Below are 55,779 nucleotides of genomic sequence, written 5' to 3'. Positions count from 1 at the left end.
TCATCCGCTCGCAATTGCTGGATACGATGGCGGAGGCCTTCGGCGCCGGCGGCGCAGCCACCAACCTGTTGATGGCGCCGGCTTTCGTTTCATTGATGCAGGAGGCACATCCGTCGCTTCGCCGTGTCGTGGCAAGGGCGGCCGAAGCCGGCTCGCCGGTGCCGGCCCTGTCATCCGCACTTGCCTATTTCGACAGTTACCGGCAGGGCCGCGGCACTTCGAACCTGATCCAGGCGCAACGCGATTTCTTCGGCGCGCACGGCTTCGAGCGCATCGATGGGCAGGGCGCGTTTCATGGGCCTTGGGGGAGTGGCGCGGCGGGTTAGCGCCTGAACTTGGACGTAGAGTCCAATTTTGCGGTTGCCAGAAAGCAGATATCTCCAGCGACCAACTGGGTGTCGGGTCGCGCCAGGAACCTGCTATGCCGGAAGAGACGATTGACGGTCTCATCGGTATCGGCGGAGCCGCGAATCTGTGGTAAGCCGCCGCTCAACCAACCAAAGGACGACACCTGTGAGCGAACCGACCGTGGCCCAGGCAACCGAAAATATCTATGCCTCGCTGCGGGCGGACAATGCCGACATCGACGCACATATCGCGACGCTCAAAGCGGCGCTGATACGAGAAGGGATAAAACAGGCGGTGTTCGATCCGACCAAGTTGGCGCAGAACAACCGCTCGGGGCGCAAGTTGATGCAGGCCTATTTTCGGCAGCGCGGCGTGAGCGTGAGGTTTTCGGACTAGTAGAGCCGCGCGCGGGTGATCTCCAGCGCGCCGTTGGGATTTCTCGGCCGATCCAGCGGTTCGCAAGTTGGACGTCGGGACTGCGCCTAATCGCGGTCATAGAGATCAGCTTTGCCAATTCCTGGAAGCAGTCATCGTCAGCGACCCCGCTGGAGGCAGCAGTTGCGCCAGAAGGCGATATTGCGCTCCGCGGTCAGCGGCATCCGCTGGCCCTACGTTGCGGTCACTCGACGCTAGGGATCTCAATAGGAATTTGGGGAACGATCTCGGTCATAATTGGGGTATAGAGATCGACCTCCACTTCCGGCGACGCAAGCGTTACCACCAGCGCATAGCGAGCAAGCTGCTCGCAAACTTCCGCTTTGTTTCGCTCCTTCCACCAGCCGGAGACAGGCTTGACGCAGATCAGGTCTCGCGATGCCAATCTCGCGCCGCTGCCTGTCCATTGGTCACAATGGATCGACCCGGCAGATATGCTGCTCGGACCAAACTCCCACCCGGAATCGTTCGGACGTCCTGCCGCAGCCAACCCGGGCGGCTGGACCTCTTCAGCGTTGATGCCGGTCCGAAACTGAATCTCCGTTTCCTGCGATCGCTTGAGGTCAAATCGCAGACCGAAAGACTGATACTTTTGAGGGTCTATGGCTGCCGCACGGCCCGGATTAGGTTCAGTGAAATACGAGAGCGTCACCTTCACGATGAAGTCATTGTCGGCGTATTGTTCCAGAAGCGCCTTTGGCCACGGCAGTGGGTAGTAGTGGCATTCGTTGAAGCCGACACTGTATTGCTTCTTGCCATCCTTGATCGTCACCTTCTTCTTGTAGGGCTGGATGGTCTGTTGCACGACAAGCGCCAGATGCTCTTTGGCCGACGCCGTTGCGCGCTGGTAGGACGGCACGCCATAGCCAAAGCAACGCGCGAGGCGCTGCTTCTCGCGGAGGCTTCCGGTCGCTTGAAGTCGCTGCCACATCGGCTCCGTCCATTCGGCGCTATGCACCATCAACGCGCGGATGGTTTCCGGCCAGTGGTCGGGATGATCGGCTTTCAGTCGGGCGGCAAGACGAGATGCAAGCGCCGTAGCCGCGCTGGTGGCGGCGAAATTCACGATCGGCAGGCGATCCGCTTCACTGCCCGTCGTCAGAAGTTCCAGAGAGGGGCAGGATACAAGGCTCTGGCCATTTGCTGATCGGGCACGGTTGCCCGCTTCCATGACGATTTCGGGCTTGACCGGCGTCTTGCCCTGCATCCAGATAAGCGAGTTGCGAGAATAGGGACTTAGATCGCCCATCGGGGCCATCGGCTGGTAGCCGTCCAGCCCGTCGTCATCAATGATCTGCTTTTCCGTGTATCCGCCGACTGTCAGCGCATTCCAGGCCTGTGCCGGGTCTTCGATAGGATAGTTGTGGAGCGGCTGGAGATCGGCGAAATTCATCACGGCAGGCACATTTCCGGCGGAGATGAAGAACAGGCGGCGCGGGGCGTTCGCGTCATCACCTTCCATTTTGCCGATTGCGGCGCGATCGACGGATGCGCTCCAACTCGTGCCGCGTTCGCCAGATACATCTTCGTTAGTGATGGCCATGCAGAACACGCGATCGGAACCCGGGTTCTCGATTTCGGCAAGGGCCACGGCAGTGGACGTGATCGTGCCCAATCTCGCCGGCTCATTCGGCGAGAAACCATCGGCGGGCATGATGCGCACCGATTCCAATCGATGGCGGAGCGGCCTTTCGCCCTGATCCTGGAGGGCCACGAACAGGTCGCCGTGCAACGCAAGCCCAGCCATTTCGGTGCCGTGGCTGACTGCCTGATTGTCGGTTGGCACCCAATCGGGATTGGCGGTGAGCAAATCACCCTCGGCCAAAGCTGGTTCGATCAGGACGTGCGCGCGATTGACGCCGGTATCCAGCAGGCAGACGCGAGGAGCGTCAGCGCCGGGCCATACAATCCGCTCCGCCAGATCACCTGCCCAATCATGCTGGTTCTCGCGCTCGCCCTCCATGAAGAAGGAGGGCGTGTCGGAACCGCGTCGAAGCTCGGTAATGCCTTTGCAGGCAAACAACACTACTTCAATATCCGCACGGCGGGCGAAGATCGGCACGACAACAGTCTCGGGGAAGGTGAGGTGATAGTGTTCATCTGCGATCTGGCATTCGAGCTGCTGCAACACCTGAAGCACCTCGCCTTCAAATCCCCGCATACACCAGACTTCCCACCAGATCTGCGCCTGCGGATCGTCGGGGAGCGCAGCGGGCTTGTCGGTCCAGAAAGAGAACAGGCGTGCACGCCGGATCGCTTCGATCGGTTCGACATAGGATTTATGTTGCGGCTTTTCCTTCGCGGTCAGCGGTCCCGCACGATAGTCCTCCAGTATCGTTTCCAGAACTGGCAAGGATTCGTCCGGCACGAACAGGATGGCGGTCATCACTTCCGTCCCGGCGTCCCGCTTCGCCGCACCGGACAGGATACCGGATCGGCTCTTGTCGAGGTCCTCGGGGTCGGAGCCTTTCCGCAACTCCACTTCGTAGTATGCGCCCTCGGATCGTTCAAAACGCTCGTCGGGCGGCGGCGCTTCAACAACTTCCTGAAAGGCGGCGCGCAATTGCCCAAGCAGCATTGCGCCATGCTGTTCGCGGATGCGCGGTGCGCTTCCGCCGCCCATATTGCGCGGGGGTGCCTTGTAGAGGCTCGGCTGACGGCGATCGGAAATATCGAGATGGGGCAGGACGAAATCAGGCATATCGGATTAGCCGGGTTTCGGGTTGGAGAAAGCCTCCTGCATGGCGCGCCGTTCGGTCAGCCGCCGGACGAGTTGATCCGAGGTGACGGTATCGGATTCACGGAGGATCGCCGATTTCACGGCATCCTCTGTCGCACGGGTAATCTCGGCCTGGCTCAATCCTTCTGCGGCGTTGAACAGGGTTTTCCATGCGAGACGGGGTGCCTTGAATGGGCGCAGGGCGGCGAGAACAATTTGCTTGACCTGAGCTTGCGAGGGCATCTCGAAGGCCAGCACAAGATCGAAACGCCGCAATAGCGCATTGTCGAGCAAATTGGGATGGTTCGTCGCACCGATAACAAGGCTGTCGGTGGAGTTCTCTTCCTCCATGTATTGGAGGAAGGAATTCAGGACACGGCGCATTTCCGCCACGTCATTGGTGGCATTGCGCCTTCCACCTACCGCATCGAATTCATCGAAAAGATAGACGCCCCTCCGCTTTGCGGTTTCGTCAAAGACAAGCCGTAGCTTCGCGGCGGTCTCACCCATGAACCGCGTTATTAGGCCTTCCAGCCGGATGACGAAAAGCGGAAGGAGAAGTTTGCCTGCCAGCGCCTCGGCGGTCATAGTCTTGCCAGAGCCGGGCGGGCCGACGAACAGGGCACGACGGTTCGGTGTCTTGCCATGTTCGCGAAGCCAGCTTCGCTTCTGCTGCTCGCGCACCAATTCATCAAGACGTGCGCGAAACGTCTCGTCCAGCACCACATCGTTGAGGGTGTAGCGGGGTTCTCGATGCTCGATCAGCCCGTCCAATTCGCCGCGCGGCTTGGCGAACTGAATGGCGACGGGCGATTCCCTGCGCGATTTCCGTGCGGTTTCGACGGCGGCGCGAAGCGCCTCCGCGCTTGAGCGGTGACCCTGCCGTGCCTCAGAGGCTGCCACCTGCAACGCGATCGAATAGAACTGCTCGTCGTCGCCCTCGGCGCGGCTTCGTAGCATAGCTAGTATTTGCTTGGCGTTGGACAACGCTTTGAGCTTTCAAGGTTCGTTGCAGTCACTGGCTGAGCAATCCCCAGCTTCATGCAATCCTATATCGGAATAGCTGAAACAAAAGGTCAACTGTGGCAGCGAACCGATCGCCCACAGCAATTTAATCGATACCACGCATATTCTACGCGGAGAATGCACCGGGACCGGCCCGTCATTCGTCCGCTTTTGAATGTCCGGAGCCAGAAAGCGGCCAATCCGCTACCGGCCCCAAGGTTGCCAGTCAGTAGCGCGCATTTTGCGCCAAGTGGAATCACTTGGCGTCGCAGAAATGCGGCTAAGACAAACAGATGGAGCCCAGTTCAATCTGAACGTATCCCGCTCTGGTCGGGGCGGCGATAGGCCTGGACTTCGCCCGGTTCGCTCAGGCTTTGCAGGGTGCCGGGTGCGGCGCCGCCGATCCAGCCCAGCACCGAGCGGGCGAGTTCGGCGCCGGCCAGCCGGAAGTTCTCGTTGACGACCAGCAATTCGCTGCGAAACAGGTGCAGAAGCTCCGACGATTGTTTGGATACCACATCGACATCGCGGCCGAGCTTGAGGCCGGCGTCCTCGATGCCGGCGACGATGGCGAGCGTCGCGGCGGCGGCGCTGCTGATGAAACCGTCCGGGCGGTTTTCGCGGCGCATCAGCTGCGCCGTCCGCATTCTGATCTGCTCGATCGAATGATCGATCGAAACGGTGTTGAACGGGATCTCGCTGGCGCCGACCTCGCTCAGCGCATCGGCAAAGCCGGCGAGCGTATGGCCGTGATAGGTCAGCTCGACCGGCGGCGCCAGCAGCGCCAGCCGGCGGCGGCCGAGGCCGGCCAGATGGCGCACTGCCTCGGCCGCGAAAGCGTAATTGTCGAAATCGTGATAGGGATGGATCAGCCCCATATCGGTGCGGCCATGCGTGGCAAAGGGGATGCCGCGCTCCAGCATATAGCGGGCCCTCGGATCGTTCGGCTGCGTGCGCGAAATGATGACGCCGTCGGCTGACCCGGTTTCCACGAGGTAGCGGATCGGGTCGAGCGGATCCTGCGAGCGCGAGTAGGGCGTCACGATCAAATGATAGGGCGTGTCGGCAATGACTTCGGAAACGCCGTAGATGATATCCGAGACAAAGCTCATGATCTCGTGCTCGGTGTTGAGCACCAGGCTGATGACATTGGTCTTGCCGGTGCGCAGGCGTACGCCGGCACGGTTGGGCCGATAACCGATCTGCTTGGCGACAAGCTGGACACGCCGCCTGGTCTCGGCGCCGATCTCGGGCGCGTCCTTCAGCGCACGCGACACGGTGGTGACGCCCAGCCCGGTCATGAAGGCGAGCGTCTTCAGTGTCGGCCGGCCCTGGCCCGACGCTTCGTCGGCCTTCTCTTTTTGATGCCTGTTCATTCATCCCGCCCCGTCAGGCGCATACCAGTTGCCGGACAGGCCGGCAATCGGCCGGCCGCGGGTTCGCCGCGGGCCTTCACCGAATGAGACCGCTATATACTGAAACGTTACAGATTGTCACGACCATCGCCATATCACTGGTGACAGGCGCAAAACGAGTGGTGCTGCAATAGGCGCAAAACCGTGATTGGAACGGGCTTTTCCGATTTTTTGGCGTCGCAGCATTCCATTTTGCAGTGCAACCCCTGTTGTTGCGATGCGGTAGGCCGGCGAGCCGAGCGATTTTATTCGTGCTTCGAAAAAACTTGATGCCACCTTCGCCTGAGGGGTTGCGCGCCTCAAGCAATTGCCGTATCGAAAATCTGTAACGTTTCAGATTCTGGGAGGAACGAAATGCGATACCAACTCATGACTGCTGCGCTGGCTGCGACGGTCGCGCTGCAATTTGCCGGCCCGGCGGCCGCGACGGATCTGGAAGTCACCCATTGGTGGACCTCCGGCGGCGAGGCGGCAGCGGTCGCCGAACTCGCCAAGGCTTTCGACGCAACCGGCAATCATTGGGTTGACGGCGCTATCGCCGGCTCTGGCGGCACGGCGCGGCCGATCATGATCAGCCGCATCACCGGCGGCGACCCGATGGGCGCGACCCAGTTCAATCACGGCCGGCAGGCGGAAGAATTGGTGCAGGCCGGGCTGATGCGCGACCTCACCGATCTCGCCACCAAGGAAAAGTGGACGGAAATCGTGCACCCGAAGAGCCTGCTCGACGGCTGTACCCTCGATGGCAAAATCTATTGCGTGCCGGTCAATATCCACTCCTGGCAGTGGCTGTGGCTGTCGAACGCCGCCTTCGAAAAGGCCGGCGTGCCGGTGCCGAAGAACTGGAATGAATATGTCGCTGCGGCGCCCGCGCTTGAAAAAGCAGGCATCCAGCCGCTCGCGGTCGGCGGCCAGCCCTGGCAAGCCTCCGGCGCGTTCGACGTGCTGCTCGCGGCGGTCGGCGGCACCGACGCCTTCCTCAAGGTCTACAAGGACAAGGACGCGGAATTCGCCGCCGGGCCCGAAGTCGCCAAGGTCTTCAAGGCCGCGGACGACGCCCGCAAGATGGCCAAGAACACCAATGTGCAGGACTGGAACCAGGCCACCAATCTGGTCATCACCGGCAAGGCCGGCGGCCAGATCATGGGTGACTGGGCGCAGGGCGAGTTCCAGGTTGCCGGTCAGGTCGCCGGCAAGGACTATACTTGCCTTCCGGGCCTCGGTCTCAACGAGATGATCGCCACCGGCGGCGACGCTTTCTACTTCCCGCTGCTGAAAGATCCTGAAAAATCGAAGGCGCAAGAAGTGCTGGCCCACACGCTGCTTGATCCCAAGACGCAGGTCGCCTTCAATCTCAAGAAGGGTTCGCTGCCGGTGCGCGGCGACGTTGACCTCAAGGCGGCGAACGACTGCATGAAGAAGGGTCTCGAAATTCTCGCCAAGGGCAATGTCATGCCCTGGACCGACCAGCTGCTTTCGCAGGATACGCAGAAGCAGAAGGAGGATCTGTTCTCCGAGTTCTTCGCCAAGCAGGACATGACCGTGGAAGATGCGCAGAAGCGCTTCGCCGCCATCGTCGGTTCGGCCGATTGAGCGATCGACCAACCGCCTCACTCCCGCCCCTGCGAGCGCAGGGTCGGGAGCTCGGGTCAAGACCTCTTGACCCTCCGGCCCTTACCCGATCCAGCGCGGCTGTGCAGATGAGCAAGAGCGAACGCCCTAGCCAACTCTTTCGCAACCTCAATGCGAAAATCGCCTCGATCCCAATGATCTTCACCGCGCTGGTGATTTTTGTCGGCGGCACCGTCTGGACGGTGCTGTATTCCTTCACAAATTCCAAGCTGCTGCCGCGGCTGCACTTCGTCGGGCTCGACCAGTACTACCGGCTGTGGGCAACCCCGCGCTGGCTGATCTCGATCGAGAACCTGCTGATCTACGGCGTGCTGTCGCTGGTGTTCTCGCTGGTCATCGGCTTCCTGCTTGCTGCCCTGCTCGACCAGAAGATCCGGTTCGAGGACACGTTCCGGACCATTTTCCTCTATCCCTTCGCCCTGTCCTTCATCGTCACCGGTCTCGTCTGGCAGTGGCTGCTCAACCCGGAATTCGGTGTCCAGGGCGTGGTGCGCAGCCTCGGCTGGACGAGTTTCAGCTTCAATCCGCTCTATGATTCCAGCATCGTCATCTACGGCATATTGATCGCCGCTCTCTGGCAAGGCACCGGGCTCATCATGTGCCTGATGCTGGCCGGCCTGCGCGGCATCGACGAGGATATCTGGAAAGCCGCGCGGGTCGACGGGATACCGACCTGGAAGACCTATCTGTTCATCATCATACCGATGATGCGACCGGTCTTCATCACCACGCTCGTCATCGTCGCCTCCAACATCGTTCGCGTCTACGACCTTGTCGTCGCCCAGACCAGCGGCGGGCCCGGCATCGCCTCCGAAGTCCCGGCCAAATATGTCTATGATTATATGTTCTTCGCCCAGAACCTCGGGCAGGGGTTCGCCGCCTCGACGATGATGCTGCTGTCGGTGATCATCGTCATCGTGCCGTGGGCCTATCTCGAGTTCGGAGGCAAGAAGCGTGTCTGACCAAGCCGTTTCATTGCCTGCCATTGCCGGCACCGGCGGGCTCGAAGCCTACGGGCCGAGCGGACCGAAGCCGCGCCACACGTTCTCGCGCCGCAACATCTTCCTCTACGGCACGCTGATCGTGGTCGCGCTCTACTATCTTTTGCCGCTCTACGTGATGGTGGTGACATCGCTCAAAGGCATGCCCGAGATACGCCTCGGCAACATCTTCTCGCCGCCGATGGAGATCACCTTCGAGCCCTGGGTCAAGGCCTGGTCGAGCGCCTGCACCGGGCTCAACTGCGACGGGCTGTCGCGTGGCTTCTGGAATTCGGTGCGCATCACCATCCCGTCGGTGATCCTGTCGATCGCGCTCGCCTCGGTGAACGGTTATGCGCTTGCCAACTGGCGCTTCAAAGGCGCCGACACCTTCTTCATCATCCTGATCGTCGGCGCCTTCATCCCCTATCAGGTGATGATCTATCCGATCGTCATCATCCTGCGCGAGGTCGGTCTCTACGGCAGCCTCAGCGGCCTGGTGATCGTCCATTCCATCTTCGGCATGCCGATCCTCACACTGTTGTTCCGCAACTACTTTACCTCCATGCCGGAGGAGCTGTTCCGGGCAGCGCGTGTCGACGGCGCCGGTTTCTGGGGCATTTACTTCCGCATCATGCTGCCGATGTCGCTGCCGATCTTCGTCGTCGCCATCATCCTGCAGGTGACCGGCATCTGGAACGACTTCCTGTTCGGCGTCGTCTACACCCGCCCCGACACCTATCCGATGACGGTGCAGCTCAACAACATCGTCAACTCGGTGCAAGGCGTGAAGGAATACAACGTCAACATGGCAGCCACCATCCTGACCGGCCTTGTGCCGCTGATCGTCTATTTCCTGTCCGGAAAATTGTTTGTGCGCGGCATCGCCGCCGGCGCGGTGAAAGGATGATGGCGATGAACGCAAACGGCAGCATTGCGGTAAACGGCAGCAAGGGGGCAAACGGCACCAGCGTCTCGATCCAGAACCTGTCGCTGAATTTCGGCGCGATATCGGTGCTGCAGACGCTCAACCTCGATGTCGCGGAAGGCGAGTTCATCGTGCTGCTCGGCCCGTCCGGCTGCGGCAAGTCGACCCTGCTCAACTGCATTGCCGGGCTGCTCGACGTTTCCGAAGGCCGCATCTTCATCAAGGGCAAGAACGTCACCTGGGAAGAGCCCAAGGATCGCGGCATCGGCATGGTGTTCCAATCCTATGCGCTCTATCCGCAGATGACGGTGGAGAAGAACCTGTCGTTCGGGCTGCGCGTTGCCGGTCTTGCCAAGGACGAGATCGCCAAGCGCATCGCCCGGGCCGCCGAGATCCTGCAGATCGAACCGCTCTTGCATCGCAAGCCGGCGGCCCTGTCCGGCGGCCAGCGCCAGCGCGTGGCGATCGGGCGCGCACTTGTGCGCGACGTCGACGTCTTCCTGTTCGACGAGCCGCTCTCCAACCTCGACGCCAAGCTGCGCGCGGAATTGCGCGTCGAAATCAAGCTGCTGCATCGCAAGCTCGAGAACACCATGATCTACGTCACCCACGACCAGATCGAGGCGATGACGCTGGCCGACCGTATCGCGGTGATGAAGGGCGGCGTCATCCAGCAGCTCGATGCGCCGCAGACCATCTATAACCGGCCGGTCAACCGGTTTGTCGCCGGCTTCCTCGGCTCGCCGGCAATGAACTTCCTCGACGGCAGGCTGGAGCAGGCGGCAGGCGACTGGCACTTTGTCGCCGAGGATGTGCGGATACCGCTTGCCACCTATACTTTCGAAAAGGACCCGGTGCCGGGGCCGGCCGTGTTCGGAATCCGCCCCGAGCACGTGGCGTTCAACAGCGGCACGGGATGGCCGTTTGCAGCCACGGCAAACGTCGAGGTCGTCGAGCCGATGGGTTCCGACACGCTGGTCTGGCTGAAGCTCGGCGGCCAGAATTTCACGGTACGGGTGACAGCCGAGCGTACGCCAAACAACGCCGAGGCGGTCGGCATCGGTTTTGACCCGATGCGCGCCTCGCTGTTCGACGCCGCCACCGGCAACCGCCTCTAGAGCATGATTTAGCCTCCCAAGACTCTTCCATTCCCCCCAAGACCTCATCCCCCAAGACTTACTCATCCCCCCAAAACTAACCATCCACAAGAAACGGACAGAGACGATGAACTGGTCATTCCAACTTTACAGCGCCCGCAATTTCCAGCCCTGGGAGGGCGTGCTCAAAATGCTGGGCGAGCTTGGTTACAGCCAAGTCGAAGGGTTCGGCGGTGTCTATGACGATCCCAAGGCGTTCCGTGCCGAGCTCGACAAGAACGGGCTCGCCATGCCGACCGGGCATTTCTCGATCGACGCGCTCGAGAAGGATTTCGACGGCGTGCGCAGGACGGCCGACGCGCTCGGCATCACGCTGCTCATCTGCCCCTTCCTGAACGCCGAGTTCAGGCCGGCCGATGTCGCCGGCTGGCGCGGCTTCGGCGAACGCCTGGCCAAGGTCGGCGAGACGGCCAAGAAAGCCGGCTATGGCTTTGCCTGGCACAACCATGATTTCGAGTTCAAGGCGCTCGCCGACGGCTCGGTGCCGCAGGACCATATCCTGTCCTCGGCGCCCGACATCGGCTGGGAAATGGACGTCGCCTGGGTGGTGCGCGGCGGCGTCGATCCGCTGCCCTGGATCGAGAAGCACGGCAAGCGCATCGTCGCCGTCCATGTCAAGGACCTGGCCAAGCGGGGCGAGGGCCTCGACGAGGACGGCTGGTCGGACGTCGGCCACGGCACTATCGACTGGCCCGGCCTGATCAAGGCGCTGCGCGCCAAAAGCGCCGCAAAATACTACGTCATGGAACAGGACAATCCCAACGACATCGAGCGCTTCGCCCGCCGCTCGATCGCAGCCGCCAAGACCTATTAGGAGCACACTAGCATGGCAACAAAACTTGGGATCGGCGTCATCGGCTGCGGCAACATCTCGAAGGCGTATTTCTCACTGGCGCCGCTGTTTCGCGGCATCGAGATGCGCGCCTGCGCCGACATCAACATGGAAGCGGCGAAAGCGCGGGCAAAAGAGTTCAAGCTGCGCGCGGAGACCGTCGAGGGGCTGCTCAAGGCCGACGATATCGACATCATCGTCAACCTGACCATTCCGGCGGTGCATTACGAGGTGTCGAAGCAGATCCTCGACGCCGGCAAGCACGTCTATTCGGAGAAGCCCTTCGTGCTGTCGGTCAAGGAAGGGCTCGACCTGAAGAAACGGGCGGAAAACAAGGGGCTGCGCATCGGCTCTGCCCCCGACACCTTCCTCGGCGGCGCGCACCAGCTTGTCCGCGACCTGATCGACACCGGCAGGCTCGGCAGGATCACCAGCGGCACCTGTCATGTGATGAGCCATGGCATGGAGCACTGGCACCCCAATCCGGACTTCTTCTTCCAGCCGGGCGCCGGGCCGGTGCTCGATATCGGACCCTATTACATCACCAATCTGATCCAGCTGATCGGGCCGGTGAAGCGGGTCGCGGCCTTTGCTTCGATCCCGATGACGGAACGCATCATCAGCTCGAAGCCGCGTGCCGGCGAAAAGATCCCGGTCTCCACGCCGACGACGATCCACGGCGTGCTGGAATTCGAGAACGGCGCCGTGGTGACGCTCAACACCAGCTGGGATGTCTGGAGCCACGGCCACGCGCCGATGGAGCTCTATGGCGAGGCGGGCACCGTGTTCGTGCCGGATCCGAACTTCTTCGGCGGCGAAGTGCGCTACACCGAAGCTGCCAAGCCGGTGAAGAAGCTGCCGAAATGGCCGCATCCGTTCGGCGTGCCCAACGAGATGCATTCGCAAGGCATGATGGCCAACTACCGCACCGCCGGCCTTGCCGACATGGCGGTCGCGATTGCGGAAGGCCGGCCGCACCGCTGCTCGATGGAACTGGCGCTGCATGCCGTCGACGTCATGACCGGCCTGTTGCGCTCGGGCGAGACGGGAAAGTTCGTCGCCATGCAGACCAGCTGCGAGCGGCCCGCGGCACTCGGCGTCAAGGCGGCGAAGGAGCTGCTGGCGAAGAAGAAAACCAAGTAGGCGGCGCACCTCCCAAGCACCGCAAAAAGCCTCTCCCCGTTTGCGCGGGGAGAGGCTAAGGGTGGCAAGCTCGACTGCCCCACTGTCGCGGCGGCAGCCGTCGGGCTCGTTTCGATATGAGGATTTCCCATGCCCTATGTTCCCGCCGAGAACCGCTACGAAAAGATGGTCTACAATCGCTGCGGGCGGTCCGGCCTGAAGCTGCCGGCGATCTCGCTCGGGCTGTGGCACAATTTCGGCGACGACACGCCGCATAGAACCAAGCAGGCGATCACGCGCAAGGCGTTCGATCTCGGCATCACGCATTTCGACCTCGCCAACAATTACGGCCCGCCGCCCGGCTCGGCGGAGCGGGCTTTCGGCGAGATCCTGCGGACGGACTTTGCCGGCTATCGCGACGAGCTCATCATCTCGACCAAGGCCGGCTACGAAATGTGGGCAGGACCTTACGGCGAATGGGGCGGCCGCAAATATGTACTGGCCAGCCTCGACCAGAGCCTGAAGCGGATGGGACTCGACTATGTCGACATCTTCTATTCGCACCGCTTCGACCCCGAGACCCCGCTGGAAGAGACGATGGGCGCGCTCGATCAGGCGGTGCGCTCGGGCAAGGCGCTCTATGCCGGCATTTCCTCCTATAATTCGCAGCGTACCCGCGAAGCTGCCGATATTTTGAAGCAGCTCGGCACGCCTTGCGTGATCCATCAGCCGAGCTATTCGATGCTCAACCGCTGGGTCGAGGATGATGGTCTGCTCGATACGCTGGAGGGGCTTGGCGTCGGCTCGGTCGTGTTCTCGCCGCTGGCGCAAGGCATGCTGACCGACAAATATCTCGGCGGCATCCCCGATGGCAGCCGCGCCAGCCAGGGCAAGTCGCTGCGCCCGGCATTCATCAATGACAAGTCGATCGCCAATATCGAGGCGCTGAACGTCATCGCCCGTCGCCGCGGCCAGACGCTGGCGCAGATGGCGTTGGCCTGGGTGCTGCGCCGGGGCAGGGTGACATCAGCGCTGATCGGCGCCAGTCGGCCGGAACAGGTCGTGGATTGCGTCGGCGCGCTTGAGGCGCTCGACTTCAGCGATGCCGAGCTCGCCGAGATCGACACCTTTGCCCGCGAGTCGGACATCAACCTCTGGGCGGCATCGGCCGAGCGCAAGGGGCCGCCGAGGAAGTAGGCGACGATGGTCCGCGGTCCGTTTTCATCGAAAAGACGCGGCAGCGGGAACTTATAGCCGTCTTCGACACGGTGGCCAGACGCTAACTTTCGGCTGCCTTGAGGTTCCGCGCGGCTTCCTCGAGCGTTGCCCTGTCGTTGCCAAGCCTGTCGATCAGCTCTTGCGCCTGATCGCCGGTTATCCCGGTGCGCATCGCCAGTGCCTCGACCGTCAGAACGTCGGAACTGGCGATCGTTCCAGCCGGACCGTGCGCGGCCGCGTCGTCATCAGCCTGGCCGGCCGTCGTCTCGTCGTAGCCAAGCTCTTGCTTCGCCTGCTGCCAATGACGCTCATGCGCGCCGTCCGGACGGCCCTCGCGCATCCAGATCTCATAGGCTCGCTGCCGAATCTTTTCGTGCCGATCGTCATCCATGGCGGTTCCTCCCTTATGGGTTCTCACCAACGCGGGGAGCGCCGGAACGATCCTATGTTCAAGCCGATTTCGCACACATGCCGGACAGAACCCGGTCTCTCATCGAACAAACACCGGACAGACGCGTTTTGCGGAGGAACCTAGATAGCGGGCCAGCCGTTGAGCCGAACCTGAGCAAAGGAGATTACCATGGCCGACGAACCGAACGAATCCGCAGCACCGAAGATGACTCAACGTGAGGCTCAGGAAGCCCTGGAGAAGCAGGTTGCGCAGCTGAAGCGCGAGATCAGCAAGATCAATCGGACCTTGGCCGAGCGCGCGGAAGAGGCGATCGAAGACGCCGGCGGTTGGTATGACAATGCTGCTGAGCGCGCCTCCCGGACGGCACAAGCCCTCCGCAACAGGGCGCAGACGGTGTCCGGGGTCGTCCAGGACAATCCCGGCACAATATCGTCGGCATTCATACTCGGAGCGGCTGTAGGGGCGCTACTCGGCCTCACCTTGGCCGCCACGGACCAGCGCCGCGATCGCTGGTTCTAGTCCCGATCTAAAACCCGCTGCGTTTGCCGACAAAGTTTTTGACCAAGACGGCGGGATTACTCCAGTCCAGAAGGTGGAAGATCATCTGATGGGACCGACCATCCTCGCTTATTGGCAACTGGCTCGTCTGGCCTGACCACTTTGGACGATCGGGAACCCGGACCACTGGATGGTTGGTCGCCGTCGGGTGCCTCCGGGCTACCTGTCTTGGCTCTTCTTGAGAGCTCTGATCACCCTATGCCGTGGTTCCATACGCTCATGAAGCACTCGAACGACAATGACGCCGATCGTATCGTCCGAAAGCCGATGCTTCATGTAATAAAGGCAATGTGCGGCACCTCCGCGCCTTCCCGCAGCGATCTCGAGGTGCAGCAGTCGAACACCCGCAGCGAGTTCGGCGCGCTCGATGGAACCTGGTCGATCCGGATCTTCCGCGATTAGCTGGATACCAAGCTCGATGATGCGGGCGTAGGCCTGGACTTGTCGGGGACCGAACATCTGCATCGTATTTCGCAAGATGTCCCTGATATCGCGTTCCGCGGGTTCGGTAAGCTCGTATCTCATCTCCTGGGCGATTCGAGCATCACCTCATCGAGAATGTCACTGACGCTTTTCTTCGAGACGCGTCCTGCGTTGGCGGCTTCCACCCCAATAGTGATTTCGCGCCGAAGGATGGCGAGTTTCTCCGCCTGCTGGGCCTTTTCGTGCCGCAGCAAGCGCAGCGCTTCTCTGACCACTTCGCTCGAGGAACCGTATCCGCCTTGAGAGACTTCATGCTCCACGAATTCGATCATATCGCCCGGAAGGCTTACGTTCATCGTTGCCATGTCGTTTCCTCTATCTCAGGGCCTCACTCGATAAATGATAGTTTGGCAAACTTTGTCAATGCAACGATTTCCGAATTGGGGAACGACGATAACTTAACTTGCTAAGGCGTGGCCGGCTTCTGGGCCGTGCCGAGGGCTTTGGGTGCTGCGGGTACGGGCGCTGCGGTATTCATCTTCTCCTCGATCCAGCCGGTGTAATTGGCCAGCCGCGTGTAGATGCCGTAGGCGTTCTTGTGGCCGCAGGCGGTGCCGCCGTCGGCCGGACCTTCGCCCCAGCTGACGACGCCGACCTGCACCGGACCATCGGCGCCGGTCATGAACAGCGGTCCGCCGCTGTCGCCATTGCAGGCGTCGCGCTCGCCGCTGGCCGTGCCGGCGCAGATCATGTTGCCGGTCAACGGATCGGCCATGTCAGCAGCAATCGCGTTGGCGGCCGCCTCGATGCCCCGTTCCGAATAACGCATGCGGCGGGCGAGCTCGCCGAGCGCTGCTTTCAAATCATGTGCATAAATCGCCTTGATGCCGCTGTTGCAGGTTGCGTTCGGCTGGAGGTCCAGGTCGGCGACCATCAGCGCGGTGGGAAATGTTCCGTCCTGCATCTTGCCCCAGCCGGTGACCGTCGTCTTGCCGGCGTCGGGGGTCGGCTCACGGGCAATTTTGATGGTCGGGGCATCGGCCGGCTCGGCCAGCCGGATCAGGCCGAGATCGTTGTCCAGCGTCTGCTCGCTATAGCCCTCGTTGACGATGATCTCCACCGCCTTGTAGCGCTTGCCCTCGCTCAGATCGGTGGCGTCGGTGAGCACGGTGACCACATCAGGCGAAATCGGCTCGCCGTCGTCATTGAGGCAGTGCGCCGCCGTCAGCACCCATTGCGACGCGATCAGGCTGCCGCCGCAGAACTGCGCATTCGCCTGCGAGGCCGGGCTTTTGTCCAGTTTGCCGGTGGTCAGCAATGCCACCTGGAACGGGTAAGCGCCCTTCTCGGCCTCTTTGCCGCCGTAGACGCGATCGGCGCCGTCGGGATTCTCCGCCCTGGCCTTGGCCCTGGCCTCGGCCACGCGTTTCATCGGCGAGATCGCCGCCTCCGGCCGGGCGGCGGCGTCCGTAGCATGAACGGAATTGACGGCCGGCACGGCCGCCGCGATGCCGAGCAGCGCGGCGGCAATCGGTCTGAACCTATGGATGATCTTCACCTCGAACCCCCCTGAGACGATGTTCCCGACAGGTCAGTCGCCGACGCATGATCCACTGAAATGGAACCGGCCGGTGAGATCATGCTCCACGGCGAAGCACGATCCGTCACAAAGCCGAGCACCATTTCTGCCAGTCGTGCTGTCGAGCCAAACCCGCCCAAAATCCTATAGCCCCCCACGGGCTATGTGGAAGCAATTTGTCGTTGCCAATGTTGGATTATTTTAGGCAGTATACCGTTGCAGGCATTTTTGGCGGGGACCTAAACTGGCTGCACTGAATAATGGCCCGGTAAAGGCACCGGTAACCAATTTCATTTTTCTGCGCCACCACGATCTCGACAATATTTCTCTATCTTGATCCAGTCCTTGCTGACTTTTGGGAGAGTCTCACCATGACAAAACTGACACATAGCATTATTGCGTCCGCGTTGCTTTCCACCGCAATGTGGGCGGTTCCTGCCTTGGCAGCCGATCCAGGTTCCGCCAATGCCGGCAACGGCGAAAGCATGCGGGACGTAACATCGGGCGATTACAAGCCTGGCCGGGCGAAACCGATCGCCCCGCCGAAATTGACCGACGACGAGGCCAATCGCGCCGCGCCGCTCACCGACGAAGCAACGGCCGTCAAATCCTATGGCATCGTCGGCCGCTCCGCCGACGGCAAGGACATCAAGATCGACCCGAACGAGACGCTGAAGGACCTTGTCATCAAGGAAATGAACGCGCCCGCCGACGGGCAGAAGTCCGATAATTCCGGGCTGAACGGAGGCGAAGAGGCCGGCCGCCAGGTGTTCGGCACGGACGACCGCGAGCAGATCACAAATACCAAGACCTACCCGTTCACCGCGATCGGCTACCTCGAAGGCAAATCGAAGAGCGGCAGCTATGGCAGCTGCTCGGCGACACTGATCGGCCCGCGCACGGTGCTCACCGCGGCGCACTGCCTCTACAGCCACGAAGACAAGGCCTGGCTCGACGATATCCTGTTCGTGCCGGCCCTCAATGGCAAAACCGCCGACGACGCACCGTTCGGCGCCTTCACCTATGAAAGCGCCTATGTCATCCAGGGTTTCATCGACAATTACCAGGGCTTTTACGGCTCGGTCGTGCCGTGGGATCTCGGCATCGTCACCCTGAAACAGGATGTCGGCACCAATCTCGGCTGGCTGGGCTATGCCAACTATGTGGATCTCGGCGATTTTACCGCCAACATCATCGGCTATCCCGGCGACAAGCCGATGGGCACGATGTGGAAGGCGACCTGCGAAGTGCATGCCGAAAACATCGCCACCGAGTATTTCCAGTACGACTGCGACACATATCCAGGATCGAGCGGCAGCTCGGTCTATGCCTATGACAATGGCTCCAAGCAGCGCGTCATCACCGGCGTGAACGTGGCCGAGAGCCCGGATGCCAATACCGCCGTGCGCCTGAACGCCATCAACGTCCAGTGGATCAACAGCCTGTACAAATAGGCCTGCAGAGTTCCCGCCGCGATCATCGCGGAGAATTAGCCGGCGGCGGAGCATTTCCCTCGCCGGCTTTCGCATTTTGGGGGACTATCTGGACTGGGCCGAGGCTGGCGCCTGGCGCACATAGTTCTCGATCGGCAGGGCGAAGGTCGGCGAGCCGGCCTTGCGCTCCTTGTCGATATAGCCGGCAAAATAGCTCCAGAACGAAGCGGCGTAGTCGCGGAAATAGGAGTCGGCGACCTCGCGCGAGCACAGCCTGCCTTCGACGCAGAAGGAAAGGCGGTTGAGAAAATAGACGATGCGGTCGAAATTATCGCTGAACTCGGCAAGCGGCATGTCGCCGCCAGTAGCGCTCATCGCTTCGATGCCGATGCGCTGTCTGAACACCTGTTCCTCGGTTGGCGTCGGATTGGCACTGAGCAGATTGCCGTATTTGGCGTTGAGCGCCGCCAGGCGTTGCTTGAGGGCCCGTTGTGCCTGCTGGTAATCCTTGCTTTCCCAGAGCTCGACCAGCGACATCGTCTGTTCGACGCGCTTCTGCTCCTGGTTTGCCAGGAACTGGTAGACCGAAAAGATCAAGGTGAAAATGATCGCCAGGCGTACCAGCAATCCGGACCAGGCATAGACGAGCATGCGCCAGTCGCGATCGGTGAACGGGTTCGCCTCCTTCTTGACCTCGTGATTGCTCACCCACGGCAGGCCTTCGACAGTTTCCGGCAGGGACACCGGCTTCTTTTCCAATGTCGGCGCTGACACTGCCTGCTGCGTTGCGCTGCCCCCTGCTTTCGTCATCCGCAGCTGTCCAGTTCTATGGTGGCGGACGGGTCGAGCACGATGCCCGGCGTCTCCAGCTTCTTCTTCAGGCAATCCAGCTGCGTGCGCGAAACGATGAACTGCACGTCAGGCGCCACCTGCGCCTTGCCTGGCGACGGCAACGCTTCGACCACGCCGCGTGAGGTACAGCTGCTGAGATCGACGACGACGGCGGTGTTGCCGGTTTTGGCGATCTGGTCGTACTGGTCGAGAAAGCAACTCGCCAGTTCGGAGTTGATGACGACCTCCTTGGCGCAGAGGCCGCAGGCCTCGTCGGCCGAGGCATTGCCGGCCAGCAACAGCCCGGCGGCAAGGCCGGCGATTGTTGCGCGCCACGAAAATACGATCCCGTTCACGAACGCCCTCATCCGTTCCGTTCGGCCGCCGACAGCGGCGGTCGAAGAATGTTCATTATCAGCCGATCAGGCAAGAGGCCCGGCCGCCTGATCCCGCCTCAGGCGCGCGGCACCGTCTCCATCGGGAAGATCATCACGGCGCCCTTCGACCCCTTGTCGTCGGTGAGCCGCATGGCCGACCGCGTCGCCGGCGCCATGCCGATATCGGCCAGCATATCGGAGAAACTTGGCTGTCCCAGTCCGCGCGTTACCGAGACAACCCCCTCTTGCGCCAGGAAGCCCAGGTCCTGCTTCTCGCTCTGCGGCGGCGCCTCGGTCAAGACGGCGATCATCCGCTCCATGCCGAAGCTGGTGTCGGTGAATTTGAACAGGCCTTCCTCGAGCACGGCGCCTTCGGTCAGGCGCTCGGTGAGAAAATGCTGGATGGAATAGTCGGAGCCGACGTAGAGCACGTTGATGTCGACCAGGTTGGTCGAACCGTTCCTGGCCAGCACGTGCACCTGATCGTCGGGCGAAACACGCGGCACCGTCGACGGTTCGATCGGCTGCAGCGTGTCACTGTCAAAACGCTTGATCCGGAACTCGACACTGACTTCTTCCGGCCGATAATCGGAAGCAGCGGCCAGCCTCGACAGGCCGATGGCGCGGAAGATTTTCGTCAGAGTCCCTGCCGCGGCGTCGATCAACGTTTCGCGGCCATCCGGATGAATGACGATCATCGGCGGCTTGCTGCCGTCCTTGAGCGTCATGTCGCCCGAAGCCGGCAGGAACCACAGCGTCGGCGCGTCGGTGGCATCTTCCGTGGCGCCGGCAATGGCGTTCTCGCGCAGCACTGCGAGACGCAGATCTGCGCTCTTGCCCGGCTCGACCAGCGCGATGTGGAATCCTGAGTTCTGCCTGGCCGCCAGATCGTCGAGAACCGAGTTGGCCAGCGCGGCCTCCTTCTCCAAGCCTTTGGCCGCCGCCGGCCGCGCGACCACGAGCTTGTAGTCGACGGCGAGCTCGGCGAGCCGGGCATAGGCATTGGCGGGGATGTCGGCCAGCTTGAGCGCCGGTTTACCGCCGAACTCGACCGGCTGGACGCGGCTTTCCAGGTTCTTCGCCGACTGCACCTGGAGATAGCCAAGCGCCTCGGACAGCGGCGACAGCGCCGACGGCAATATTGCGAGCCTGCTGCCTGGAGTGAGGCGATGCAGCAGTCCGGCGCCGATCGTGGCTTTGTCGCTCTCGATGACGATCGGCCATTGCATGACCGCGTCGGTCTTGTCGGTGCCGAAGACGCGTGCGTCGAGTTCTCCCTCGAACAGCGGCGTTGGCCGGGTGCGGCCGTCCGCCGAATATTGCTGCAGCACCGCCTGGCCGAGCTGGCGGTAAGTGATGTTGGGGTTCTCGGCCAGTTTCGACAGGATGGTGAAGGTGAACAGCCCGAAACGCGGCGCATCCGCCGTGCCCTTGGGCAGCGGCATCTCGGGCGTCGTCTCGACCGTCTGCGCCGCGTAGAAGGCGACCAATTTACCCTTGGTGGTCGGCTCGGCGCCGGTCGGCGTCAGCTTGAAAGCCGGCTTGCGCTGCCCGTCCTCGTCAAAGCCGCGCGGCGCGGCCGACGCAATCCCGTCATAGGCTTTCACCGCAGCCGCCCTGGCAGCGTCGTCGCCCCCGACCAGATCGGCGAACTCGACCTTGCGTTCCAGCTCGTCGTCGACCTCGGCGGCGCGCGTCGCCGTGCCGGAATGGCAGCAGTCGAACACGGCCCAGATAAAGGCGCCCTTGTCGCGAATGGCGTCGAGCGCGGTGCCGATCTCGTTGTCGACCAGCGCATTGGGCACGCCCTGTTCGCGGTTCACCCATTTGTCGATGTCGGACGGCAAGAAAATCTCGTCGAGGCCGTCGGTCTCGTCGCCCTTGTTCGCCGCCGGCTGTTGCGCGCCATGACCGGACAGATGCAGGTAGACGAAATCGTCGCGCTGGACCTTGGCGGCAAGGTCGGCCAACGCCGCCTTGATCGCCGCATGTGTCGGCGGTCCGTTGGCGCCTTCGACATCCTTGGCGAGCAGCGTGACGTTTTCGGCTGAAAACTTCACCGGCGCGGGCGTGTTCTTCAGGAGGTAGTCGCGCACCAAGCCGGCATCGTTCTTCGGTCCGATCAGCCAGTTTTTCTTCGGCAGGTTCGGGTAATCGGTGCAGGCAACAAGCAGCGCATGGTAGGTGCGCGCCGCTGCGAATGCCCGAAACGGCACCAGGCCGGCAGCGGCCAGCGCGGACGTGCCGGCAAGCAGCGTCCGCCGCGTCACTTTGATCATGATTGCTTCCCCAAGCCCGATCGAATTTCCAAGCACGGCCAGCCTGGCCGACGATTTTGTCAGTATTTTGAATATGGCGCCGCCGGCCAGCCGACCACCGGCTGCGAATAGAAACAGTAGCAAAAATGGCAGTTCGTCGCTATCTCAATGGAAAAGGTCCGATTGCATGCGAACTGGCATTGATCGGCATGGAGCGGCTTGGAACAGGATCATGGCGGCAAGGGATGTACTGACGAAGAACCAGCTTTGCGTTCTCGAGAAACTCGAGGCCGCCAGCGCCCCGCTCAGCGCCTATACGTTGCTCGACCAATTGCGCGAGCGCGGTTTTCGCGCGCCGCTGCAGGTCTACCGGGCGCTAGACACGCTGGTGAAGTCCGGCTTCGTGCACAGGCTCGAAAGCCTCAATTCCTTCGTCGCCTGTGCCGAGCCGCACGACCACAGCCATTCGATGACGGCGTTTGCCATCTGCGACACCTGCGGCCAGGTAACCGAGTTCTCCGACCACGATGTCGGACACCGGCTCGACGAATGGGTGCGTTCGACTGGCTTCGCCGCCAAGAAGGCGGTGATCGAGTTTCGTGGGACATGTGCGAAGTGTTTGGCCGAAGCGGCTTAGCAAACCCGAAGGCAACACTTCGAAGGCGGCGGGGCAGTATTCCCGCCTCGCGGGTGGGCTCACGATGGTTCTTATGCTTTGGCGATAGCCTCCATGAGGCGGAAGCCGCCAGTCAACAAATGACCTGTTGCAGACATTCGGCTATGAAAGTGCAGTCCAAACTACCTTGTCAAGATCGGGAGAGTAGCGGGCGATGATAGCCTCTTGATCATTTTCCTGCGTGAGAATTATCTGCTTCCCAGTAGCGTCACCGAGCAATCGCATAAAGCGGTCAAGGTGCTCAACCTCGGTTTTTCCAGTGACTTGCCTTGGATCGAAGTCGAACTCAATTTCGTCAGCGCTGAAGAAGTGACATGCAAGCTGAATTGGCCCGACGTAAAAAGACAGTAAGCTGCCTGTTTCGCTTTCCAGGGCCGCTTCGACGCCCAATGGCATCGACTCGATCTTGCCGGAGACACTGAAATCAGGAGGCGGGGTCCATTCGAGGAGGATGTTCCAGACGCCCTGCCAATCTGCCTCAGACGTGTTCAGAATGTAGATGTCTCGCCATGAGCCGTCCCAAGCGAAATCCGATGCTATCTGTTCCCAATTCATGCATGAACCATTCTCGTAAATCGGGACCTTCATAGCCCGCGGCGAGTGTCGGACGCGCGAACGGTATCCTCATCTACGAAAGTGCCGCGATCGGCCTCTGCTAGCCCCGCTGTGACCGCGCTGCGCTCTGATTCCGACGTCGCATACACGCCGGTCTGCCGCGCCTCGATGAGGCGGGCATAGTCGGCAAGCTCCTCCTGGTCTTCGCGAGGCCAAGCTTCCGCGTGCCTTACCAGATTCTCAAGTGCCTTGGTGATCATGCGGGCATTATAGCATACCGCTGCTGCTCGTGAACCTTGAACCGAAATATGGCTCAGCGTCCCCGCCTAATGCGCTTCTTCCCAGTTGTTGGCGGCGCGGGCGTCGACGTGCAGCGGCACCGACATCGATACCGCGGGCATGGCGGCGTTCTCCATGACGTGGCACACGACCGGGATCGTCGCCTCGACCTCGGCTTCGACCGTCTCGAAAACCAGCTCGTCATGCACCTGCAGCAGCATGCGGGCAGAAAGCCTGGCCTTTTCCAGCGCCTCGTCCATGCGGATCATGGCGCGGCGGATGATGTCGGCGGCGGTGCCCTGCAGGCGTGCGTTGATCGAGGCGCGCTCGTTGAAGGCGCGGACCGAGGGATTTGACGATCTGATCTCGGGGTAGTGGATGCGGCGGCCGAAAATGGTCTCGACGAAGCCGTGTTCGCGGGCATAAGCCTTGGTCGCATCGATATAGTCGCGGATGCCGGGGAAGCGCTCGAAATATTTCTTGATGTAGTCGCCGGCTTCCTCGCGCGCGATCGACAGCTGGTTGGCGAGGCCAAAGGCCGAAATGCCGTAAATGATGCCGAAATTGATCGCCTTGGCACGGCGGCGCACTTCCGATGGCATGCCCTCGACCGGCACGTTGAACATTTCAGACGCGGTGATGGCGTGGATGTCGGCACCGTCGGCGAAGGCCTGCTTGAGCTGCGGGATTTCGGCGACGTGGGCCAGCACGCGCAATTCGATCTGGCTGTAGTCGGCGGATACCAGCTTGTTGCCCTTGTCGGCGATGAAGGCCGTCCTGATCTTTCGGCCCTCGACAGTGCGCACCGGAATGTTCTGCAGATTGGGGTCCGACGACGACAGCCGGCCGGTCGTCGTCGCGGCAAGCGCGTAGGAGGTGTGGACGCGTTTGGTGTCGGGATGGATGAAGCCGGGCAGCGCATCGGTATAGGTCGATTTCAGCTTGGTCAGCTGGCGCCAGTCGACGATCTTGCGCGGCAATTCGTGGCCTTCGGCGGCGAGGTCTTCGAGAAGCTGCGCCGACGTCGACCATTGGCCGGTCTTGGTCTTAGAACCGCCGGGCAGGCCCATCCTGCCGAACAGGATGTCGCCGAGCTGTTTTGGCGAGCCGATGTTGATGCGTTCGCCGACCAGCTGGTAGATCTCGTCCTCGAGCCGCGCTGCACCCTGCGCCAGTTCGCCGGAGAGCCGCGACAGGATCTGCCGGTCGACCGAGATGCCGCGCTGCTCCATCCGCGCCAGGACCGGCACCAGCGGCCGTTCCAGCCGTTCATAGACCGAGACCAAGCCCTTGGCGGCAAGCCGTGGCTTCAGCACCTGCCAGAGCCTGAGCGCGACGTCGGCGTGCTCGGCGCCGTAAGCCGTCGCCTTGCCGAGGTCGGCCTGATCGAGGCCGACGAAGCTTCTTCCCGAACCGGCCAGTTCCTTCAGCGGAATGGGCGCGTGGCCGAGCCATTTGTCGGCCAGCGCCTCCAGGCCATGGCCACCGTGGGTGCCGGCCTCGAGCACGTAGGAGATCAGCATGGTGTCGTCATAGGGTCCGATCTCGATGCCGTGACGGCTCATGACGACAAGGCGGTATTTCATGTCGTGCACGATCTTGAGGACGGATTTGTCCTCGAGCAGCGGCTTGAGCAACGCCAGTGCGTCGCGGATCGGGATCTGGTTTTCGACCGCGCCGCCGCCGAGCAGGTCGCCATTGCCGTTCTTATGGGCAAGCGGCACATAGGCGGCATGGCCGGGCGCGACGGCCATGGCAAGGCCGATCAGTTCGGCCCGCATCGGATCGGGCGAGGAGGCCTTAACGTCGAAGGCGACGATGCCTCTCTCCATCGCCTCGGCGATCCAGGCCTTCAGCGTCGCGGCGTCGCGGATGCAGGTGTAGGCGCTGGTGTCGATCTTGCGGGCGGTGGCAGCCTCCAGGCGAAGCGCCGAAAGCAGCGATGGGGTGTCGCCTTGCTTGGCTGCGGCCGGGGCTTCGAGTGCCGCTTCGTCCGACGGCGGTGCGCTCTCGGCGGCAGCTGGCACGCCAAAACCCATATCGGGGCCATGCGCGGTATCGGCACGCTCTATCGTGACGGGGGTGGCTGGAACGTCGCCCGCGTCGGTTCCGGTCGCTTCGGCGACGCGGCGGGTCAGCGTCGAGAATTCCATGGTCTTGAGAAAGCCGATCAGCCTGGGGCCGTCCGGCGCATGCAACACGAACTCGTCAAGCCCCTCGGTCACCGGCACGTCGTTCTTCAGCGTCACCAGGTCACGCGAGATGCGCGCCTTGTCGGCATTGGCGATGATCGATTCGCGCCGCTTGTCCTGCTTGATCTCGCCGGCGCGGGCGAGCAGCGTGTCGAGGTCGCCGAACTGTTCGAGCAATTGCGCCGCCGTCTTCGGCCCGATACCGGGCACGCCCGGCACATTGTCGACCGAATCGCCGGTCAGCGCCTGCAGGTCGATCATTTTCTGCGGCGGCACGCCCCATTTCTCGATCACCTCGGGAACGCCGATCTGGCGGTCCTTCATCGGGTCGTACATGGCAACCGTTGGGCCGACCAGTTGCATCAGATCCTTGTCGGAAGAGATGATGGTGGTGTCGGCGCCGGCTTCGCAGGCAAGCCGGCAATAGGTGGCGATCAAATCGTCGGCCTCGTAACCTTCAGTCTCAAGGCATGGCAGGTTGAAGGCCCTGGTCGCCTGGCGGATCAGGCCGAACTGCGGGATCAAGTCTTCGGGCGGCGCCGAGCGGTTGGCCTTGTATTCGGGGTAGAGGTCGTTGCGGAAGGTCTTCGACGAATAATCGAAAATCACGGCGAAATGCGTCGGCACGATGCCGACATCGGTGTTGCGGGCGTCCTGCGTCAGCTTCCAGACCATGTTGCAGAAGCCGAGCACGGCACTGGTCGGCAGCCCGTCGGACTTGCGGGACAGTGGCGGGAGCGCGTGATAGGCACGGAAGATGTAGCCGGAGCCGTCGACAAGGAAGAGATGATCGCCTTTTTTCATGGCACGAGGGATAGCGCGGCGCAGCGCCGCGGTCCATGCCAAAGGCGGCTTCCGCAAAGGGTTCCGGCAACACCCTGACAAATGGCGTGCGAGCCTGGCCGCCCATTGCGGCTTGCTCGGAGCTTTGTTCGCTCACGCCTATGTTACAAAAGTGTAATTTTTGTGCCCTTGAATCGCCACGTTCGCAGACACAGATAAACGCCATCGGCAGTTTTCGCCGAAGTCCGGAGCAAGGCCCGTCCCCCGCCTATCCCGGACACTTGCGGCAGCCTATCCCCCCTCTCCGGGCTGCCGCATCGTTTCGAGTAAGGCCGCCGTGGTTCCCCTCCACCACGGCGGCATTTTTTTGCCTTTCGACAGGAAGCTGTGGCCCAACGGTCGCGGGCTTTCCGTTTCGCCGCATGGGCTCTAGATTCGCCGCCAGAATCGAAAGGCCCCCAGATGTCCGCAGTTTCCCCTGTTCTCGACCGCCTCGACAAGAACTTCGACCAGAGCCTGGAACGCCTGTTCGGCCTGCTCGGCATTAAGTCGATCTCCACCGATCCGGACTACGCCGCCGACTGCCGCAAGGCCGCCGAATGGCTGGTCGCCGAGCTCAAGCTGATCGGCTTCGACGCCAGCGTGCGCGACACGCCGGGACATCCGATGGTGGTCGCGCATCACGATGGGCCGGCGGGCGCGCCGCATCTGTTGTTTTACGGCCATTACGACGTCCAGCCGGTCGATCCGATCGAACTATGGGAAAGCGACCCGTTCGCGCCGGCGGTCAAGGAGATCGAGCCCGGCCACAAGGTGATCACCGGCCGCGGCGCGGCCGACGACAAGGGCCAGCTGATGACCTTCGTCGAGGCCTGCCGCGCATGGAAGCAGGTGCATGGCGGATTGCCGTGCCGCATCACCATCCTGTTCGAGGGCGAGGAGGAGTCCGGATCGCCGTCGCTGAAGCCGTTTCTCGAGGCGAATGCTGACGAGCTCAAGGCAGATTTCGCGCTGGTCTGCGACACCGGCATGTGGGACCGCGATACGCCGTCGATCTGCGTGTCGCTGCGCGGGCTGGTCGGCGAGGAGATCACGGTGACGGCCGCCGACCGCGACCTGCATTCCGGGCTCTATGGCGGTGCGGCCGCCAATCCGATCCGCATCCTGGCAAAAATCCTGGCCGACATCCACGACGAGGACGGTCACGTCACCATTCCGGGTTTCTATGACGGCGTCGAGGAGACGCCGTCGCAGATATTGCAGTCGTGGCTGTCGCTCGGCGAGACCGCTGAGACCTTCCTCGGCCCGATCGGCCTGTCGATCCCGTCCGGCGAAAAGGGCCGCTCGGTGCTCGAACTGACCTGGGCGCGGCCGACGGCCGAGTTCAACGGCATTATCGGCGGCTATACCGGCAAGGGCTTCAAGACGGTGATCGCAGCACAAGCCTCGGCGAAAGTCTCCTTCCGCCTCGTTCACAAACAGGATCCGGAAAAAATCCGCGCCGCCTTCCATGCATTCGTCAGGCAGCGCGTTCCGGCCGACTGCTCGGTCGAATTCCACCCGCATGGCGGCTCGCCGGCAATCCAGCTTTCCTACGACTCGCCCTTCCTCGCCAAGGCCAATCAGGCGCTGTCCGACGAATGGCCGAAGCCGGCGGTGGTGACCGGCAGCGGCGGCTCGATCCCGGTGGTCGGCGATTTCCAGACGTATCTCGGCATGGAATCGCTGCTGGTCGGTTTCGGCCTCGACGACGACCGCATCCACTCGCCGAACGAGAAGTACGAGATGAGCTCCTTCCACAAGGGCCAGCGCTCCTGGGCGCGCATTCTCGAGGCCCTGACACGCTGAAATTGCGCCAGACTCAAGTTTTTGTTGATTTTTCGCCGGATCGCGGCAAGGACGGGCAAGGTCCGTCGCGCATCGCTGCACGGGGCCGCGACCGGAGAAGACGATGAGCGACATACGTTTCCACAAAAACGATCTGCCCGGCCTGTTGCATTACGATGTCGGGGCGGTCGCCATCGATACCGAGACGCTGGGGCTGAACCCGCATCGCGACCGGCTCTGCGTCGTGCAGATCTCGCCGGGCGACGGCTCGGCCGACGTCATCCAGATCGCGCCCGGCCAGAAGAAGGCGCCGAACCTCGTCAGCCTGCTCAAGAACCGCAGCATCACCAAGCTCTTCCATTACGGCCGCTTCGACCTCGCCGTGCTCTACAACGCCTTCGGCGTCATGCCGGAGCCGGTGTTCTGCACCAAGATCGCGTCGCGGCTGACGCGCACCTACACCGACCGGCACGGGCTGAAGGACATCTGCTTCGAGCTTCTCGGCGTCGGCCTGTCGAAGGCGCAGCAATCGTCCGATTGGGCCGCCGAGACGCTGTCGCCCGAGCAGCTCGAATATGCCGCCTCCGACGTGCTCTACCTGCACCGGCTGCGCGACGTGCTGAGCGCGCGGCTGGCGCGCGACAACCGGACCAGGGAAGCCGATGCCTGCTTCCGCTTCCTGCCGACGCGTGCGAAACTCGACCTGATGGGCTGGGATGAGGAGGATATCTTCGCCCACAGCTAATGGCCTTCTGGCACTTTAACGCCGTCGGCCGGGAGGAATTGAAATGGCTGCGCGAAAACCAATCGAAACGGCGCCGAAGGACGGTTCCAAGATCACCGTCTACTGGCAGGACAGCGACGGCGTGATGAACGAGAGCATCGCGCAATACCGCTCGCTCGACCGGCTGAAGGCGGCCGGCGGCGACTGGGACGAAAGCGACGCCGGCTGGTGGGCCTATACCGACGGCCATACGCAAAGGAAGATCGAGCCAATCAGCTGGCGGCCGGCCTCCGACGATCCGGACGCGGACGACTGAGGGCTGACGCAACCGCCGACCTGAAGTGATTATTCTGAGGCGAAGCGTATTTTGTTCTTGCTTTGTGCCGGCAGCTATGCTACTAATCTCGGTATGGTGCTCATTGGCTCCAACGACCCGCCCGCCGAGGCGGGTTTTTCATTTCCGGCTTTGGCACTGTCGCGGGCCGCGCGTGTTTCGCAAGCGATTGAATACAGTTTACTTCGATTTTTCCCGACTTAACCCGCCCTTAAATCGCCGCATCTAGTCTTCAACCCGAACGCCATAGGCATCGGGAAGACAGCACAGCGCATGGCGAACCGGAAAGACAGCCGCATCGAGCCCAGCTTCGAGGCATCGCCGGGGGCGAGATCCTCGGCAGGTTTTTCGGTGAGCGAGGAGGACCGCGTCGTGCCGAGCAACCGAAAAGCCGCTGCAAAGCGCAAATCGTCCAAGGCCAAGCCGTCACGCGGCGGGCGGGGCAAAGGCCGGCGCGGCGCGTTCGGCGTGCTTGCCCGGCTGTTCTACTGGTGCTTCGTGCTGGCCATCTGGGGCGGCATCGCCACTGCCGGCATCGTCGTCTATTACGGCGCGAAAATGCCGGCGGCCACCACCTGGGCCATTCCCGACCGAGCCCCCAACATCAAGATCGTCTCGGTCGACGGCCAGCTGCTTGGCAATCGCGGGATGAGCGGCGGCGAGGCCGTCGGCCTGCACGAAATGTCGCCCTATATTCCCGAGGCCGTCATCGCCATCGAAGACCGCCGCTTCTATTCGCATTTCGGCATCGATCCGATCGGCCTTTCCCGGGCTATGGCGACCAATGTGCTGGGCGGGCATTTTTCGCAGGGCGGTTCGACGCTGACCCAGCAATTGGCCAAGAACCTGTTCCTGACGCCGGACCGCACCCTGGAACGCAAGGTGCAGGAAGTGCTTTTGGCGCTGTGGCTGGAGCACAAGCATACGAAGGACCAGATCCTCGAAATGTACCTCAACCGGGTTTATTTCGGCTCCGGCGCCTATGGCGTCGAAGCGGCCTCGCGCCGCTATTTCGGCAAGAGCGCGCGCGACGTCACGCTGTCGGAAGCCGCACTTCTCGCCGGCCTGCTCAAGGCGCCGTCGCGGCTGTCGCCGGCGCGCGACCCGAAGGCGGCCGAACAGCGTTCGCAGCTGGTGCTCGCCGCGATGCGCGACGAAGGCAAGATCAGCGCCAAGGAGATGACCACGGCGATGAGCGCGCCGGCGACGCGTTCGCCGTCCTACTGGACCGGCTCGGAAAACTATGTCGCCGACACGATCATGGAAGAACTGCCCGACCTGATCGGCGACGTGCGCCGCGACATCGTCGTCGACACGACCGTCGATCTGACGCTGCAGAAGCTCGCCGAGCAATCGATCCGCCGGCTGATCGACCAGAGCGGCAAGAAGCTCAACGTCAGCCAGGGCGCGCTGGTGTCGATCGACAATTCCGGCGCGGTGCGCGCAATGGTCGGCGGTTATGATTATTCGACCAGCCAGTTCGACCGCGCCTCGGAAGCACGCCGCCAGCCGGGCTCGGCGTTCAAGCCGTTCGTCTATATGGCGGCGCTGGAATCCGGCCGTACGCCCGACAGCGTGCGCAACGACGCGCCGATCAAGATCGGCAACTGGACGCCCGACAATTACGGCGGCAAATATTTTGGCAAGGTGACACTGGCGACGGCGCTGGCAAAATCGCTGAATTCGGTTGCCGCGCAGCTGACCATGGAAGTCGGACCGAATGCGGTGGTCGAGGCGGCGCACCGCATGGGCATCCAGTCCGAGCTGACGGCCAACACCTCGATCGCGCTCGGCACCTCGGAAGTGACGCCGCTGGAACTGACGTCGGCCTATGTTCCCTTCGCCAATGGCGGTTATAAGCCGGATATCCATTTCATCCGCCGCATCACGACGAGCGACGGCAAGGTGCTCTACGAAAACAATGGCGGCGGTGCGCCGCGCGTCGTCAAGGCCGACATCGTCGGCATGATGAACTCGATGATGACCGGCACGGTCGAGATCGGCACGGCCAGGAAGGCGGCGTTCGCCTGGCCGGCGGCCGGCAAGACCGGCACCAGCCAGAACTCGCGCGATGCCTGGTTCATCGGCTATACAGCCAACCTGACCACCGGCGTCTGGTTCGGCAACGATGACGGCAGCGCGATGAAGAAGGTCACCGGCGGCGCACTGCCGGCGCAGGCCTGGCACGAGTTCATGGTCGCCGCCCATGAGGGCGTGCCGGTGCGGCCGCTGCCCGGAACCTGGAAATCGACGCCGCCCGACACCGTCGTCCCGGACGACATACCGTCCGACACGGCACCGCCTGCGCCGGTCGCTTCCGTTGGCCAATCGACGCCGCCCGCAGCAGCCACCCAGTCGGCTTCGCGTCCCGCGCGTCCTGCCGAGACGGTCGATGCCGGCGGCCTGGCCATGCCGGGCGTCGACAGCGCCACCGGATCGATCAAGCATCCGGTGCCGCCCGGCGAAGTCGGCGGCCCGGTCAAGAAGCGGCAGACCTCGATCCTGGATATTCTGACAGGCGGCTGAACGTCAAAGCCATCAGACTGATCGGGATTGACAAACTCGGCCTATAGTTGATCAGTTGGTCGACTATTGCCGGGTAAGGCGAACGATGGAAGCTGTTCGTAGGTTCAACCGTCTGAGCTTTGAACAATGGGCGTTGCTGATCGCCATAACAGCAAGTGCCATTTTGTTCCGACAGATACCTAATCTCAGATCTGAGCCGGCATACCTTCTTGATGAGAGAATAGGTGGAATGACCGGCGCCTTCATTGCCAGTCTTGCCATCCCGTATGGTCTGGCTTGGCTCAGTGGGCGCGTGTTCCGGAGGTCCCGTACCGTATTTCTAAGTGTCCTGGGGGTTTTGGCGGTACTCATGTTCCTCTCAAACCTCAGCATGCGCTACGAGTGCCCCACCTGTTTTTGAAGAGATCGTCCGTTATTCGGCATCGGGGCGCATGCTCGCGCGGCCGTCGAATGGCCCTCGCCACCGCAACCATATTCGGCTAGATCACGCGCCGGAGACTCGCTAATGGCAGAGACCGACACCAGAAAGACCATCGTGCTGACCGGCGCCAGCCGTGGCATTGGCCATGCCACGGTCAAGCGCTTTTCACGCGAAGGCTGGCGCGTCATCACCTGCTCGCGCCAGGCCTTTGCCGAGGACTGCCCCTGGCCGGCCGGCCCGGAAGACCACATCAAGGTCGACCTCGCCGACCAGGAGGATGTCGGCATCGCCATCTCGGAAATCCGCCACCGGCTGGAGGCGCATGGCGGACAGCTGCACGCGCTGGTCAACAATGCCGGTATCTCGCCGAAGCTCAAGGACGGCAATAGCCGCATGAACTCGATCGACACGCCGATGCATGTCTGGCGCGACGTCTTCCAGGTGAATTTCTTCGCGCCGATCATGCTGGCCCGCGGCCTGTTCAAGGAGCTGGCGTCGGCCAAGGGCTCGATCGTCAACGTCACCTCGATCGCCGGCACCCGAGTGCATCCTTTCGCCGGTACCGCCTATGCGACCTCGAAGGCGGCACTCGGCTCGCTGACGCGCGAGATGGCGCATGATTTCGGTCCGCACGGCATTCGCGTCAACGCCATTGCGCCGGGCGAGATCGACACCGCGATCCTGTCGCCGGGCACGGAAAAAATCGTCGAGACCATTCCGCTGAGACGGCTGGGCACCACGGCGGAAGTCGCCGACATCATCTTCTTCCTATGCTCGCAGCAGGCGTCCTACGTGACCGGCTCGGAAATCCACATCAATGGCGGCCAGCACGTTTGAGCGAGCAGACCGATCGATATGAGCGTTTCACCGAAACCAACGTGGTTGGATCGCTCATTATCTACGAATGGGCCGCCAGTTTAGATATTTCCGGCGCGCGCGACATACTGGATCGCATAGTCGAGGTCCTCGGCTCTGCGCCTGATATCGCCACGGTCACCGATGAAAAGACGGGCAAGGATTATCTCTATCGAAATTTTGCGAAACGCGACGTTATAACCAAGAAAGATTGGCAGTCGGTCGGGTACTTGTGGAAGAGAAGTCCGAATGTGCTATCGGATTTTTCTATAGACATTGGCTGCTCTGTCGATCGTTTCAGGCTCTTCGAGATTCATATCGATCGAGCTGCTAACGCAGACGCGAAAAAAACCTTCGAAAGAATCATCAAGCTGCTCGTTCAAGAGCTTCAGCCGATCTATGGCGTAGGATTGTCCATGCCATATTCCTGGGGCCCAAGAGCGTTTGCACGTGGCTCAACGTCTTCCCGCTTCGCGACCGTCGACAAAACTTTCTATGGCCCGCCAGAACAGCTACGGGCGCAATCCTTTGTTTTCGGACGAACCTTTCATGCGCGAAGTGATGAACGGCACCTCGACGTAAATCTCCGGGATGTATTCCCGTTCAACTTGCTGTCCCAGGGGCATTTGGACCGTCGGATCGACCGTAAGCGGTTGCAGAATTGGATTCTGGACAACGCCTATGGTGTCTTGCGGCAACTGTCGCCTGTGTCATGGCGGTGGGATGTTCCGCCCGAAGACATTCAAAAGATCAGAAAATTTCTGATCGATGCAGGAATCACGATTGTGAAAGAGCAGCCGTCGTAGCGGTGTCGGCAGCCAAAGCCGGCTCGGTCCTGCTCGCCGTCACCACTTCGACGATCCCACGGGCGATCTCGCGTTCGCCCATGATGACGGTGTCGGCACCGAGGCCCTTGAGGTGCTCGACCTCGGCGTCGGAATGGGCGCGGGCGATGATTTCGATTGCCGGGTTGGCGGCGCGGGCGCGCAGCACGACCTGCCCGGCCTCGAAGGCGTTGGGGATGGCCAGGATCAGCCGCTTCGCACCCTCGGGATTGGATGCGGCGAACACGTCGCTATTCGCTGCGTTGCCGGCAACGGTTTCGATGCCGTCGGCTTTGAGCTTCGCCAGCGTCTTGTCTGCATCCTCGATGACGAGGAAGGGCAGGGCGGCCTGTTTCAGCGACGCGCCGACGAGGCTGCCGACCCGGCCGTAGCCGATCAGGATAGTGTGGCCGGTCAGCCTCGTCCTGGGCGGCGGGCCACCCTCCTTCGCAGGCGCCGCGACCGAAGCGACCTGGCCGGGCTCGGTCGCCGGGCCGATCGGCCTTGCTTCGCCGGACGGCGCCGCCCTGCCGGCGCGTGCTTCCAGCCAGGGTTTCATCCGGTCGACGGCAAGAAACATCAGCGGATTGAGGACGATCGACAGGATGGCGCCGGCGAGGATGAGGTCGCGGCCTTGTTCGGGCAGCAGCTTCAGCCCGACGCCGAGTTCGGCAAGGATGAACGAGAATTCGCCGATCTGGGCAAGGCTTGCCGAAATCATCAATGCGGTTGCGACCGGATATCGGAAGACGACGACGATGACGAAGGCTGCCAGCGACTTGCCGATAACGATGATGGCCAGCGTCGCCAGGATCGGCCAGCCATTGCTGATCAGGCTGAACGGGTCGAACAGCATGCCGACCGAGACGAAGAACAGCACGGAAAAGGCGTCGCGCAGCGGCAGCGATTCCTCGGCCGCGCGATGGCTGAGCTCGGATTCGCTCATGATCATGCCGGCGAAGAAAGCGCCGAGAGCCAGCGACACACCGAACAGCCTGGCCGCGCCGAAGGCGACGCCAAGCGCAATCGCAAGCACCGCCAGCCGGAACAGTTCGCGCGATCCGGTATGGGCGACGTAGTGCAGGATCCAGGGGATAAGCCGGCGGCCGACCACCAGCATGACCACGACAAAGGCCGCGACCTTGGCCAGTGTGATGCCGACGACGCCCCAGACGCCGTAGCTCGCCGGCAGCGACAGCAGACCGCTGGAGTGCACCTCCACCTGCTCTTGGCCGCCGAGCACGCCGGCCAATGCCGGCAAAAGCACCAGCGCCAGCACCATGGCGAGATCCTCGACGATCAGCCAACCGACGGCGATGCGGCCGCGCTCGGTCTCGATCAGCCGCCGCTCCTGCAGGGCGCGCAACAGCACCACGGTCGAAGCCACGGAAAGTGCCAGGCCAAACACCAGCCCGGCGCCCATCGACCAGCCGAGCATCCAGGCAAGGCCGGCGCCGAGCGCTGTCGCGAAGCCTATCTGCACGATGGCGCCGGGCACGGCGATGGCGCGAACCGACAGCAGGTCCTTCAGCGAGAAATGCAGGCCGACGCCGAACATCAGCAGGATGACGCCGATCTCGGCCAGTTCATTGGCGAGGCCGGCATCGGCAACGAAGCCCGGCGTGTTCGGTCCAACCAGAACGCCGGCGACGAGATAGCCTACCAGCGGCGGCACGCGAAAACGGTTGGCAAGTGCGCCGAAGACGAAAGCCAGCCCCAGACCGGCGACGATGGTGGCGATAAGGGGCGTGTCATGCGGCATTGTCTATGAAGCGCCTTCAGGAATTGCGATGTCGAGTGTGCGCCGCCCACAAGCCGCCGCCTTGGCAGTATGGAGGCTGCGACAGTCGCGAGACAACCCCGCAGTCACCATGAAATCGATGACAAGGCGGCAAAAGACGGAGAGCCGGCGGGATTTGCCACTACGGCGCGGCTTGCTCCGTAGGCGCAACCAATTGGCAAACTCGGCGCCGCCCCTCAACCCCCTGCCGGGACCTTCTCCCCGTGCAGAACGGGGAGAAGGGGCTTGGACGCAACGCTGGCGACCCCCTCTCCCCGTCCTTCACGGGGGTCCGAAGGACGGGCGAGACAAGCGGCTCGCCCCGGAATGGGTAAGGGTGAGGGGCAGCGCAAACCGAGCCGATTACCCTGGCCTGCTCCAGCGTGGCGATTAATAAGGAATTGCTGCGCCGCCGATGCCGATCAGGTCGCCTGCAGCAGGTTCTCGATATCGGGTATGCTGTGGTTGGTCAGCGTCTTTGGAATTTCCGCCGTTATCTTGTCGGTGACCTCCTTGTGCAGCTTCCTGCGCATGTCGCCCAGCACCGCCGGCGGCGCGATCAGCACGATCTCTTTGAACGTGCCGCGATGCGCGAGCTTGTAGAGCCTGTCGGCAATCTCATCGGCAAAACGCTCCTTGCCGAGACGGTGCCAGTCGGTGTCCTCGACCGCACTGCGGTGGACGGAAGGGCCGTCGCTGTAGCGGCCGGGGCGGTCCGTGCCTTGTTCTCGGGTTGCCGGATTTTGCTGCTCCATCTCGTGCACGACCTGAAGGTCGGGATATTGGACGTCTCCACGGTTCTCGAGGAACAGCGCCTTTTCGCCATCTGCCACCACGATCCATAGTCCGCGTTTCAGTCTGACGTTGCTCATGGGGCGCTCCTTTTTTGATTTTTCGAGCCCATCGCCGGGCCTTTGCCGCAGGGGTGTGGCAAAGCCTAGGCCCATAAGGCAAACGCGTGCCGAGGCGGGAATGTTCCGGTATTCGGACCCGGTGCTCCGACAAGGGCCGGCAAGGGTGCGGGGCTGCCGTCGATGGCTCGGTCGGCATCCGGCGGCTTAATCTACTAAATTGATAGAATTTAGAAAAATCTGTTTTGTGCCTAGCTCCTCCAGCCGCTAAAAAGGCGGCGGATCAAGGGCCGCAACAGCAGCTTCAATCCGCTCCGCATTTGAATGTGGAATATTTTTCTCTTGGCGTTCATGCTTGCAGAAAAGAGATTGCCTGCTACCAAGCGATGCGCGAGTGGGTGCCTTCTGGTTTTTCGCGCCCTCGCGTAGAACTGACAAACGGTTCCAGGATTCCGCTCGTCATGCCGCAAGCCACGCCCAAGCTCAATGCGTTTCCCGTCTTCATGCGGGTCGAGGGCGAAGCCGTAGCCATCGTCGGCGGCGGCGAGGAGGCGCTGGCCAAGGCGCGGCTGCTCGCGCAGTCGAGCGCTGTGCTGCGCATCGTCAGCGATGCCGCAAGCGCCGATCTGCTGGCCTTTATCGCCGAGACGGGGGCCACCCACATTGCCGACGCCTATGATGCAGCACATCTCAATGGTGCGGTGATGGTGTTTGCCGCCAGCGGCGACGAGGCGCTCGACCGCCGCGTTGCCGGGGATGCGCGCCGGCTGGGCATTCCGGTCAATGCCGTCGACCGGCCGGAGCTATGTGATTTCTTCACGCCGGCACTGGTCAACCGCGCGCCGGTCGCCATTGCCATCGGCACGGAAGGCGCCGGCCCGGTCCTGGCGCAGATGCTGCGCAGCCGCATCGACCGCATGCTGTCGCCGTCGCTCGGTCCGCTCGCAGCCCTTGCCGCGTCGTTTCGCGAGGCCGCCGAAAAACTGCTGCCGAAAGGCAATGCCCGTCGCCGCTTCTGGAGCAATTTCTTTGGCGGCGCACCGGCCTGTGCCGTGGAGGCTGGCCGGCTTTCCGAGGCGCATGATGCAGCGGTCGGCCTGTTGCTTTCGAACGAACCGGCATCGGGCCATATCGCGCTTGTAGGCGCCGGTCCCGGCGCCGAGGACCTTTTGACGCTGCGCGCCCATCGCCTGCTGATGGAAGCCGACGTGATCGTCCATGACGCTCTGGTGCCGGAGGCGATCGTCGCCATGGGCCGCCGCGATGCCGAGCGCCTGCCGGTCGGCAAGCGCAAGGGCTGCCATTCCAAGAGCCAGGCCGAGATCAATGCGCTGCTGGTCGAGCTTGGTCACGCCGGCAAGCGCGTCGTGCGGCTGAAGTCCGGCGACCCGCTGGTGTTCGGCCGGGCCGGCGAGGAGATGGCGGCCCTTCGCGATGCAGGCGTCGCCTGCGAGGTGGTTCCGGGCGTCACCGCGGCGTTTGCCGCCGCCGCCGATTTCGAACTGCCGCTGACGCTGCGCGGCGTGTCGTCGTCGATGGTGTTCACCACCGGCCACGACCTCAAGGGAAATTCGCTGCCAGATTGGGCAAAGCTCGCCATTTCCGGCGCGACAGTCGCCGTCTATATGGGCCGCTCGGTCGCCGCCGAGGTCGCCGGCCGGCTGATCGAAGCCGGCCTGTCGCCGGATACGGCCGTCGCAGTGGTCGAGAACGCCAGCCTTGCCAACCGCCGCCGATTCCACGGCACGCTCGCCGACCTGCCATCGCTGGAGGCGCGTGCCGACCTCAGCGGCCCGGTGATGACCATCATCGGCGACGCGGTCGCCGGCGCCAATTTCGAACGGTCGGAGCCGCTGGCGGCACACAGGCAGGAAAGCGCGGCCCGTGCTGCCGCGCAAGGAGTGAACCAATGAAAGTCCTGACCGCGAACCGCCTCGCCGACGGCATAGCCGTCTGGTACGCCAATGGCGGCTGGGCCGAGACCATCGACCATGCCGACATCGCCCATGACAAGGCGGCCGAGGACCGGCTGGAGGCGATCGGCGCCAAGGCCTCCGCCAACAACGAAGTGGTCGACGTCAACCTGATCGACGTGACCGTGGCCAACGGCAAGGTCGAGGCGGTCCGGCTGCGTGAAAAGATCCGTGCCGCCGGCCCGACGACCCGCAACGATCTGGGCAAGCAGGCCCGTCCGCAAGCCGCACGCGCGGCATAGATGACACAAGCATGATCCCGATCATGCTCGAACGAAAAAAATAACGGGCGGACGCGCCCGGAAAGACCTGAATATGTACCGTTACGATGAGTTCGACCACGATTTCGTCAAGGCCCGCGTCGCCGAGTTCAGCGACCAGGTCGCGCGGCGGCTTGCCGGCGAGATCACCGAAGACCAGTTCCGGCCGCTGCGGCTGATGAATGGCGTCTATCTGCAGCTGCATGCCTATATGCTGCGCATCGCGGTGCCCTACGGCACGCTGAACAGCAAGCAGCTGCGCATGCTCGGCCATATCGCCCGCAAATACGACAAGGGTTATGGCCATTTCACGACGCGCCAGAACATCCAGTTCAACTGGCCGGCGCTGTCGGACATTCCGGCGATCCTGGCCGACCTGGCAAGCGTCGAGATGCACGCCATCCAGACCAGTGGCAACTGCATTCGCAACGTCACCGCCGACCACTTCGCCGGCGCCGCCGCCGACGAGGTTGCCGATCCGCGCCCCTATGCCGAAATCCTGCGGCAATGGTCGTCGGTGCATCCGGAATTCTCGTTCCTGCCGCGCAAGTTCAAGATCGCGGTGACCGGCGCCGAGCGCGACCGCGCCGCCATCCAGACGCACGACATCGGCCTGCATCTGAAGAAGAACGCCGCCGGCGAGCTTGGTTTCGCCGTCTATGTCGGCGGCGGCCAGGGCCGCACGCCGATGGTGGCCAAGAAGATCCGCGACTTCCTGCCCGAAGCGGATCTGTTGTCCTACTGCACGGCGATCCTGCGCGTTTACAACCTCTACGGCCGTCGCGACAACAAGTTCAAGGCGCGCATCAAGATCCTGGTCCATGAGACCGGCGTCGAGGAGATCACCCGCCAGGTCGAGGCCGAATGGCAGGAATTGAAGGACGCCGAGCTGAGGCTGCCGGAAGAAGACATCCGCGCCATCGACGCCTATTTCGCGCCGCCGGCGCTTGTCGACCGGCCGGAAGGCGACGAGGCGGTCAAGCTTGCGCGGCTCGACTCCAAGAGCTTTTCCGAATGGCTGGACCAGAATGTGGTCACCCATCGCCATCCCGACTACGCGGCGGTGACCATCTCGCTCAAGGGCATCGGCGAGACGCCGGGCGACGCCTCCGACAGCCAGATGGAAGCGGTCGCCGACATTGCCGAAAAATATTCATTCGATGAGTTGCGCGTCAGTCACGAGCAGAACCTGATCCTGCCGCATGTGGCGCGTGCCGACCTCAAGGCGGTCTATGACGCGCTTGTCGATATCGGGCTGGCGACGGCCAATTCCAACCTGATTAGCGACATCATCTCCTGCCCCGGCCTCGATTATTGCGCTCTGGCGACGGCGCGCTCGATTCCCGTGGCGCAGGAAATTTCGCGGCGCTTCGCGTCGCTGGAGCGCCAGCGCGAGATCGGCGAATTGAAGCTGAAGATTTCCGGCTGCATCAATGCGTGCGGCCATCACCATGTCGGCCATATCGGCATCCTCGGCGTCGAGAAGAAAGGCGCCGAGCTCTACCAGGTGACGCTCGGCGGCTCGGCCGACGAGAACACCTCGGTCGGCGAGATCATCGGTCGCGGCTTCAGTTCGGAAGAGATCACCGATGCCATCGAGCAGATCGTCGAGACCTATCTCGGGCTTCGGCTGGACAGAAACGAACGATTCATCGACGCCTACCGCCGAGTCGGTCCCGCGCCGTTCAAGGAGGCGCTCTATGCTGGCGAAACCAAGGCCGCTTGACCGTATCGTCGACGTCGAGGCCGGCATCGCCGCCCAAGCGGCAGGTCTCGACGCGCTCTACGGCAATCTGAAGCCGCTGGAGATCATCGAGCGGTCGGCCCGGGAATTCTTTCACGGCGAAATCGCCGCCGTCTCGTCCTTCGGCGCGGATTCGGCGGTGCTGCTGCACATGATCGCCGAGATCGACCGCACGCTGCCGGTGATCTTTCTCGATACCGGCAAGCATTTCGAGGAGACCCTCGGCTATCGTGACGCGCTGGCCGCCGATTTCGGGCTGACCGATATCCGGGTGATCAGGCCCGACGATGCGGCGCTGGCAAGGATCGACCCGACCGGCAATCTGAACGAGACCGATACCGACGCCTGCTGCGACGTGCGCAAGGTCGAGCCGCTGGCGCGCGGCGTCGAGCCGTTCCGCGCATGGTTCACCGGCCGCAAGCGCTTCCAGGCGGCGACCCGGGCAGCGCTTCCGGTGTTCGAGGCGGTCGGCTCGCGCATCCGCATCAATCCGCTGGCGCACTGGACGACATCGGACCAGGCCGGCTACATGCGCGCACATGTGCTGCGTGAAAACCCGCTGGTCGCCTATGGTTATCTGTCGATCGGCTGCTTCCCATGCACGCAGCCGGTGCAGCCGGGCGACGACGCGCGCAGCGGCCGCTGGGCCGGGCACGCCAAGACCGAATGCGGCATCCATTTGTCGGGGCTGGAAAGATCGCTGACCGACGCCTCGCTTTAGGGTCTTATTGGGATCCAGGATTTTTGGCATTCAGATTTTGGACTTGGGAAATTTCTTGATGAGCGACTTGATAGCCGAAAACGCCACGCGGCTGTGGACACCGGATGGGTTCCGCGAGGACGAGTGGGTTCATGCCGAAAGCGCCGAGGCGCTGGTCGGCAATGGCCGCGTCATCCTGCCGCTGCAGGCGTTTCTCGGCCTCGATCCGGAGGTGCGGCGGTCGGCGAAGGAACGCATCGGCGTGCTGCTGCAGCCCGGCGACCAGCTCGAAAAGATCGCCGGCCTGCTCGATCAGCTGTCGCTGGTGGCGCTGGCCTTCCCGGCGTTCAATGACGGCCGCTCGTTCTCCAAGGGCGAATTGCTGCGCAGCCGTTACCACTTCACCGGCGCCATGCGCGCCACCGGGCAAGTGCTGGTCGACCAGCTGCCGCACATGCTGCGCCTCGGCTTCGACGAATTCGAGATCTCGCACCCGGTGCTGCTGAAGCGGCTCGAGCAAGGCCGCACCGGCGGACTGCCGCTGTTCTACCAGCCGGCGGTGAAGCCGGAGGCCAAAGGCCCGAAATATTCCTGGCGGCGGGTGCGCGCCGGCTGATCCGCCCCAGAGGGCCAGAAACCCTATCTGGTCGGACCACATTCCCGATTCGGCCTTTTATTTTGCGCCTCTCCACCTTAGGATAGGCCTATTATTTCGCGCTCCGAATAAATGTGGCCACAAGGGAGGAACCGGATATGGCTGGCAAGAAGATATTGATGCTCGTTGGCGAGTTCAGCGAGGAATACGAGATTTTCGTCTTTGAACAGGCCATGCACGCGGTGGGCCATACCGTCCACGTCGTCTGTCCCGACAAGAAGGCCGGCGACATCCTGAAGACCTCGCTGCACGACTTCGAGGGCCACCAGACCTATACGGAAAAGCTCGGCCACGACTACATCCTCAACAAGACGTTTTCAGAGGTCAACCCGGCCGAATACGACGCCGTCTACGCGGCGGGCGGGCGCGGGCCGGAATATATCCGTATCGACAAGCGCGTGCAGGCGCTGGTGCGGCATTTCCATGAGACGGGAAAACCGATCTTCACCATCTGCCACGGCGTGCAGATCCTGATCGCGGTCGACGGCGTGGTGCGCGGCCGCGAAGTCGCGGCGCTGCAATATTGCGAGCCGGAAGTCACGCTGGCCGGCGGCATCTATATCGATGTTGCGCCGACCGGCGCCCATGTCGACGGCAATCTGGTGTCGGCCAAGGGCTGGCCGGGCCTTGCCGCCTTCATGCGCGAATGCCTGAAGGTGCTGGGCACCGAGATCCGCCAGGGCGAAATCCTGATGCGCGACCAACGCCGGGCGGCTTGAGGCTCGGAATTTGGAGCCGCCGCACTCTTCGTGCGGCGGTGCGTCTACACGGCCATCCGCGCTTCGCGGAATGATACCAGCTTGCTGCGGCTCTCGTCCCACAGCGCCAGCTTGACGCAGCGCAGGCTGTCGAGAAGCGTGACGCGGCCGATCTCACGCAATTCCGGATAGTCCCTCAGCACTTCCGGAAGGCGGTAGCATGGCACCTTGGCCGAGAGGTGGTGCACGTGGTGTACGCCGATATTGCCGGTAATCCAGTTCAGCACCGGCGGCAGGTCGTAATAGGACGAACCGTGCAGGGCTGCGTGCTGGAATTCCCACTCGGAGTCCTTTGTCCACTCCGTCTCCTCGAACTGGTGCTGAACATAAAACAGCCAGATGCCGGCCGATCCGGCGAGGATGACGATCGGCAAATGCACGACCAGGAACGCGCCGGGGCCAACGAACCAGATGAGCAGCGCGGCGATGACCGCGATGGCGAGATTGGTCGACATCGACGACACCCAGGGGGTGAGGCCGCCCCGCATCATGCCCAACGGCAGTCTCTGCTCGAAAATGAAGATCCATATCGGGCCAAGGCCAAACATCACCAGCGGATGGCGATAGAGGCGATAGGCGAGCCGGCCCCGCCACGACAGTTGCCGGTATTCGGCGACGGTCAGTGTCTTGATGTCGCCGGTGCCGCGCTCGTCGAGATTGCCGGCGCTGGCGTGATGGGTTGCGTGGGCGCGGCGCCAGCAATCGTAAGGCGTCAGCGTCAGCACGCCAAGCACGCGGCCGATCCAGTCGTCGGCATAGCGGTTGGCAAAGAAGGAACCGTGGCCGCAATCGTGCTGGATCATGAAGATCCGCACCAGAAAGCCGGCTGCCGGAAGGATGAGGACCAGACCCCACCAATGGCCATAGGCATAGGCGGCCGAGGACAGTGCCCACAGCGTGGCGAAGGGGATGAGGGTGATGGCGAGTTCGACGGCGCTGCGACGCCTGTCGGGCTTTTTATAGCGCGACAGGATCTTCAACCAGGCGCGTTTGCTGTTTGCCACAGCTTCGGGGGAAATCATGTTCATCATGAAACATAGTCGGAGCAGGGCGCTGCCGCAAGGCGGAGATCACGCAAAGTTACTGCGCGTAAATGTCGCGCGATGGCAAGGAATGCCGGCCACAACCGCCGGGCGCGGCGCCGGCAACGGCGCCTACCGACGGCGCCCGCCTGCGACCACCTTGGCTTCCACGCCGTCCAGGCGGTCGAGCAATTCCTTCAGACGGTCGGGAATATCGGACTCCGTGCGGAAGGCCGGCAAGGTGCGCAGAAAGCGCTTGGTCGCCTCGGTGCCGAGCTGGCGCCGGATATCGGCGGCGAGCCCGTCGCGTTTTTCGCCGTTCCTGCGGGGCATCATCTCAAAATCCTGTGTCGGCTTCGAAACTCTTCCAAGGGAGGAATGGTTCCCGCATTGTAGTGTCTCGGCAAGCAAAGCCGTCGGTTACGGTAAAGTTTGAATTAAAATCGAAAGGTTTGCGCGGCCCGCCATCAGGCCGCGGCAGCGGCTGCAGTATCGCTTGCCCCTTGATTTTTGGCCGCTAAACCTCGATATCGGGCGCAAATCCACACCATTCGAAAAATGACGGGAAACGGCGATGAGCGACCAGGCAAAAGACGAACGCGCGCCCGATGCAGCCGAGAAGACCGAGGCTGCCGCGGAGCCAAGGGAAGGCGGCGTCGACGGCGACTATGAAGCGCTTGTGCGGCTTCTGAAGGAAAACGAAGAGCTGAAGGATCGCGCACTGCGCGTCGCGGCCGACATGGAGAATTTGCGCCGCCGTACCGCCCGCGACGTCCACGATGCGCGCGCCTATGCGGTCGCCAACTTTGCCCGCGACATGCTTTCGGTGTCAGACAATCTGCGCCGTGCCCTGGATGCCATCCCGGAGGAGGCCAAAGCTTCGGGCGATGCCGGGTTCAAAGCGCTGATCGACGGCGTTGAGATCACCGAGCGCGCCATGCTGTCGGCGCTGGAACGTCACGGCGTGAAGAAGCTCGAACCCGAGGGCGAGAAATTCGATCCGAATTTCCACCAGGCGATGTTCGAGGTGCCCAATCCCGACGTCCCGGCCAACACGGTCGTGCAGGTCGTGCAGCCCGGCTATTCGATCGGCGAGCGCGTGTTGCGGCCGGCCATGGTCGGCGTCGCCAAGGGCGGTCCCAAGCATGTGGCAAGCGAAGCGCCGGTCGAGCCGGGGCCGGTCAACGAGCAGGCTGAGAAGGATGCGTGAACTGGGAATAGTGCACCGTTCTGCAGCAACCGTCACCAAAGCGTGAGGGATGATCGACCGCCCCCCAACCTGTCCGATTTCAGGGGGCGATCAAACAGGTCGCCGTGCAGGGCTTTCCTGCCCCTCAGCCCAGCAGTTCACAGCCATAGCGGCGAACCACGTCGGGGAATGTCTCCATGTCCGGCATTCCTTCTCCGTCCGGAGGGATGCGCCTGTCGTCGGTGGGCACACTGGTCGCCCTCAGAAGTTCCTCGAAACCGCCAGGCGTGAAGAAGAACAGCATGCGGGCCGGCCCACGCTTGACCGTATAGCGGTGCGGCACGTCGCGTGGCCCAAAGAGAAACGAACCGGGTCCAGCCATTATCTTCCTGCCGCCGATCTCGAACTCGATCTCGCCTTCCATCACCTGGAATGACTCGTCCTCGCGATGGTGCACATGCAGCGGCGCCTCGCCTTCATTCTCGAGCACTTCGATCAGCGTGAACTGGCCCGCCGTCTGGGCCGCTGTCGCCTTGATCACCGCCAGCGAGCCAAGCCACCAGCGTGCCTCTCCTTCCAAGGGGTGACTGCAAAAGGCGTGGGGAGTGCTCCTGCCAGCTTCGCCGCCAGCCACGGCCGCCACAGAATGGTAGCCGACCTTGATCGAGGCGGAATTCACCATCGAGCAATAGTTTTTGATGCCGGGCAAAGTAGACCAGACTTCGCCAGCCGCCTTGGCGCTGTCTATGTCCGCCCATTCGAATATCTCCGTCCAGCCGCCTTCGGATTTGAGCAGGCGACGGTTGAGGAAACCCTTGAGCTTTCGCACCTCGTCATTCACTTCATCCCTGGTCTGCAGGAACATCTGCTCGGTGAATCCGGGCTTCAATGCAAATTCGGTGATTTCAACGACATTCGTGTCCATGACTTCCTCCCTTTGCTATCTGACCTTTGTTTCGCCTCCCGCATTCTGTTCGCTCAAGACGTGCTCGTTCGGCCTTGGCCTTTGAGCCAGCAGAGCGCCATTTCTGTTGCCGTTTCGACGGCGAGGTCCACCGCCATGCCGCGTATCCGCATCGCGTTGAACGTCGGAAAGTCGAATAGAAAGCTGATTGCCTGCACGACATCATTGCCGGGACTGTCGTGCGCCAGTGCCTCGCGCACGAATCCGGCCACCATGTGTCGCAGGTATTCCTCCCATTCCCGCATGGCCGGAAGCTCGCGCTCGCGCAGGTCGCTTTCGAGATGCCGTCCGCCACGGTGGTAAAAGGCGAACAGCTCGTTGGCGACCCGGCGCAACCGTTCTTTAGGGTCCGTCGCCCCGCCGATTATCTCAGTCACCGATTCGGGCGACGGAGGACGCAGGCGCTCCATCAGCAATTCGCCGCACGCCGGCACCAGGTCGTCCAGAGTAGGAAAATGCTTGTAGACGGTGCCAACGGCGACATCGGCTTCCGTAGCGATGTCCTTCCAAGTCGTGCCAAAGATGCCGTTCTGGGTGTGCAGCTTGATTGTCGCGTCGAGAATGCGCTGCCTCGTTTTGGCGAAGGCGGCAGTCCGGGAACCCATGCTGTAGCGGCGAGGGGACATAGACGTCCACCCAAATAATTGAATGAACGATTCAATCATTTAATTTATCTGGAGTCAATCCAGATTCGCAGGAGCCACTCGCTATTCCCCACTCGCTATTTCATTATTCACCCCATGAACCCGATCGAGCTTCTCGACTATGCCGGCGTCGCAGTCTTCGCGGCGACCGGTGCGCTGGCCGCCTCGCGCAAACAGCTCGACATTATCGGTTACCTGTTTCTGGCTAGCGTTGCCGGCATCGGGGGCGGAACGTTTCGCGACGTCATCCTCAACGTGCCCGTGTTCTGGGTGGGAAACCGCGACTATGTGCTAATCTGTGCGGCGGTGGCGGTCGTCGTCTTCTTCAGCGCACATCGTTTGGAGTCGCGCTACAAATTGCTGCTCTGGCTCGACGCCATAGGTCTTGCCGCATTTTCGGTGATTGGCGCGGCCAAGGGGCTGACGATCACCGGGTCACCTGCAGTTTCGATCGTCACCGGCATGCTCACCGCAACCCTTGGCGGCATTCTGCGCGATCTGTTGACAGGCGAGCCTTCGGTGCTCCTGAGACCGGAGATCTACGTTACCGCAGCGCTTGCCGGCGCCGGCCTCTACACACTTGGCGATTTCGCCGGACTGCCGCCGCTTGCGTCGGGCCTGGCAGGTTTCATGGCGGCTTTCTGCGTACGCGGCGGCGCGCTGAAATTCGGCTGGGCCTTTCCGTCCTACAAAAGCAAGCCTGGCCGGCGTCCGGAAGATATTCCCTGATTTAAGGTGTCAGGCCGCAAACCGTTGCGCTTCCCCGCCATAATAATTGACGTAGCGGGCACCGATCTCCTTGACCGGCATCACCACGAACACGTCGACCGTCGAGAATTCACGGTCGATGACGCAGCCGTCGCCGATGCGCGCGCCGACGCGCAGATAGCCCTTGACCAGCGGCGGCATCGCGGCGATCGCCGCCTTGGCATTGACGGCCTCGATCGGCATCAGATCCATGGAACAATAGCGCCCGGCGACAGCACGCACGTCCCACGATGAATTCGTCCGGCAGTGGTGGGCAAGATAGGTCAGCGCCTCGGCATGTGCCGCCGGCACAGTGCCGTGGAACGACGCGCAACCGGTCATCACGCCGATGCCGTAATGGTTGATATAGGCCCAGATGCCTTGCCACAGCGCCTCGATGGTGCGCTTCGAGCGGTATTCCGGCAGAACGCAGGAGCGGCCGAGCTCGAGGAAGCGCTGGCCGGGATGCCGCGCGATCAGCTTGGTCAGCTCGAATTCGCCTTCGGAATAGAAGCCGCCGGCCGCCGCGGCAATCTCCTGCCGCAGCAGGCGGTAGGTGCCGACAATGCGGCGATGCTCGGGGCCGGAAAGCGACGTATCGAAGACCAGCAGATGGTCGCAGAGGGGATCGAAGCGATCGGCGTCGCGACGGTCCTGCATCTGGAACAGGTCCTTCCTGGCGCCAAGCTCGTCGTAGAACACCCGGTAGCGCACTTCCTGCGCGGCAGCGATCTCGGCCTCGTTGCGGGCGAGCCGCACTTCGAGATTGCCGATGCGGCCGAGCGATGCGCCTTTTATGACGGCATCGGCGTTCCGGCCGACGAGCAAAGGCCCGCTGGCGTTCGGCCGAGCATCACATTCCGGCATGACTGTATGCACGAGTGATTCTCCTTCGAGCCATCCCTCTTGGCACGGGGATACGGTGTAGGTGCAACAGGATTGTGACAGTACCGTGATACGGCTCTGCGGGCAATACTTCGTCGGCTGGGTAATCTATCAACCGTCTATGTTGTGCCTCAGGCGGCCACTTGGCCCTCGACCGCATGAACCAGGGCATCGGGGTCGAGCGGCTTGGTGACGAAGCCGCTGGCACCGTGAGCGAGCACGGCGTGGCGGGTCTTTTCCTGGCTGTCGGCCGACAGCACCATGATCGGCACCGGCGGCACCGCGGTCTCCTCCTCATGGCGGCGGATGGCGGCGATGGCGTCCAGACCGTCCATGACAGGCATGTGCAAGTCCATCAGCACCACGTCGTAGCGGTGCTTGTGGCCGGTGCTGATGACCGCCTCGACGGCGGCCTTGCCGTTGCCGACCACTTTGACGCGATGCCCGGCCTTCAGGAGGGTGGCGCGGGCCAGCATGGCGTTGATGTCGTTGTCCTCGGCGATCAGCACTGACAGGCCCTGCTGGCGGCCGCCAATGGCGTGCCCAGCCTGCGCGCCGCGCTTTTGCAATTGCGGCTCGGCGATGACCGGCGCATGGCTGGTCAAAAGCACGCGCAGCAGTGTCTCGCCGCGCACCGGCCTCGCCAGGAAGGTGGCATAACCGTTGGCACGGAACTCGCCAAGCATGCCGCGGTCGGTGGGCGCGATCAGCGTCACTGCCTCGCAATCGGCAAATCCGCTCTGGCGCAGGCGCCTGAGCAGCCTGCCGTCGCTTTGCTCCATGGCAGCATCGATCAGCAGCACGTCGCAGCCCTCGGCGAAAGGGGTGGCCTGGGCGGCGGCGGTGGCCAGATCGACCGTGCCGCCATTGGCGCGAATGGTGCGGGCAATGGCTTCGGCCTCGACCAGGTTCTTCGACACGATCACCGCATGCCGGCCCGACAGCGGGTCCTGCCGGATCTGCGCCGCCTCGACGGCGGAAATAGCGGGAATATCGAAGACGAACTCGGACCCCTGGCCAAGCCGGCTCGACACGGAGATGGTGCCGCCCATGGCGGTCACCAGGCGCTTGGAAATGGCAAGACCGAGGCCGGCACCGCCATGCGCACGGGTCGAGGTGCCGTCAGCCTGTTCGAAGTCCTCGAAGATGCGCTCCATGTCCTGCTCGCGCAGACCGGGGCCGGTGTCTGAGATGGTGAAGCGGATGCGGTCGGTGGTTTCGGTGCGGACGCGGGCGATGCTTGCCAGGACACCGCCGCTGTCGGTGAACTTGACGGCGTTGCCGATGAGGTTGAGCAGCACCTGCCTGACCCTGCCGGGGTCGGCGGTGATCAGCTGCGGCACGTCGGGTTCGACATGACAGCCGAGGCCGATATCCTTGGCAAAAGCCCGCGCCGCCAAAAGCTCGACGACATTGTCGGCGATCTCGCGCACCGACATCGGCTGCGGTTCGGGATCGAAGCGGCCGGCCTCGATCTTGGAGTAGTCGAGCAGGTCCTCGATCAGCGCCAGCAGCGCGCTGGCCGAGGTCGAGATGGCGCCGACATAGGTCCGCTGCTCGGGCGAAAGGCTGGTGTCGGCGAGAAGCCGGGCCATGCCCATGATGCCGTTCATCGGCGTGCGGATCTCGTGGCTGACTGTGGCGAGGAAGCGCGATTTGGCCTGGCTCGCATATTCGGCCCGCTCGCGGGCGGTGATCAGCGAGGATTCGGCGCGCTTGCGGGCAGTGATGTCGCGGGCGATGGCGCGATGCGAGACGGCGCCGCTGTCCTTGTCGCGCACCGACAGCTCGATCCAAGAGAACCAGCGTGGGCCGTCCGGCGTGCGAATGGCGACGTCGGTGGAACTCAGGCATTCATGGTCGGAAAACGCGGCGTCGGGGACGATGCCGACATCGATGCCCAGTTCGGCCAGGGTCTTGCCGGCAAGGTCGCGCTGGTCGGTTTCGACAAGGTCGGCGAAGACCTTGTTGGCGTAGACGATGTGGCCGTCGCGGTCGCGGTGGACGACGAGATCGCCGAGTGCATCGATCAGACCGCGAAAGCGCTCCTCGCTCTCCTGCATCTCCCACATGCGGTCGGCAAGCGTCTCGATTTCGGCGCGGCTGCGGGCGGTCGTGGCATCGAGCAGGGCCACCGCGCGGCGTTCGGTGCGCCTGTTGCGCAGATGCATGGCGAGCCCGGCGATGGCTGTCGCCAAAAGGCCGATGGTGATGAAGATCGGCGCTCCGGTCAGATGCGAAAGGCCCGCCAGCACGACGATGGCGACGAGCGTCAGGAAGGGCAGGCCTTCGCGGTTGGAGGCCGGCAGTTCCGGCGCCAGCGGCGGCGCGGCGACAAGCTGCCGTCCTGGCGCCTCGGGGGCCGTCCCGTCGGCCCGTTCGGCTGGTTCCGCCTCTCTGATGCCGGGTTCCGCAATCATACGGAACTCCTGCCAGACAGAGCTTATCGAAGGTTGTGGTTGATCGTTCGAATTTTAGCGGTCGCGCTCTTTTTTGTCCCTTTGGGGCTCACATATCCACCACCACGCGGCCGCGGATCTTGCCCTCGACGATGTCATGCGCGGCGCCGATGATGCCGTCGAAGCCGATGCTCGTCGACAGGCTGGCAAGCTTTGTGTGGTCGAGATCGGTGCCGATGCGGCGCCAGGCCTCGAGGCGGACCGCCTTGGGCGCCATCACCGAATCGATGCCGAGTAGCGAGACGCCGCGCAGGATGAAGGGGGCGACGCTTGCCGGCAGGTCCATGCCGCCGGCAAGGCCGCAAGCGGCGACGGCGCCGCCATAGGAAGTCATCGACAGAACGTTGGCCAGCGTGTGGCTGCCGACCGCATCGACGCCGCCGGCCCAGCGTTCCTTGGCGAGCGGTTTTGCAGGCTGGGCAAGCTCGTCGCGTGAAATTACTTCCGCGGCGCCAAGGTCTATCAGATACGGGCTTTCGGCAGCGCGGCCGGTCGAGGCAATGACGTGATAGCCGAGGCTGGACAGGATCGAGACCGCGACCGAGCCGACGCCACCGGCAGCGCCGGTCACCACCACCGGGCCGCGGTCGGGCACGATGCCGTGGCGCTCCAGCGCGATGACGCAAAGCATTGCGGTGTAGCCGGCGGTGCCGACCGCCATCGCATCATGCGAACTCATGCCGTCCGGCAGCGGCACCAGCCAGTCGCCCTTGACGCGGGCGCGTCCGGCAAAGGCGCCGAAATGCGTCTCGCCGACACCCCAGCCGTTCAATATGACCTTGTCACCCTTGCGCCAGTCGGGACTGGAAGACGAGATGACGGTGCCGGCGAAATCGACGCCCGGCACCAGCGGCCAGCGGCGGATCACCGGCGCCTTGCCGGTGATTGCAAGGCCGTCCTTGTAGTTCACCGTCGTCGCCTCGACCGCGACGGTGACATCGCCTTCCATCAGGTCTGCTTCGGTAAGCTCGGTCACCGCGACCGACTGGTTTTTCTCGGCGTCGCGCGAAACGAGGATGGCTTTGAAGGTTTCGGGCATTTTTTCTCCTCGGGCTTGCAGATCAGAATGTGCGGCGCCAGGCGAGTGAGGTCAATCGCCCGACGTTCCGCGCCGCCAGCCAATGAGTTCGTCGAAGACGACCAGCACGGCACCGACCGAAATGAAGGCGTCGGCCAGGTTGAAGACGGCGAAGGACCAGACCGGCGTATGGAACAGGACATAGTCGATGACATGACCATAGGCAGCGCGGTCGATCAGGTTGCCGAGTGCGCCGCCGACGATCAGCGCGAAACCGATGCGGGCGAGCAGGTGGCCGGGCGGCGTGCGGGCCGCAAGATAGAGCACGAAGGCGACCACCAGAACCGCGACGACCACCAGGCCGGTGTCGCCGAAGGACGAAAACAGCGAGAACGCGATGCCGGTGTTGTAGGTGCGGTACAGCGCCAGGAACGGCAGCAACTCGAGCCGTTCCTGAAAGGCAAGGCCGGTTTCGACCAGATATTTCAGCCACTGGTCGAGCGCTATCGCGGCGACCACCAGAAAAGCGTAGGGGCTCCAGGATTTCATGGTCTGCAGTTTCACGGCTTGGGATGTCATGATCCGGCGTCCTCAGGGCCGAGCTTCAGTGCGCCGCGCCGGATCTCGAACAGCATGACGCCGGTGGCCACCGCAAGGTTGAGCGAATCGGCGCGGCCGGCCTGCGGTATCCGCAGCAGCTTGTCGCAGCTTGCGGCGAGCTCGTCAGGCAGGCCTTGCTGCTCGTTGCCCATCATCAAAAGCACCGGGCCTTTTGAAAAATCGACGGAGCGGTAGTCGACCGCACCGTTCAGATGGGTGCCGGCGACAAGGCCGGGGAAGCTCTTGCGCCAGGCGAGAAAAGCCTCGGGCGTCGCCTTGGCGACCGGCACGGCGAAGATCGAACCCATGGTGGCGCGCACCGTTTCGACTGAAAAAGGATCGGTGGTCTCGCCGACCAGGATGACGCCCCTGGCACCGACAGCGTCGACCGTGCGGATGACGGTGCCGAGATTGCCGGGGTCGCGCACGCGGTCGAGCGCCACCCAGACGTCGCCGTCCTGGACGCGGATGTCCTTCAGCGGCAGCAATTTCTGCGAGAACACGCCGACGACCATTTGCGGATTGTCGCGGCGGGTGATGGCGACCAGTACCTTTTCCGAGACTTCAAGTACGGTGCCGCCGGCTGCAACCGTGCGCGCCGCGACCTTTTCGACTGCCGCATTGCCACGTCCGGCCTTGGCGAAGACCAATGTCCTGATCGACCAGCCGAGATCGAGCGCGTCGATGACCAGCTTCAGGCCTTCGGCAATGAAGGCATTCTGCTGGTCGCGGAATTTCTTCAGCGCGAGCGCCTTGATGTCCTTGACCAGCGGGTTGGCGAGGCTGGTGACTTCCTTCACCTGCCCTGGCGCGCCCGCGTGCCGTTCGTACGCACTCATTCAGGCCACCCAGCGAGAGAACAGCGAGGTCGAAAGCGCCCGGCCGGCGGATTTCTCGCGGATGATCAATTCGCCCGATTCGACCGTGCCGCCCATGCCGGCGAAGGTGTCGCGCATCAGGGCATGGATCGCGAAAAACGAGGCGCGGATCGAATAGGCGGTCAGTACCACGGCGAGCGGCTTCGGCGTCAGGATCGCGCGGCAGATGTCGGTCAGCGCCGGCAGGTCCTCGAACAGCTGCCAGACCTCGCCTTTCGGTCCGCGGCCATAGGCCGGCGGGTCGAACAGGATGATATCGTAGCGGCTGCCGCGGCGCTCCTCGCGTTCGGCGAATTTCACGGCATCGTCGACGATCCAGCGGATCGGCTTTTGCGACAGGCCCGCCATCTCCTGATTTTCGCGCGCCCAGCCGATCGCCTTCTTGGAAGCATCGACATGCGTGACCTCGGCGCCGGCACGCGCCGCCACCAACGAGGCAAGGCCGGTGTAACCGAACAGGTTCAACACCTTCACCGGCCGTTTTGCCGCCGCGATCAGTCCGGCCATGTGGTCCCAGTGCGAGGCCTGCTCGGGAAAGACGCCGACATGGCGGAACGATGTGAAGCGGCCGAGATAGTCGATGCCGTCGTGCTTCATCGGCCATGTCTCGCCGAGCGGCGTCTTGGGGAAGCGCCAGCGGCCGATGCCTTGCTCATCGGTATCGCCGGTGAAAATGGCGTCGGCGCGCTCCCAGTCCCTGGCCGGCAAGGCCTTTTGCCAGATCGCCTGGCCCTCCGGCCGAACGATGCGGTAAGGGCCGTATTGCTCGAGTTTTTCTCCGCCGCCGCTGTCGAGCAGCGCGTAGTCCTGATTGGGGCCGACCTCGAGGATCAGCGGCAGATGTTCGGCAGGCAGCGCGCCACCGCGGCGGGATAGAGGTCGCGGCGCGGCTTTCGGCTCGGACCGGTTCTGCGGTTTAGGCTCCGAGCCGACGGTCAGGCCGGCATCGCGCCGCCGCGGCTGCTCCGCCCCGCCCTTCGCGGGCGGGCGGCTGTCGCGGCGTCTGTCGCGAAAAGGTTTCAAGAAGGCGCATCTCCGGAAGGCGGCTCGGCCGCTTCTGCCACAGCACATTGACCGGCGCAACAAAAGGGCTGCGGACGTGCGCAACCGGATCAGCCGCGCCTGATCGACACCAGGCCGATTGCGAGCGCTATGAAACCAACGGCCTTGAAGCCGGTGACGACCATATGACCGGTTTCCCAGCGGCTCCGGATCGTTTCGAAATTGTCGGGGATCGGTCCAGGCACCCAGGTGGCCAGGACATCGTTTGCCGGCTTGACCAGGGTAAACCACGCCACCAGGGCCATCAGATAAAGCACGGTGGCGGCCAAGACCCACCAGAATGCCGGGCGATCGCTGCGCAGCATCCAGGCGAGGAGGCCCGGACAGACGATCGCCGCCGCGTCCAGCGGTGCGCCGATAATCGCGAAGAATTGGAACTGAGCGTTGAAGACAGTGGTGTCACGCCAGAGCGAAGGCGGCCATTTGGTCAGCCGCGGCACCGATTCCAGCACATGGGCGAAGGACGGCCCAAGGCTGAGCGCAGCGACGGTGGCGGTCAAAACCGACCAGAACAACAGAAAACCGCGTATATCCATAATGGCCAGACAACGGCGTCAGGCCGCAGACGTTCCGGTCGGCGATCATCTCGCTTGCCGCCGAAAGCGCCGGCGCACTATCGTCCATTCAAATTGGGCATCCATCCAAACCGGGTTGCGATCCATGTCCCGCGCCGAACGCCTGCTCGAGCTGATCCAGATCCTGCGCCGGCATCGCCGGCCGGTCAGCGGCCGCAGCCTTGCGGGCGAAATGGGTGTGTCGATCCGCACGCTCTATCGCGATATCGCCACGCTGCAGGGGCAGGGCGCGCCGATCGAGGGCGAGGCGGGGCTGGGTTACGTGCTCAGGCCAGGTTTCATGCTGCCGCCCTTGATGTTCACCGATGAGGAGATCGAGGCGATCGTGCTCGGTTCGCGCTGGGTGGCCAAGCAGCCGGACTGGCGGCTTGCGAACGCCGCCACCGACGCGTTGGCCAAGATCGCCGCGGTGCTGCCGGACGATTTGCGCGAAGAGCTCGATGCCTCGACGCTGCTGGTCGGTTCGCGCACCCCGGTCACCGAAGGCATCGATCTCGGCGTGGTGCGGCAGGCCATCCGCGAGGAGCGCAAGCTGAGCTTTGTCTATCGCGATGCCGGCGGCGCTGCCTCCGAGCGCACCGTCTGGCCGTTTGCACTCGGCTTCTTCGACAAGGTGCGCGTCGTCGCGGCCTGGTGCGAGATGCGCCAGGATTTCAGGCACTTTCGCGCCGATCGGATATCCGGCCTCAATGCCACCGAGATGCGCTATCCGCGCCGCCGTCAGGTGCTGCTCAAAGAATGGCGGGCGACGCTCGACACGCCAAGCTAAGACCGCTGCTCAGTTGGACTGCTGCCAGAATCTGGCAGTGGCGTAAGCTATGCTCCTCCAGTCGAAACCATCTGGAGAGCAATTCATGACACCGCCCAATTTCGTCATCCTCTATGTCGACAAGCCTGAGCAAAGCGGCGCCTTCTACAGCGCGCTGCTTGGGCGGCAGCCGGTCGAGACCTCGCCGACCTTCGTGCTGTTCGTGCTCGACAACGGCTTCAAGCTCGGCCTCTGGTCGCGTCACACCGTGGAGCCGGCCGCCGCGGCAGCAGGCGGCGGCGCCGAGATCGTCTTTGCGCTGGACACGCCTGACAACGTCGATGCCACTCACGCCGACTGGGCCGGACGGGGTCTGACCATCCTGCAGAGCCCGACCAACATGGATTTCGGCCGCACCTTTGTCGCGCTCGATCCGGACAACCACCGGCTGCGGGTTTATTGGCAAAGGGAGTAAGGGAGTAGGGGAATACGGGAGTAGGGGAGTAGGGGAGTAAGGGAGTAAGGCAGTACGTGACAGGAAATATAGCTGGCGCGGCGCCGCACGATCAGTACGGTTTCCTACTCCCCTACTCCCCTACTCCCCTACTC

General features: G+C 62.9%; 53 protein-coding genes (1 of these 53 only partly in view). 28 read left to right on the top strand and 25 right to left on the bottom strand.

Annotated features, from left to right (window positions below):
* A protein-coding gene (gene gndA / locus AC0L2Y_RS26100) for an NADP-dependent phosphogluconate dehydrogenase (RefSeq protein WP_473560469.1) crosses the window boundary here: on the top strand, window positions 1-326 show its final stretch. It extends 1,099 nt beyond the left edge of the window; only the last 326 of its 1,425 coding nucleotides appear in the window; the start codon falls outside the window, past its left edge; the stop codon is at window positions 324-326.
* 187 nt (window positions 327-513) lie between these two features.
* Window positions 514-744 carry a hypothetical protein gene (locus AC0L2Y_RS26095; RefSeq protein ID WP_352935540.1) on the top strand — a complete coding sequence of 77 codons (231 nt, stop codon included), beginning with the start codon at window positions 514-516 and terminating at the stop codon, window positions 742-744.
* Window positions 745-967: 223 nt separating this feature from the next.
* Here the strand turns inward: AC0L2Y_RS26095 and AC0L2Y_RS26090 are convergent, their stop codons facing one another.
* The 3 genes from AC0L2Y_RS26090 to AC0L2Y_RS26080 form a co-directional block, all read right to left on the bottom strand.
* Window positions 968-3,484, bottom strand: coding sequence for a S8 family peptidase (locus tag AC0L2Y_RS26090; protein WP_473560467.1), 2,517 nt, complete (start codon window positions 3,482-3,484; stop codon window positions 968-970).
* A gap of 6 nt (window positions 3,485-3,490) precedes the next feature.
* Window positions 3,491-4,489: an AAA family ATPase gene (locus tag AC0L2Y_RS26085; RefSeq protein WP_473560466.1), complete on the bottom strand. Its 999-nt coding sequence runs from the start codon at window positions 4,487-4,489 to the stop codon at window positions 3,491-3,493.
* A gap of 323 nt (window positions 4,490-4,812) precedes the next feature.
* Window positions 4,813-5,883, bottom strand: a complete 1,071-nt coding sequence (locus AC0L2Y_RS26080) for a LacI family transcriptional regulator (protein WP_473560465.1) — start codon at window positions 5,881-5,883, stop codon at window positions 4,813-4,815.
* A gap of 393 nt (window positions 5,884-6,276) precedes the next feature.
* On the opposite strand from AC0L2Y_RS26080, the gene AC0L2Y_RS26075 reads away from it, so the two are divergent.
* The 7 genes from AC0L2Y_RS26075 to mgrA all read left to right on the top strand — a co-directional run bounded on the left by AC0L2Y_RS26075 (window position 6,277) and on the right by mgrA (window position 13,770).
* On the top strand, window positions 6,277-7,515 hold the full coding sequence (locus tag AC0L2Y_RS26075; protein ID WP_473560464.1) for an ABC transporter substrate-binding protein: 1,239 nt from the start codon (window positions 6,277-6,279) through the stop codon (window positions 7,513-7,515).
* Window positions 7,516-7,622: 107 nt separating this feature from the next.
* The gene (locus tag AC0L2Y_RS26070; protein ID WP_352910556.1) at window positions 7,623-8,516 is read left to right on the top strand and encodes a carbohydrate ABC transporter permease; all 894 of its coding nucleotides are present in this window, start codon (window positions 7,623-7,625) and stop codon (window positions 8,514-8,516) included.
* Window positions 8,509-9,444: a carbohydrate ABC transporter permease gene (locus AC0L2Y_RS26065; RefSeq protein WP_473560463.1), complete on the top strand. Its 936-nt coding sequence runs from the start codon at window positions 8,509-8,511 to the stop codon at window positions 9,442-9,444. The genes AC0L2Y_RS26070 and AC0L2Y_RS26065 overlap by 8 nt, the downstream gene beginning before the upstream one ends.
* Window positions 9,445-9,449: 5 nt before the next feature.
* Window positions 9,450-10,580, top strand: coding sequence for an ABC transporter ATP-binding protein (locus AC0L2Y_RS26060; RefSeq protein ID WP_473560461.1), 1,131 nt, complete (start codon window positions 9,450-9,452; stop codon window positions 10,578-10,580).
* Between the two features lie 106 nt (window positions 10,581-10,686).
* Window positions 10,687-11,433: a sugar phosphate isomerase/epimerase family protein gene (locus AC0L2Y_RS26055; protein ID WP_473560459.1), complete on the top strand. Its 747-nt coding sequence runs from the start codon at window positions 10,687-10,689 to the stop codon at window positions 11,431-11,433.
* 12 nt (window positions 11,434-11,445) lie between these two features.
* Window positions 11,446-12,594, top strand: coding sequence for a Gfo/Idh/MocA family protein (locus AC0L2Y_RS26050; protein WP_473560457.1), 1,149 nt, complete (start codon window positions 11,446-11,448; stop codon window positions 12,592-12,594).
* A 129-nt stretch (window positions 12,595-12,723) separates the two neighbouring features.
* Complete coding sequence (gene mgrA, locus AC0L2Y_RS26045) at window positions 12,724-13,770, top strand: L-glyceraldehyde 3-phosphate reductase (protein ID WP_473560456.1); 1,047 nt, start codon at window positions 12,724-12,726, stop codon at window positions 13,768-13,770.
* A gap of 82 nt (window positions 13,771-13,852) precedes the next feature.
* On the opposite strand, the gene AC0L2Y_RS26040 is transcribed toward mgrA, so the two are convergent.
* Entirely contained in the window at window positions 13,853-14,182 is a 330-nt protein-coding gene (locus AC0L2Y_RS26040) for a DUF2934 domain-containing protein (RefSeq protein WP_473560455.1), read from the bottom strand.
* A 189-nt stretch (window positions 14,183-14,371) separates the two neighbouring features.
* Here AC0L2Y_RS26040 and AC0L2Y_RS26035 point away from each other — a divergent pair, with 189 nt between their 5' ends.
* Window positions 14,372-14,722 carry a hypothetical protein gene (locus AC0L2Y_RS26035; protein WP_473560454.1) on the top strand — a complete coding sequence of 117 codons (351 nt, stop codon included), beginning with the start codon at window positions 14,372-14,374 and terminating at the stop codon, window positions 14,720-14,722.
* 198 nt (window positions 14,723-14,920) lie between these two features.
* On the opposite strand, the gene AC0L2Y_RS26030 is transcribed toward AC0L2Y_RS26035, so the two are convergent.
* The 3 genes from AC0L2Y_RS26030 to AC0L2Y_RS26020 form a co-directional block, all read right to left on the bottom strand.
* Complete coding sequence (locus AC0L2Y_RS26030; RefSeq protein WP_473560524.1) at window positions 14,921-15,220, bottom strand: hypothetical protein; 300 nt, start codon at window positions 15,218-15,220, stop codon at window positions 14,921-14,923.
* A gap of 62 nt (window positions 15,221-15,282) precedes the next feature.
* Entirely contained in the window at window positions 15,283-15,549 is a 267-nt protein-coding gene (locus AC0L2Y_RS26025) for a type II toxin-antitoxin system ParD family antitoxin (protein WP_473560452.1), read from the bottom strand.
* A 101-nt stretch (window positions 15,550-15,650) separates the two neighbouring features.
* A complete protein-coding gene (locus tag AC0L2Y_RS26020; RefSeq protein WP_473560449.1) occupies window positions 15,651-16,742 on the bottom strand; it encodes a S1 family serine peptidase in 1,092 nt (363 codons plus the stop codon).
* A 392-nt stretch (window positions 16,743-17,134) separates the two neighbouring features.
* Between AC0L2Y_RS26020 and AC0L2Y_RS26015 the strand changes: the two genes are divergently transcribed.
* Window positions 17,135-18,217, top strand: coding sequence for a trypsin-like serine peptidase (locus AC0L2Y_RS26015; protein WP_473560448.1), 1,083 nt, complete (start codon window positions 17,135-17,137; stop codon window positions 18,215-18,217).
* A gap of 84 nt (window positions 18,218-18,301) precedes the next feature.
* Here AC0L2Y_RS26015 and AC0L2Y_RS26010 read toward each other — a convergent pair whose 3' ends face one another.
* From AC0L2Y_RS26010 to AC0L2Y_RS26000, 3 genes are all read right to left on the bottom strand, one after another.
* Window positions 18,302-19,006, bottom strand: coding sequence for a DUF4760 domain-containing protein (locus AC0L2Y_RS26010; RefSeq protein WP_473560447.1), 705 nt, complete (start codon window positions 19,004-19,006; stop codon window positions 18,302-18,304).
* On the bottom strand, window positions 19,003-19,383 hold the full coding sequence (locus tag AC0L2Y_RS26005) for a hypothetical protein (RefSeq protein WP_473560445.1): 381 nt from the start codon (window positions 19,381-19,383) through the stop codon (window positions 19,003-19,005). The genes AC0L2Y_RS26010 and AC0L2Y_RS26005 overlap by 4 nt, the downstream gene beginning before the upstream one ends.
* A 98-nt stretch (window positions 19,384-19,481) precedes the next feature.
* Window positions 19,482-21,683 carry a caspase family protein gene (locus tag AC0L2Y_RS26000; RefSeq protein ID WP_473560443.1) on the bottom strand — a complete coding sequence of 734 codons (2,202 nt, stop codon included), beginning with the start codon at window positions 21,681-21,683 and terminating at the stop codon, window positions 19,482-19,484.
* A 211-nt stretch (window positions 21,684-21,894) separates the two neighbouring features.
* Here AC0L2Y_RS26000 and AC0L2Y_RS25995 point away from each other — a divergent pair, with 211 nt between their 5' ends.
* On the top strand, window positions 21,895-22,299 hold the full coding sequence (locus AC0L2Y_RS25995; protein ID WP_473560442.1) for a Fur family transcriptional regulator: 405 nt from the start codon (window positions 21,895-21,897) through the stop codon (window positions 22,297-22,299).
* A gap of 141 nt (window positions 22,300-22,440) precedes the next feature.
* Here the strand turns inward: AC0L2Y_RS25995 and AC0L2Y_RS25990 are convergent, their stop codons facing one another.
* Together AC0L2Y_RS25990 and polA are read right to left on the bottom strand one after the other, a co-directional pair.
* Window positions 22,441-22,893, bottom strand: coding sequence for a hypothetical protein (locus AC0L2Y_RS25990; protein ID WP_473560440.1), 453 nt, complete (start codon window positions 22,891-22,893; stop codon window positions 22,441-22,443).
* A gap of 326 nt (window positions 22,894-23,219) precedes the next feature.
* Window positions 23,220-26,168 carry a DNA polymerase I gene (polA, locus tag AC0L2Y_RS25985; RefSeq protein WP_473560522.1) on the bottom strand — a complete coding sequence of 983 codons (2,949 nt, stop codon included), beginning with the start codon at window positions 26,166-26,168 and terminating at the stop codon, window positions 23,220-23,222.
* A 441-nt stretch (window positions 26,169-26,609) separates the two neighbouring features.
* Between polA and AC0L2Y_RS25980 the strand changes: the two genes are divergently transcribed.
* The 6 genes from AC0L2Y_RS25980 (at window position 26,610) to AC0L2Y_RS25955 (ending at window position 33,640) form a co-directional block, all read left to right on the top strand.
* Window positions 26,610-27,995 (top strand): M20/M25/M40 family metallo-hydrolase, encoded by a 1,386-nt coding sequence (locus AC0L2Y_RS25980; RefSeq protein ID WP_473560438.1) that lies wholly within the window; start codon window positions 26,610-26,612, stop codon window positions 27,993-27,995.
* A gap of 103 nt (window positions 27,996-28,098) precedes the next feature.
* Complete coding sequence (locus tag AC0L2Y_RS25975) at window positions 28,099-28,719, top strand: ribonuclease D (RefSeq protein ID WP_023675237.1); 621 nt, start codon at window positions 28,099-28,101, stop codon at window positions 28,717-28,719.
* Between the two features lie 43 nt (window positions 28,720-28,762).
* Entirely contained in the window at window positions 28,763-29,014 is a 252-nt protein-coding gene (locus AC0L2Y_RS25970) for a hypothetical protein (protein WP_352468327.1), read from the top strand.
* Window positions 29,015-29,305: 291 nt separating this feature from the next.
* Window positions 29,306-31,558: a transglycosylase domain-containing protein gene (locus tag AC0L2Y_RS25965; RefSeq protein WP_473560436.1), complete on the top strand. Its 2,253-nt coding sequence runs from the start codon at window positions 29,306-29,308 to the stop codon at window positions 31,556-31,558.
* A gap of 505 nt (window positions 31,559-32,063) precedes the next feature.
* The gene (locus AC0L2Y_RS25960; protein ID WP_023675240.1) at window positions 32,064-32,816 is read left to right on the top strand and encodes an SDR family NAD(P)-dependent oxidoreductase; all 753 of its coding nucleotides are present in this window, start codon (window positions 32,064-32,066) and stop codon (window positions 32,814-32,816) included.
* Complete coding sequence (locus AC0L2Y_RS25955) at window positions 32,813-33,640, top strand: hypothetical protein (RefSeq protein WP_352488604.1); 828 nt, start codon at window positions 32,813-32,815, stop codon at window positions 33,638-33,640. The genes AC0L2Y_RS25960 and AC0L2Y_RS25955 overlap by 4 nt, the downstream gene beginning before the upstream one ends.
* On the opposite strand, the gene AC0L2Y_RS25950 is transcribed toward AC0L2Y_RS25955, so the two are convergent.
* The gene (locus AC0L2Y_RS25950) at window positions 33,612-35,420 is read right to left on the bottom strand and encodes a cation:proton antiporter domain-containing protein (protein WP_473560435.1); all 1,809 of its coding nucleotides are present in this window, start codon (window positions 35,418-35,420) and stop codon (window positions 33,612-33,614) included. The genes AC0L2Y_RS25955 and AC0L2Y_RS25950 overlap by 29 nt on opposite strands.
* 440 nt (window positions 35,421-35,860) lie before the next feature.
* Complete coding sequence (locus AC0L2Y_RS25945) at window positions 35,861-36,310, bottom strand: baeRF12 domain-containing protein (protein WP_473560433.1); 450 nt, start codon at window positions 36,308-36,310, stop codon at window positions 35,861-35,863.
* A gap of 440 nt (window positions 36,311-36,750) precedes the next feature.
* On the opposite strand from AC0L2Y_RS25945, the gene cysG reads away from it, so the two are divergent.
* From cysG to AC0L2Y_RS25915, 6 genes are all read left to right on the top strand, one after another.
* A complete protein-coding gene (gene cysG, locus AC0L2Y_RS25940; protein ID WP_473560432.1) occupies window positions 36,751-38,202 on the top strand; it encodes a siroheme synthase CysG in 1,452 nt (483 codons plus the stop codon).
* The gene (locus tag AC0L2Y_RS25935; RefSeq protein WP_352863943.1) at window positions 38,199-38,504 is read left to right on the top strand and encodes a DUF2849 domain-containing protein; all 306 of its coding nucleotides are present in this window, start codon (window positions 38,199-38,201) and stop codon (window positions 38,502-38,504) included. Before cysG ends, AC0L2Y_RS25935 begins: the two co-directional genes overlap by 4 nt.
* Window positions 38,505-38,577: 73 nt before the next feature.
* A complete protein-coding gene (locus tag AC0L2Y_RS25930) occupies window positions 38,578-40,248 on the top strand; it encodes a nitrite/sulfite reductase (RefSeq protein WP_023718939.1) in 1,671 nt (556 codons plus the stop codon).
* Window positions 40,223-40,987, top strand: a complete 765-nt coding sequence (locus AC0L2Y_RS25925) for a phosphoadenylyl-sulfate reductase (RefSeq protein WP_473560429.1) — start codon at window positions 40,223-40,225, stop codon at window positions 40,985-40,987. Before AC0L2Y_RS25930 ends, AC0L2Y_RS25925 begins: the two co-directional genes overlap by 26 nt.
* 58 nt (window positions 40,988-41,045) lie before the next feature.
* Window positions 41,046-41,582: a DUF934 domain-containing protein gene (locus AC0L2Y_RS25920; RefSeq protein WP_352488612.1), complete on the top strand. Its 537-nt coding sequence runs from the start codon at window positions 41,046-41,048 to the stop codon at window positions 41,580-41,582.
* A 137-nt stretch (window positions 41,583-41,719) separates the two neighbouring features.
* Window positions 41,720-42,340 carry a DJ-1/PfpI family protein gene (locus tag AC0L2Y_RS25915; protein ID WP_352665649.1) on the top strand — a complete coding sequence of 207 codons (621 nt, stop codon included), beginning with the start codon at window positions 41,720-41,722 and terminating at the stop codon, window positions 42,338-42,340.
* A gap of 44 nt (window positions 42,341-42,384) precedes the next feature.
* On the opposite strand, the gene AC0L2Y_RS25910 is transcribed toward AC0L2Y_RS25915, so the two are convergent.
* Both AC0L2Y_RS25910 and AC0L2Y_RS25905 read right to left on the bottom strand, forming a co-directional pair.
* Window positions 42,385-43,407: a fatty acid desaturase gene (locus tag AC0L2Y_RS25910; RefSeq protein ID WP_023675248.1), complete on the bottom strand. Its 1,023-nt coding sequence runs from the start codon at window positions 43,405-43,407 to the stop codon at window positions 42,385-42,387.
* A gap of 126 nt (window positions 43,408-43,533) precedes the next feature.
* Entirely contained in the window at window positions 43,534-43,737 is a 204-nt protein-coding gene (locus AC0L2Y_RS25905) for a hypothetical protein (RefSeq protein WP_023675249.1), read from the bottom strand.
* Between the two features lie 238 nt (window positions 43,738-43,975).
* Here AC0L2Y_RS25905 and grpE point away from each other — a divergent pair, with 238 nt between their 5' ends.
* Entirely contained in the window at window positions 43,976-44,611 is a 636-nt protein-coding gene (gene grpE / locus AC0L2Y_RS25900; protein WP_352488613.1) for a nucleotide exchange factor GrpE, read from the top strand.
* A 124-nt stretch (window positions 44,612-44,735) separates the two neighbouring features.
* On the opposite strand, the gene AC0L2Y_RS25895 is transcribed toward grpE, so the two are convergent.
* Together AC0L2Y_RS25895 and AC0L2Y_RS25890 are read right to left on the bottom strand one after the other, a co-directional pair.
* On the bottom strand, window positions 44,736-45,515 hold the full coding sequence (locus AC0L2Y_RS25895; RefSeq protein ID WP_473560427.1) for a cupin domain-containing protein: 780 nt from the start codon (window positions 45,513-45,515) through the stop codon (window positions 44,736-44,738).
* Between the two features lie 53 nt (window positions 45,516-45,568).
* Window positions 45,569-46,219: a TetR/AcrR family transcriptional regulator gene (locus tag AC0L2Y_RS25890; RefSeq protein ID WP_473560426.1), complete on the bottom strand. Its 651-nt coding sequence runs from the start codon at window positions 46,217-46,219 to the stop codon at window positions 45,569-45,571.
* A 75-nt stretch (window positions 46,220-46,294) separates the two neighbouring features.
* Between AC0L2Y_RS25890 and AC0L2Y_RS25885 the strand changes: the two genes are divergently transcribed.
* Window positions 46,295-46,927 carry a trimeric intracellular cation channel family protein gene (locus AC0L2Y_RS25885; protein WP_473560424.1) on the top strand — a complete coding sequence of 211 codons (633 nt, stop codon included), beginning with the start codon at window positions 46,295-46,297 and terminating at the stop codon, window positions 46,925-46,927.
* 9 nt (window positions 46,928-46,936) lie between these two features.
* Here AC0L2Y_RS25885 and olsB read toward each other — a convergent pair whose 3' ends face one another.
* From olsB to AC0L2Y_RS25850, 7 genes are all read right to left on the bottom strand, one after another.
* Window positions 46,937-47,812 carry a l-ornithine N(alpha)-acyltransferase gene (gene olsB / locus AC0L2Y_RS25880; RefSeq protein WP_292664606.1) on the bottom strand — a complete coding sequence of 292 codons (876 nt, stop codon included), beginning with the start codon at window positions 47,810-47,812 and terminating at the stop codon, window positions 46,937-46,939.
* A gap of 149 nt (window positions 47,813-47,961) precedes the next feature.
* Entirely contained in the window at window positions 47,962-50,250 is a 2,289-nt protein-coding gene (locus tag AC0L2Y_RS25875; protein WP_473560422.1) for a hybrid sensor histidine kinase/response regulator, read from the bottom strand.
* A gap of 88 nt (window positions 50,251-50,338) precedes the next feature.
* Entirely contained in the window at window positions 50,339-51,328 is a 990-nt protein-coding gene (gene acuI, locus AC0L2Y_RS25870; RefSeq protein ID WP_352488622.1) for an acrylyl-CoA reductase (NADPH), read from the bottom strand.
* A 51-nt stretch (window positions 51,329-51,379) separates the two neighbouring features.
* Complete coding sequence (gene lspA / locus AC0L2Y_RS25865; RefSeq protein WP_352489105.1) at window positions 51,380-51,856, bottom strand: signal peptidase II; 477 nt, start codon at window positions 51,854-51,856, stop codon at window positions 51,380-51,382.
* Between the two features lie 26 nt (window positions 51,857-51,882).
* Complete coding sequence (locus tag AC0L2Y_RS25860) at window positions 51,883-52,746, bottom strand: TrmH family RNA methyltransferase (RefSeq protein ID WP_473560421.1); 864 nt, start codon at window positions 52,744-52,746, stop codon at window positions 51,883-51,885.
* Window positions 52,747-53,808: an RsmD family RNA methyltransferase gene (locus tag AC0L2Y_RS25855; RefSeq protein ID WP_473560420.1), complete on the bottom strand. Its 1,062-nt coding sequence runs from the start codon at window positions 53,806-53,808 to the stop codon at window positions 52,747-52,749.
* 89 nt (window positions 53,809-53,897) lie between these two features.
* On the bottom strand, window positions 53,898-54,383 hold the full coding sequence (locus AC0L2Y_RS25850) for an anthrone oxygenase family protein (protein ID WP_473560419.1): 486 nt from the start codon (window positions 54,381-54,383) through the stop codon (window positions 53,898-53,900).
* A 124-nt stretch (window positions 54,384-54,507) separates the two neighbouring features.
* Here AC0L2Y_RS25850 and AC0L2Y_RS25845 point away from each other — a divergent pair, with 124 nt between their 5' ends.
* Both AC0L2Y_RS25845 and AC0L2Y_RS25840 read left to right on the top strand, forming a co-directional pair.
* Window positions 54,508-55,191 (top strand): helix-turn-helix transcriptional regulator, encoded by a 684-nt coding sequence (locus tag AC0L2Y_RS25845; protein WP_473560417.1) that lies wholly within the window; start codon window positions 54,508-54,510, stop codon window positions 55,189-55,191.
* Between the two features lie 85 nt (window positions 55,192-55,276).
* On the top strand, window positions 55,277-55,645 hold the full coding sequence (locus AC0L2Y_RS25840; RefSeq protein ID WP_473560415.1) for a VOC family protein: 369 nt from the start codon (window positions 55,277-55,279) through the stop codon (window positions 55,643-55,645).
* The last annotated feature ends 134 nt before the right edge of the window (window positions 55,646-55,779 follow it).

Source organism: Mesorhizobium sp. WSM4830, from assembly GCF_055811495.1.
Note: the sequence above shows the minus strand (reverse complement) of the source record. Positions and strands in the feature narration are given on the sequence as shown.

What these genes read in the sequence shown, in the direction of transcription:
- AC0L2Y_RS25965 (WP_473560436.1), top strand. Translation starts at nt 29,306, where the DNA reads ATGGCGAACCGGAAAGACAGCCGCATCGAGCCCAGCTTCGAGGCATCG.
- AC0L2Y_RS26010 (WP_473560447.1), bottom strand. Translation starts at nt 19,006, where the DNA reads ATGACGAAAGCAGGGGGCAGCGCAACGCAGCAGGCAGTGTCAGCGCCG.
- AC0L2Y_RS26035 (WP_473560454.1), top strand. Translation starts at nt 14,372, where the DNA reads ATGGCCGACGAACCGAACGAATCCGCAGCACCGAAGATGACTCAACGT.
- AC0L2Y_RS26025 (WP_473560452.1), bottom strand. Translation starts at nt 15,549, where the DNA reads ATGGCAACGATGAACGTAAGCCTTCCGGGCGATATGATCGAATTCGTG.
- AC0L2Y_RS25905 (WP_023675249.1), bottom strand. Translation starts at nt 43,737, where the DNA reads ATGATGCCCCGCAGGAACGGCGAAAAACGCGACGGGCTCGCCGCCGAT.
- polA (WP_473560522.1), bottom strand. Translation starts at nt 26,168, where the DNA reads ATGAAAAAAGGCGATCATCTCTTCCTTGTCGACGGCTCCGGCTACATC.
- AC0L2Y_RS25915 (WP_352665649.1), top strand. Translation starts at nt 41,720, where the DNA reads ATGGCTGGCAAGAAGATATTGATGCTCGTTGGCGAGTTCAGCGAGGAA.
- AC0L2Y_RS25925 (WP_473560429.1), top strand. Translation starts at nt 40,223, where the DNA reads ATGCTGGCGAAACCAAGGCCGCTTGACCGTATCGTCGACGTCGAGGCC.
- AC0L2Y_RS25990 (WP_473560440.1), bottom strand. Translation starts at nt 22,893, where the DNA reads ATGAATTGGGAACAGATAGCATCGGATTTCGCTTGGGACGGCTCATGG.
- AC0L2Y_RS25845 (WP_473560417.1), top strand. Translation starts at nt 54,508, where the DNA reads ATGTCCCGCGCCGAACGCCTGCTCGAGCTGATCCAGATCCTGCGCCGG.
- AC0L2Y_RS26080 (WP_473560465.1), bottom strand. Translation starts at nt 5,883, where the DNA reads ATGAACAGGCATCAAAAAGAGAAGGCCGACGAAGCGTCGGGCCAGGGC.
- mgrA (WP_473560456.1), top strand. Translation starts at nt 12,724, where the DNA reads ATGCCCTATGTTCCCGCCGAGAACCGCTACGAAAAGATGGTCTACAAT.
- grpE (WP_352488613.1), top strand. Translation starts at nt 43,976, where the DNA reads ATGAGCGACCAGGCAAAAGACGAACGCGCGCCCGATGCAGCCGAGAAG.
- AC0L2Y_RS26060 (WP_473560461.1), top strand. Translation starts at nt 9,450, where the DNA reads ATGAACGCAAACGGCAGCATTGCGGTAAACGGCAGCAAGGGGGCAAAC.
- AC0L2Y_RS26055 (WP_473560459.1), top strand. Translation starts at nt 10,687, where the DNA reads ATGAACTGGTCATTCCAACTTTACAGCGCCCGCAATTTCCAGCCCTGG.
- AC0L2Y_RS26015 (WP_473560448.1), top strand. Translation starts at nt 17,135, where the DNA reads ATGACAAAACTGACACATAGCATTATTGCGTCCGCGTTGCTTTCCACC.
- AC0L2Y_RS25890 (WP_473560426.1), bottom strand. Translation starts at nt 46,219, where the DNA reads ATGATTGAATCGTTCATTCAATTATTTGGGTGGACGTCTATGTCCCCT.
- AC0L2Y_RS25995 (WP_473560442.1), top strand. Translation starts at nt 21,895, where the DNA reads ATGGCGGCAAGGGATGTACTGACGAAGAACCAGCTTTGCGTTCTCGAG.
- AC0L2Y_RS25970 (WP_352468327.1), top strand. Translation starts at nt 28,763, where the DNA reads ATGGCTGCGCGAAAACCAATCGAAACGGCGCCGAAGGACGGTTCCAAG.
- AC0L2Y_RS25950 (WP_473560435.1), bottom strand. Translation starts at nt 35,420, where the DNA reads ATGCCGCATGACACGCCCCTTATCGCCACCATCGTCGCCGGTCTGGGG.
- acuI (WP_352488622.1), bottom strand. Translation starts at nt 51,328, where the DNA reads ATGCCCGAAACCTTCAAAGCCATCCTCGTTTCGCGCGACGCCGAGAAA.
- AC0L2Y_RS26070 (WP_352910556.1), top strand. Translation starts at nt 7,623, where the DNA reads ATGAGCAAGAGCGAACGCCCTAGCCAACTCTTTCGCAACCTCAATGCG.
- AC0L2Y_RS25930 (WP_023718939.1), top strand. Translation starts at nt 38,578, where the DNA reads ATGTACCGTTACGATGAGTTCGACCACGATTTCGTCAAGGCCCGCGTC.
- AC0L2Y_RS25850 (WP_473560419.1), bottom strand. Translation starts at nt 54,383, where the DNA reads ATGGATATACGCGGTTTTCTGTTGTTCTGGTCGGTTTTGACCGCCACC.
- cysG (WP_473560432.1), top strand. Translation starts at nt 36,751, where the DNA reads ATGCCGCAAGCCACGCCCAAGCTCAATGCGTTTCCCGTCTTCATGCGG.
- AC0L2Y_RS25960 (WP_023675240.1), top strand. Translation starts at nt 32,064, where the DNA reads ATGGCAGAGACCGACACCAGAAAGACCATCGTGCTGACCGGCGCCAGC.
- AC0L2Y_RS25910 (WP_023675248.1), bottom strand. Translation starts at nt 43,407, where the DNA reads ATGAACATGATTTCCCCCGAAGCTGTGGCAAACAGCAAACGCGCCTGG.
- AC0L2Y_RS26050 (WP_473560457.1), top strand. Translation starts at nt 11,446, where the DNA reads ATGGCAACAAAACTTGGGATCGGCGTCATCGGCTGCGGCAACATCTCG.
- olsB (WP_292664606.1), bottom strand. Translation starts at nt 47,812, where the DNA reads ATGCCGGAATGTGATGCTCGGCCGAACGCCAGCGGGCCTTTGCTCGTC.
- AC0L2Y_RS25945 (WP_473560433.1), bottom strand. Translation starts at nt 36,310, where the DNA reads ATGAGCAACGTCAGACTGAAACGCGGACTATGGATCGTGGTGGCAGAT.
- AC0L2Y_RS25895 (WP_473560427.1), bottom strand. Translation starts at nt 45,515, where the DNA reads ATGGACACGAATGTCGTTGAAATCACCGAATTTGCATTGAAGCCCGGA.
- AC0L2Y_RS25980 (WP_473560438.1), top strand. Translation starts at nt 26,610, where the DNA reads ATGTCCGCAGTTTCCCCTGTTCTCGACCGCCTCGACAAGAACTTCGAC.
- AC0L2Y_RS25840 (WP_473560415.1), top strand. Translation starts at nt 55,277, where the DNA reads ATGACACCGCCCAATTTCGTCATCCTCTATGTCGACAAGCCTGAGCAA.
- AC0L2Y_RS25860 (WP_473560421.1), bottom strand. Translation starts at nt 52,746, where the DNA reads ATGAGTGCGTACGAACGGCACGCGGGCGCGCCAGGGCAGGTGAAGGAA.
- AC0L2Y_RS26090 (WP_473560467.1), bottom strand. Translation starts at nt 3,484, where the DNA reads ATGCCTGATTTCGTCCTGCCCCATCTCGATATTTCCGATCGCCGTCAG.
- AC0L2Y_RS25885 (WP_473560424.1), top strand. Translation starts at nt 46,295, where the DNA reads ATGAACCCGATCGAGCTTCTCGACTATGCCGGCGTCGCAGTCTTCGCG.
- AC0L2Y_RS26030 (WP_473560524.1), bottom strand. Translation starts at nt 15,220, where the DNA reads ATGTTCGGTCCCCGACAAGTCCAGGCCTACGCCCGCATCATCGAGCTT.
- AC0L2Y_RS25875 (WP_473560422.1), bottom strand. Translation starts at nt 50,250, where the DNA reads ATGATTGCGGAACCCGGCATCAGAGAGGCGGAACCAGCCGAACGGGCC.
- AC0L2Y_RS26000 (WP_473560443.1), bottom strand. Translation starts at nt 21,683, where the DNA reads ATGATCAAAGTGACGCGGCGGACGCTGCTTGCCGGCACGTCCGCGCTG.
- AC0L2Y_RS25935 (WP_352863943.1), top strand. Translation starts at nt 38,199, where the DNA reads ATGAAAGTCCTGACCGCGAACCGCCTCGCCGACGGCATAGCCGTCTGG.
- lspA (WP_352489105.1), bottom strand. Translation starts at nt 51,856, where the DNA reads ATGAAATCCTGGAGCCCCTACGCTTTTCTGGTGGTCGCCGCGATAGCG.
- AC0L2Y_RS25975 (WP_023675237.1), top strand. Translation starts at nt 28,099, where the DNA reads ATGAGCGACATACGTTTCCACAAAAACGATCTGCCCGGCCTGTTGCAT.
- AC0L2Y_RS26075 (WP_473560464.1), top strand. Translation starts at nt 6,277, where the DNA reads ATGCGATACCAACTCATGACTGCTGCGCTGGCTGCGACGGTCGCGCTG.
- AC0L2Y_RS25920 (WP_352488612.1), top strand. Translation starts at nt 41,046, where the DNA reads ATGAGCGACTTGATAGCCGAAAACGCCACGCGGCTGTGGACACCGGAT.
- AC0L2Y_RS26040 (WP_473560455.1), bottom strand. Translation starts at nt 14,182, where the DNA reads ATGGATGACGATCGGCACGAAAAGATTCGGCAGCGAGCCTATGAGATC.